Source organism: Microbacterium halotolerans, assembly GCF_003569805.1.
GTDB classification, from domain to species: Bacteria; Actinomycetota; Actinomycetes; order Actinomycetales; family Microbacteriaceae; genus Microbacterium; species Microbacterium halotolerans.
This window is the reverse complement of the sequence record NZ_KZ984053.1, coordinates 174,914-232,179: the sequence shown is the minus strand read 5'-3', so window position 1 is coordinate 232,179 and position 57,266 is coordinate 174,914. Positions and strand designations below refer to the sequence as shown.

51 protein-coding genes (2 of these 51 running past the window's edge) are annotated in these 57,266 nt (G+C 69.1%); 35 read left to right on the top strand and 16 right to left on the bottom strand.

What is annotated here, in order from left to right; translation table 11 throughout:
* The 3 genes from dxr to DZG09_RS13120 form a co-directional block, all read left to right on the top strand.
* On the top strand, positions 1-492 hold the 3' end of the coding sequence (gene dxr / locus DZG09_RS13130; RefSeq protein ID WP_119698202.1) for a 1-deoxy-D-xylulose-5-phosphate reductoisomerase. The gene continues 588 nt to the left of window position 1, outside the view; the window shows 492 of its 1,080 coding nt (coding positions 589-1,080); the start codon falls outside the window, past its left edge; it ends in the stop codon at positions 490-492.
* Positions 493-683: 191 nt separating this feature from the next.
* Positions 684-2,255 (top strand): Mur ligase family protein, encoded by a 1,572-nt coding sequence (locus tag DZG09_RS13125; protein WP_119698201.1) that lies wholly within the window; start codon positions 684-686, stop codon positions 2,253-2,255.
* A gap of 7 nt (positions 2,256-2,262) precedes the next feature.
* A complete protein-coding gene (locus tag DZG09_RS13120; protein WP_119698200.1) occupies positions 2,263-3,543 on the top strand; it encodes a M50 family metallopeptidase in 1,281 nt (426 codons plus the stop codon).
* Positions 3,544-3,653: 110 nt separating this feature from the next.
* Here the strand turns inward: DZG09_RS13120 and DZG09_RS13115 are convergent, their stop codons facing one another.
* Positions 3,654-5,579 (bottom strand): anthranilate synthase family protein, encoded by a 1,926-nt coding sequence (locus tag DZG09_RS13115; RefSeq protein WP_119698199.1) that lies wholly within the window; start codon positions 5,577-5,579, stop codon positions 3,654-3,656.
* Between the two features lie 313 nt (positions 5,580-5,892).
* Between DZG09_RS13115 and ispG the strand changes: the two genes are divergently transcribed.
* The 3 genes from ispG to DZG09_RS13100 all read left to right on the top strand — a co-directional run bounded on the left by ispG (position 5,893) and on the right by DZG09_RS13100 (position 9,079).
* On the top strand, positions 5,893-7,023 hold the full coding sequence (ispG, locus tag DZG09_RS13110; RefSeq protein ID WP_119698313.1) for a flavodoxin-dependent (E)-4-hydroxy-3-methylbut-2-enyl-diphosphate synthase: 1,131 nt from the start codon (positions 5,893-5,895) through the stop codon (positions 7,021-7,023).
* 149 nt (positions 7,024-7,172) lie between these two features.
* Positions 7,173-8,159: an LLM class F420-dependent oxidoreductase gene (locus tag DZG09_RS13105; protein WP_119698198.1), complete on the top strand. Its 987-nt coding sequence runs from the start codon at positions 7,173-7,175 to the stop codon at positions 8,157-8,159.
* 134 nt (positions 8,160-8,293) lie between these two features.
* Entirely contained in the window at positions 8,294-9,079 is a 786-nt protein-coding gene (locus DZG09_RS13100; RefSeq protein ID WP_119698197.1) for an SGNH/GDSL hydrolase family protein, read from the top strand.
* Here DZG09_RS13100 and DZG09_RS16645 read toward each other — a convergent pair.
* The gene (locus DZG09_RS16645; protein ID WP_162893314.1) at positions 9,076-9,630 is read right to left on the bottom strand and encodes a TetR/AcrR family transcriptional regulator; all 555 of its coding nucleotides are present in this window, start codon (positions 9,628-9,630) and stop codon (positions 9,076-9,078) included. The genes DZG09_RS13100 and DZG09_RS16645 overlap by 4 nt on opposite strands.
* Before the next feature lie 74 nt (positions 9,631-9,704).
* Between DZG09_RS16645 and DZG09_RS13085 the strand changes: the two genes are divergently transcribed.
* From DZG09_RS13085 to mftD, 9 genes are all read left to right on the top strand, one after another.
* Positions 9,705-10,019 carry a DMT family transporter gene (locus tag DZG09_RS13085; RefSeq protein WP_119698312.1) on the top strand — a complete coding sequence of 105 codons (315 nt, stop codon included), beginning with the start codon at positions 9,705-9,707 and terminating at the stop codon, positions 10,017-10,019.
* Position 10,020: 1 nt separating this feature from the next.
* The gene (locus DZG09_RS13080) at positions 10,021-10,386 is read left to right on the top strand and encodes a DMT family transporter (protein ID WP_119698195.1); all 366 of its coding nucleotides are present in this window, start codon (positions 10,021-10,023) and stop codon (positions 10,384-10,386) included.
* 43 nt (positions 10,387-10,429) lie between these two features.
* Positions 10,430-12,283 carry a proline--tRNA ligase gene (locus tag DZG09_RS13075; RefSeq protein WP_119698194.1) on the top strand — a complete coding sequence of 618 codons (1,854 nt, stop codon included), beginning with the start codon at positions 10,430-10,432 and terminating at the stop codon, positions 12,281-12,283.
* Positions 12,284-12,382: 99 nt separating this feature from the next.
* Positions 12,383-15,079 (top strand): ExeM/NucH family extracellular endonuclease, encoded by a 2,697-nt coding sequence (locus DZG09_RS13070; RefSeq protein ID WP_119698193.1) that lies wholly within the window; start codon positions 12,383-12,385, stop codon positions 15,077-15,079.
* Positions 15,080-15,243: 164 nt separating this feature from the next.
* Positions 15,244-16,233: a transcription termination factor NusA gene (nusA, locus tag DZG09_RS13065; RefSeq protein WP_119698192.1), complete on the top strand. Its 990-nt coding sequence runs from the start codon at positions 15,244-15,246 to the stop codon at positions 16,231-16,233.
* 72 nt (positions 16,234-16,305) lie between these two features.
* Positions 16,306-16,578 (top strand): YlxR family protein, encoded by a 273-nt coding sequence (locus DZG09_RS13060; RefSeq protein WP_119698191.1) that lies wholly within the window; start codon positions 16,306-16,308, stop codon positions 16,576-16,578.
* Positions 16,579-16,637: 59 nt separating this feature from the next.
* Positions 16,638-19,466, top strand: coding sequence for a translation initiation factor IF-2 (gene infB / locus DZG09_RS13055; RefSeq protein WP_119698190.1), 2,829 nt, complete (start codon positions 16,638-16,640; stop codon positions 19,464-19,466).
* Positions 19,467-19,534: 68 nt separating this feature from the next.
* Positions 19,535-19,960 carry a 30S ribosome-binding factor RbfA gene (gene rbfA / locus DZG09_RS13050; RefSeq protein WP_119698189.1) on the top strand — a complete coding sequence of 142 codons (426 nt, stop codon included), beginning with the start codon at positions 19,535-19,537 and terminating at the stop codon, positions 19,958-19,960.
* A 104-nt stretch (positions 19,961-20,064) separates the two neighbouring features.
* A complete protein-coding gene (gene mftD, locus DZG09_RS13045) occupies positions 20,065-21,279 on the top strand; it encodes a pre-mycofactocin synthase MftD (RefSeq protein WP_119698188.1) in 1,215 nt (404 codons plus the stop codon).
* A 60-nt stretch (positions 21,280-21,339) separates the two neighbouring features.
* On the opposite strand, the gene DZG09_RS13040 is transcribed toward mftD, so the two are convergent.
* From DZG09_RS13040 to DZG09_RS13025, 4 genes are all read right to left on the bottom strand, one after another.
* Positions 21,340-23,001: an ABC transporter permease gene (locus tag DZG09_RS13040; protein ID WP_119698187.1), complete on the bottom strand. Its 1,662-nt coding sequence runs from the start codon at positions 22,999-23,001 to the stop codon at positions 21,340-21,342.
* Positions 22,998-23,939, bottom strand: coding sequence for an ABC transporter ATP-binding protein (locus tag DZG09_RS13035; RefSeq protein WP_119698186.1), 942 nt, complete (start codon positions 23,937-23,939; stop codon positions 22,998-23,000). The genes DZG09_RS13040 and DZG09_RS13035 overlap by 4 nt, the downstream gene beginning before the upstream one ends.
* Entirely contained in the window at positions 23,936-24,610 is a 675-nt protein-coding gene (locus DZG09_RS13030) for a TetR/AcrR family transcriptional regulator (RefSeq protein ID WP_119698185.1), read from the bottom strand. The genes DZG09_RS13035 and DZG09_RS13030 overlap by 4 nt, the downstream gene beginning before the upstream one ends.
* 111 nt (positions 24,611-24,721) lie before the next feature.
* On the bottom strand, positions 24,722-25,588 hold the full coding sequence (locus DZG09_RS13025) for an HhH-GPD family protein (RefSeq protein WP_119698184.1): 867 nt from the start codon (positions 25,586-25,588) through the stop codon (positions 24,722-24,724).
* A 136-nt stretch (positions 25,589-25,724) separates the two neighbouring features.
* Between DZG09_RS13025 and DZG09_RS13020 the strand changes: the two genes are divergently transcribed.
* The gene (locus tag DZG09_RS13020; RefSeq protein WP_162893313.1) at positions 25,725-26,363 is read left to right on the top strand and encodes a hypothetical protein; all 639 of its coding nucleotides are present in this window, start codon (positions 25,725-25,727) and stop codon (positions 26,361-26,363) included.
* Positions 26,364-26,366: 3 nt separating this feature from the next.
* Here DZG09_RS13020 and DZG09_RS13015 read toward each other — a convergent pair whose 3' ends face one another.
* Entirely contained in the window at positions 26,367-26,927 is a 561-nt protein-coding gene (locus tag DZG09_RS13015) for a helix-turn-helix domain-containing protein (protein ID WP_119698182.1), read from the bottom strand.
* Positions 26,928-26,993: 66 nt separating this feature from the next.
* Here DZG09_RS13015 and DZG09_RS13010 point away from each other — a divergent pair, with 66 nt between their 5' ends.
* From DZG09_RS13010 to DZG09_RS12990, 5 genes are all read left to right on the top strand, one after another.
* The gene (locus tag DZG09_RS13010) at positions 26,994-28,565 is read left to right on the top strand and encodes an SAM-dependent methyltransferase (RefSeq protein WP_119698181.1); all 1,572 of its coding nucleotides are present in this window, start codon (positions 26,994-26,996) and stop codon (positions 28,563-28,565) included.
* 67 nt (positions 28,566-28,632) lie between these two features.
* Positions 28,633-29,520, top strand: a complete 888-nt coding sequence (gene truB, locus DZG09_RS13005; protein ID WP_119698180.1) for a tRNA pseudouridine(55) synthase TruB — start codon at positions 28,633-28,635, stop codon at positions 29,518-29,520.
* The gene (locus DZG09_RS13000) at positions 29,517-29,885 is read left to right on the top strand and encodes a hypothetical protein (protein WP_119698179.1); all 369 of its coding nucleotides are present in this window, start codon (positions 29,517-29,519) and stop codon (positions 29,883-29,885) included. Before truB ends, DZG09_RS13000 begins: the two co-directional genes overlap by 4 nt.
* Positions 29,886-29,941: 56 nt before the next feature.
* Positions 29,942-30,385: a hypothetical protein gene (locus DZG09_RS12995; protein WP_119698178.1), complete on the top strand. Its 444-nt coding sequence runs from the start codon at positions 29,942-29,944 to the stop codon at positions 30,383-30,385.
* A complete protein-coding gene (locus tag DZG09_RS12990; RefSeq protein WP_119698177.1) occupies positions 30,382-31,377 on the top strand; it encodes a bifunctional riboflavin kinase/FAD synthetase in 996 nt (331 codons plus the stop codon). The genes DZG09_RS12995 and DZG09_RS12990 overlap by 4 nt, the downstream gene beginning before the upstream one ends.
* Before the next feature lie 78 nt (positions 31,378-31,455).
* Here the strand turns inward: DZG09_RS12990 and deoC are convergent, their stop codons facing one another.
* Positions 31,456-32,175 (bottom strand): deoxyribose-phosphate aldolase, encoded by a 720-nt coding sequence (deoC, locus tag DZG09_RS12985; protein ID WP_119698176.1) that lies wholly within the window; start codon positions 32,173-32,175, stop codon positions 31,456-31,458.
* A 130-nt stretch (positions 32,176-32,305) separates the two neighbouring features.
* Between deoC and DZG09_RS12980 the strand changes: the two genes are divergently transcribed.
* The 4 genes from DZG09_RS12980 (at position 32,306) to DZG09_RS12965 (ending at position 38,816) form a co-directional block, all read left to right on the top strand.
* On the top strand, positions 32,306-34,528 hold the full coding sequence (locus DZG09_RS12980) for a heavy metal translocating P-type ATPase (RefSeq protein ID WP_119698175.1): 2,223 nt from the start codon (positions 32,306-32,308) through the stop codon (positions 34,526-34,528).
* A gap of 116 nt (positions 34,529-34,644) precedes the next feature.
* Complete coding sequence (locus tag DZG09_RS12975; RefSeq protein ID WP_119698174.1) at positions 34,645-35,265, top strand: hypothetical protein; 621 nt, start codon at positions 34,645-34,647, stop codon at positions 35,263-35,265.
* A gap of 239 nt (positions 35,266-35,504) precedes the next feature.
* Positions 35,505-37,658 carry a DEAD/DEAH box helicase gene (locus DZG09_RS12970; protein WP_119698173.1) on the top strand — a complete coding sequence of 718 codons (2,154 nt, stop codon included), beginning with the start codon at positions 35,505-35,507 and terminating at the stop codon, positions 37,656-37,658.
* A gap of 129 nt (positions 37,659-37,787) precedes the next feature.
* Entirely contained in the window at positions 37,788-38,816 is a 1,029-nt protein-coding gene (locus DZG09_RS12965; RefSeq protein WP_119698172.1) for a 6-phosphofructokinase, read from the top strand.
* Between the two features lie 98 nt (positions 38,817-38,914).
* Here DZG09_RS12965 and DZG09_RS12960 read toward each other — a convergent pair whose 3' ends face one another.
* Positions 38,915-39,346 (bottom strand): Rv3235 family protein, encoded by a 432-nt coding sequence (locus DZG09_RS12960; protein ID WP_119698171.1) that lies wholly within the window; start codon positions 39,344-39,346, stop codon positions 38,915-38,917.
* A gap of 189 nt (positions 39,347-39,535) precedes the next feature.
* Between DZG09_RS12960 and DZG09_RS12955 the strand changes: the two genes are divergently transcribed.
* Positions 39,536-40,144, top strand: coding sequence for a hypothetical protein (locus tag DZG09_RS12955; RefSeq protein ID WP_119698170.1), 609 nt, complete (start codon positions 39,536-39,538; stop codon positions 40,142-40,144).
* Positions 40,145-40,151: 7 nt separating this feature from the next.
* Here DZG09_RS12955 and DZG09_RS12950 read toward each other — a convergent pair whose 3' ends face one another.
* Complete coding sequence (locus DZG09_RS12950; RefSeq protein ID WP_119698169.1) at positions 40,152-40,409, bottom strand: helix-turn-helix domain-containing protein; 258 nt, start codon at positions 40,407-40,409, stop codon at positions 40,152-40,154.
* Positions 40,410-40,507: 98 nt separating this feature from the next.
* On the opposite strand from DZG09_RS12950, the gene DZG09_RS12945 reads away from it, so the two are divergent.
* The 3 genes from DZG09_RS12945 to DZG09_RS12935 are packed head-to-tail and all read left to right on the top strand — an operon-like array spanning position 40,508 to position 43,874.
* Positions 40,508-41,107: an SAF domain-containing protein gene (locus DZG09_RS12945; RefSeq protein WP_119698168.1), complete on the top strand. Its 600-nt coding sequence runs from the start codon at positions 40,508-40,510 to the stop codon at positions 41,105-41,107.
* Positions 41,104-42,345 carry a CpaE/TadZ family protein gene (locus DZG09_RS12940; RefSeq protein ID WP_119698167.1) on the top strand — a complete coding sequence of 414 codons (1,242 nt, stop codon included), beginning with the start codon at positions 41,104-41,106 and terminating at the stop codon, positions 42,343-42,345. Before DZG09_RS12945 ends, DZG09_RS12940 begins: the two co-directional genes overlap by 4 nt.
* A 53-nt stretch (positions 42,346-42,398) precedes the next feature.
* The gene (locus DZG09_RS12935) at positions 42,399-43,874 is read left to right on the top strand and encodes a sensor histidine kinase (RefSeq protein WP_119698166.1); all 1,476 of its coding nucleotides are present in this window, start codon (positions 42,399-42,401) and stop codon (positions 43,872-43,874) included.
* 122 nt (positions 43,875-43,996) lie between these two features.
* On the opposite strand, the gene DZG09_RS12930 is transcribed toward DZG09_RS12935, so the two are convergent.
* A complete protein-coding gene (locus DZG09_RS12930) occupies positions 43,997-44,245 on the bottom strand; it encodes a WhiB family transcriptional regulator (protein WP_005048317.1) in 249 nt (82 codons plus the stop codon).
* A 187-nt stretch (positions 44,246-44,432) separates the two neighbouring features.
* Between DZG09_RS12930 and DZG09_RS12925 the strand changes: the two genes are divergently transcribed.
* From DZG09_RS12925 to DZG09_RS12915, 3 genes are all read left to right on the top strand, one after another.
* Positions 44,433-44,822 carry a histidine kinase gene (locus DZG09_RS12925; protein ID WP_119698165.1) on the top strand — a complete coding sequence of 130 codons (390 nt, stop codon included), beginning with the start codon at positions 44,433-44,435 and terminating at the stop codon, positions 44,820-44,822.
* Between the two features lie 241 nt (positions 44,823-45,063).
* Positions 45,064-47,574 (top strand): ATP-dependent Clp protease ATP-binding subunit, encoded by a 2,511-nt coding sequence (locus DZG09_RS12920; protein ID WP_205529175.1) that lies wholly within the window; start codon positions 45,064-45,066, stop codon positions 47,572-47,574.
* A gap of 169 nt (positions 47,575-47,743) precedes the next feature.
* Positions 47,744-48,142 carry a DUF5684 domain-containing protein gene (locus DZG09_RS12915; RefSeq protein WP_338040000.1) on the top strand — a complete coding sequence of 133 codons (399 nt, stop codon included), beginning with the start codon at positions 47,744-47,746 and terminating at the stop codon, positions 48,140-48,142.
* A gap of 38 nt (positions 48,143-48,180) precedes the next feature.
* Here DZG09_RS12915 and DZG09_RS12910 read toward each other — a convergent pair whose 3' ends face one another.
* On the bottom strand, positions 48,181-48,849 hold the full coding sequence (locus DZG09_RS12910; RefSeq protein ID WP_119698163.1) for a FadR/GntR family transcriptional regulator: 669 nt from the start codon (positions 48,847-48,849) through the stop codon (positions 48,181-48,183).
* Between the two features lie 248 nt (positions 48,850-49,097).
* Here DZG09_RS12910 and DZG09_RS12905 point away from each other — a divergent pair, with 248 nt between their 5' ends.
* From DZG09_RS12905 to DZG09_RS12895, 3 genes are all read left to right on the top strand, one after another.
* Positions 49,098-50,792: a 2-isopropylmalate synthase gene (locus DZG09_RS12905; protein ID WP_119698310.1), complete on the top strand. Its 1,695-nt coding sequence runs from the start codon at positions 49,098-49,100 to the stop codon at positions 50,790-50,792.
* Positions 50,793-50,876: 84 nt separating this feature from the next.
* Positions 50,877-51,824, top strand: coding sequence for a nucleoside hydrolase (locus DZG09_RS12900; protein WP_119698162.1), 948 nt, complete (start codon positions 50,877-50,879; stop codon positions 51,822-51,824).
* A 60-nt stretch (positions 51,825-51,884) separates the two neighbouring features.
* Entirely contained in the window at positions 51,885-52,322 is a 438-nt protein-coding gene (locus DZG09_RS12895) for a VOC family protein (protein WP_205529174.1), read from the top strand.
* 92 nt (positions 52,323-52,414) lie between these two features.
* Here DZG09_RS12895 and xylB read toward each other — a convergent pair whose 3' ends face one another.
* From xylB to DZG09_RS12875, 4 genes are all read right to left on the bottom strand, one after another.
* A complete protein-coding gene (gene xylB / locus DZG09_RS12890; protein ID WP_119698160.1) occupies positions 52,415-53,818 on the bottom strand; it encodes a xylulokinase in 1,404 nt (467 codons plus the stop codon).
* 55 nt (positions 53,819-53,873) lie between these two features.
* A complete protein-coding gene (locus DZG09_RS12885) occupies positions 53,874-54,794 on the bottom strand; it encodes an NYN domain-containing protein (protein WP_119698159.1) in 921 nt (306 codons plus the stop codon).
* A 107-nt stretch (positions 54,795-54,901) separates the two neighbouring features.
* Positions 54,902-55,888, bottom strand: a complete 987-nt coding sequence (locus DZG09_RS12880; protein WP_119698158.1) for a Gfo/Idh/MocA family protein — start codon at positions 55,886-55,888, stop codon at positions 54,902-54,904.
* Positions 55,889-55,946: 58 nt separating this feature from the next.
* A protein-coding gene (locus tag DZG09_RS12875) for an O-acetylhomoserine aminocarboxypropyltransferase/cysteine synthase family protein (protein ID WP_205529173.1) crosses the window boundary here: on the bottom strand, positions 55,947-57,266 show its 3' portion. Its footprint extends 6 nt past the window's final position; the window shows 1,320 of its 1,326 coding nt (coding positions 7-1,326); the start codon falls outside the window, past its right edge; it ends in the stop codon at positions 55,947-55,949.

Genomic DNA, 57,266 nt, shown 5'->3' with positions numbered 1-57,266 from the left:
ATCGAGGCGCACCTGCTGTTCGACGTGCCGCTGGCGAAGATCGACGTCGCCGTGCATCCGCAGTCGATCGTGCACTCCATGGTCGAGTTCGTCGATGGATCCACCATCGCGCAGGCGTCGCCTCCCGACATGCGGCTGCCGATCGCGCTCGGCATGGCGTGGCCCGCACGGGTGCCCGGCGTCGGCGTCCCGATCGACTGGGCGACGGCGGCGAGCTGGACCTTCGAACCCCTCGACGAAGCGGCCTTCCCCGCAGTGGCGCTAGCGAAGCGCGTCGGAGACGAAGGAGCGACCTACCCGTGCGTGTTCAACGCGGCCAACGAGCAGGCGGTCGACGCGTTCCATCAGGGTCGGCTGAGCTTTCTGGGCATCGTCGACACAGTTGCGCGCGTCGTCGAGGCCCATTCGGCCCCCGCCGAGCTGACGCTCGACACGCTCGCCGCGGCGGAGTCCTGGGCCCGCGCAGAGGCCGATCGCGCCATCGCCGGCTGATCTGCCGGCGTCCTGAGTCTCGCGTGCCGGTGCTCCGGTGCGCTCTGAAGCGATAAAAGGGTACTAGTACCCTGTTATCGCTTCGATGCGGTGGGGAGCTCGCTCGCGCGCACTCAGCGGTTCCCTCGTGTGGGCGTGCGACGATAGACGGCGTGATTGTCACGCCCCGAATCCGCCGTACGCCGCCCGTGATGCTGCGTCCGTCACGGCCCGCCCCGATCCGACTGTCCGAGCTCGCCGCCCGTATCGGCGGCACCGCGTCGGGAGCGGACGCAGAGGTGACGGGAGTCTCCGTCTCATCGAGCGACCTGGCTGCGGGCGATCTGTTCGTGGGCATCAGGGGCCTGAACCGCCACGGCGCCGAATTCGCCGCCGCTGCTGCCGAGAACGGGGCGGCCGCCGTCCTCACCGACGCCGCGGGCGCGGAGATCGCCCGCGGCGCGGGCCTGCCGATCATCGTGGTCGACGACCCCCGCGGCGCTCTCGGCGACGCAGCCATGGCCGTGTACCGCACGGCGCCGGACGACGACATCCCGCTGCTGCTGGGCACGACGGGCACCAACGGCAAGACCAGCACGACGCACCTGCTGGAGGGCATGCTGACCCAGCTCGGTGTCGTGGCAGGCGCCTCGACCTCCGCCGAGCGGGTCGTCGCCGGCGAGCGCGTGGTCGCCGGGCTCACCAGCCCGGAGGCGAGCGAGTTCCACGCCATGATCGCCAGGATGCGCGAGCGCGAGGTCGAGGCGTTCGCGGTCGAGGTCAGCGCCCAGGCCGTCACCCGTCGCCGCGTCGAGGGCGTGAAGTGGGACGTGATGGGGTTCACCAATCTCACCCACGAGCACTTCGACGACTACGGCGACATGGAGACCTACTACCGAGCGAAGGCGCCGCTGTTCTCCTCGGCGCGCAGCCGCCGCGCCGTCGTCTCGCTCGACTCCGTGCTCGGCGGCCGCATCGCGGATGAGGCGGACATTCCGGTCACCACGATCGCGACGCGCGGCATCGCCGCCGATGACGCCTTCGAGCGCGCCGACTGGACGGTCGAGGTCACCTTCGAGGCGCAGAGCGGCACCGGCTTCCAGCTCACCGGGCCCGACGGCAGGACCCTGGCGACCACCGTGCCCGTGATCGGCGCGCACATGGCGGCGAACGCAGGGCTCGGCATCGTGATGATGCACGAGGCGGGCTTCGACTGGGAGCGCATCTCGGAGGCGCTCGCAGGAGAGATCAGGGCGTGGGTGCCCGGCCGCACGCAGCTCGTGTCGGGTCCGGAGGGGCCAGCGGTCTACGTCGACTTCGGGCACACGCCTGACGCGTTCGAGAAGACGCTCGCCGCGGTGCGGCGCGTCACGCCGGGGCGCGTGCTGATGCTGTTCGGTGCGGACGGCGACCGCGACACCACCAAGCGGTTCGATATGTCGCGCACGGCCGTAGAGGGAAGCGACGTGACGGTCATCACCGATCACCATCCGCGCTTCGAGAACGCCCAGTCCATCCGGAAGGTCCTGATGGAAGCAGCGCACGAGGTCGACCCCGACCATGAGGTGCACGAGGTGTCGCCGCCCGAGGCCGCGATCGTCAAGGCCGTCTCGTTGGTCGGCGCCGGCGACGCGATCCTGTGGGCAGGGCCCGGTCACCAGAACTATCGCGACATCGAGGGCACGCAGTGGGCGTACTCGGCCCGCGAGCTCTCCCGACGCGCGCTCGTCGAGGCCGGATGGCCCGCAGGCGAGCGCACCTGGACCAACCCCTACGGCGACTGAGGCAGCTATGACCGTTCTCGCCTTCATCGTCGGCGTCGTCGTGGTCGTTCTGGGCCTCGGCGTCTCGATCGCGCTGCATGAGATCGGGCATCTCGTGCCGGCGAAGAAGTTCGGCGTGCGCGTCGGACAGTACATGGTCGGCATGGGGCCGACGGTGTGGTCCAAGCGCGTGGGCGAGACGGAGTACGGCGTCAAGTGGCTGCCGATCGGCGGCTACATCTCGATGGCGGGCATGTACCCGTCGGGTGACGGCAAGCCTGCCAGGGGCGTCTTCAAGACGCTCGTGCAGGATGCGCAGGACGCCAACGAGGAGACGCGCGAGGGCGTCGACGATTCACGCACCTTCTCGGCGCTGCCGACGTGGAAGCGCGTGATCATCATGCTCGGCGGCCCCGTGATGAACCTCGTCATCGCCATCGTGCTGTTCACCGTCGTCGTCAGCGGCATCGGCATTCCGCAGAACACGTCCACCGTGGCGAGCGTGTCGCAGTGCGTGCTGCCTGCGGGCACGGACAAGACGGAGTGCGCCACCGACGACCCTGCGTCACCGGCGGCCGCGGCCGGGCTGATGCCGGGCGACACCATCGTGGCGGTCGACGGCACCGCGGTGAGCGACTTCCAGGCGGCGTCCGAGATCATCAGGGCGCATCCGAACGACACGATCTCCGTGGTCGTCGAGCGCGACGGTGCCGAAGAGACGCTCACCATGACCCCGGTGCTGGCCACCAATCAGTACGTCGACGCCGACGGCGAGCTCGTCACCGACGAGGTCGGATTCGCCGGGTTCGGCCCGACGCAGGAGCGCGTGCGTCAGCCCGCGTGGGTCGGAACGCAGCAGGTGTTCGGGCAGATGGGAGCCGTCGCCGGGATCATCTCGCAGCTGCCGCAGCGCATCTGGCAGACCGGCGTCGACATGTTCACCGGCCAGGAACGCGACCCGAACGGGCCGATCAGCGTGATCGGCGTCGGTCGGCTCGCCGGCGAGGTCGCCTCGACCGAAGCGCCGATCCTCGACAGGACGGTGGCGATGATCCAGCTGGTCGGCTCCGTGAACATCGCGCTGTTCGCGTTCAACATGCTCCCGCTTCTCCCGCTCGACGGCGGCCATATCGTCGTGGCGCTGTGGGACGCGATCAAGCGCGGCTGGGCTAAGCTGCGCCGCAGGCCGAGGCCGAGGCCCGCCGACGCCTCGCGCCTGGTGCCGCTGACCCTCGTCGTCGTGGTGCTGATGATCGGAATGAGCGCCGTGCTGTTCGCGGCAGACATCTTCAATCCCGTGACGCTGTAGTCGCGCTCGCATACCCGGGCTATCTCTTCATTTCTGGCACATCTCCGGTGGGCTGCCCACCCGGAGATGTGCCAGAAATGAAGAATCGTGCTGCCGTGGTCGACGGACGGCTACGCCAGGGCGTGGGTGACGAGGCGGCGGAGGGTCGTCATGCCGTCTCGGGAGAGGATCGACTCGAGGTGGCCCTGGACGCCGGCCAGCTTCGGGCCGCGCAGAGCGTAGACGTCGCCCGTGGCGGGGTCTGCGGCGATCTCGACGGCGCCGATCCTGGCGGTGCCTGGCTCCACCCGCGCGGTGAATGTGTTGTAGAAGCCGATTGAGGCGCGCTCGCCGAAGACATCGACGGTCTTCTGCACGCCCTGATGCGGCTGCGCCAAGGGAGCCAGATCGATGCCGAGGAGGTCGGCGAGCACCTGGTGGCTCAGGCAGACCGATACCAGCGGCTTGCCCGCGTCGATGCGACGGGCGACCACGTCGCGCATCCGGGCGATGCGCGGATTCGCCTCGTCGCGCGGGTCGCCGGGGCCGGGGCCGGCGACGAGCAGTTCGGCGGCGTCGATCTCGGCATCCGTCACCTGTGACCAGTGCACGATGCGCGCGTCGAGGCCGAGATGGCCCAGCTGGTGGGTGAGCATCGTGGTGAAGCGGTCCTCGGCATCGACGACGATCGCACTGCGACCGCTGAACGGGCCGTCGTCGTCGCTCTGCTCCTCGAGCCAGAACGGGGCGAGGCGCGCATTGCGCGATGCCAGCAGCCCGGCGATGTGCGGGTCGTCACCGAGCCGCTTCGGGGTCGGCGCAGGGCCGGTCACCGGCTGGTCGGGGTCCGCGACCCGCGTTGCGCGGGGAACGGCACCGATCGCCCCGAGCACTCCCGCGGCCTTGCCGTGCGTCTCGCTGACCTCGCCGTAGGGGTCGGAATGGCGCACGAGCGTGGCGCCGACCGGCACACGGAGCCTGCCACGGTCGAGGTGGGCCGTTCTGATCAGAATGGGGGCGTCGAGGCCGTGGCCGCCGGAGCCGTCCGGGGTGAACAGCGCCGCCACGCCGGAATAGTACCCGCGCGGGGTCGTCTCGTGGCGCCGGATGACGGTGCAGGCGTTCTGCATCGGAGAGCCGGTCACCGTCGGAGCGAACATGGTCTCGCGCAGGATGCCGCGGGGGTCCATCCGGCTCGTGCCGCGCAGCATGTACTCGGTGTGCGTGAGCCGCGACATCTCCTTCAGGTGCGGCCCGGTGATCCGGCCGCCGTCCGAGCACACGGCGCTCATCATCTTGAGCTCCTCGTCGACGACCATGAAGAGCTCCTCGGTCTCCTTGGCGTCGGTGAGGAAGGCGGAGAGCGTTTCGATGGTCGCGCCGCCGTCCGGATGGCGGAAGGTGCCGGAGATCGGATTCATCGTCACCGTCGACGAGCCGTCGCCGAGCGAATCCGCGACGACGTGCGCCTCGGGGCTCGCGCCGACCAGGATCCGGTCGCCCGCGGCGATCGCGAACGTCCAGTAGGCGCCGCGCTCGTGCTCCAGCAGCGCGCGGAACCATGTGAGCATCGCCGTGCGCTCGTCCGCGTCGATCTGCGCGACGTAGTCGCGGCGGATCACGAAGTTGGCGCCCTCGCCTCGGCCGATCTCGTCGGAGATCACCCGGCGCACGATGGACGCGTAGTCCTCGTCCGCGACATCGAAGCCCGCGTCCGTCAGCGGGACGGTCGCGCTCGGCAGCGCGGCGAGCACGTCGCCGACCGGCACACGGGTGTGCTCGTCGACGACGAGGCAGCGCAGGGGAGTGTCCTCGGGCTCTGCCTCGAAGCCGCGCTCGCGCACCTGCTGGTACGGCACCAGCGCGAGCACCTCGCGGGCGGTTCCCGCCGCATCGGTGAGTGGGATCTCCGCAAGGAGGTCGACGTCGACGGTGTCGCCGGTGAGCACCTCGACGTGCGTCGCCGGACCGTCGCCGCCGCGCGCGATCAGTGCGAACGAGGAGTCAGGGTCAGCGGCAAGGCGAAGAATCGTCTCGGCGGTGTCGTCAGCAGCCATGGGGAACTCACTTCTTCGAATCCTCTGGCGGGCGCCTGTCGCAGAACGACCGCCGGAGCGGGGCGGTCGTTTTCGTGCTCGCGAAGTCGGCCGCCGTCAGGCGAGCCACCACTGGTTCATCGTCGCGTGCACGCTGTCAACCTATACGCGCGGACCGTCGCCTGCCAAACCGCCGACCTCCCGTGCGGTCCTCAGATGACAGGAAGTGCTCCTCCGAAGGCGCAGAAAGGGTGATCGTCGTCATCTGAACCGCTGACAGCCTTCCTGCACCCAGGAGTCGTAGGCTGTGGGTGTGCCAGCTGTGAACCTCGGAATGCCCTCCGCACCGAACGTCCTCGCGCCGCGCCGTACGTCGCGGCAGATCAATGTGGGCAAGGTGAAGGTCGGCGGCGATGCGCCCGTCTCGGTGCAGTCGATGACCACGACCAAGACGCACGACATCAACGCGACGCTGCAGCAGATCGCCGAGCTGACGGCATCCGGATGTGAGATCGTGCGCGTCGCGTGCCCGACCGACAAGGATGCCGAGGCGCTCAAGATCATCGCGATGAAGAGCCAGATCCCGGTCATCGCCGACATCCACTTCCAGCCGAAGTACGTCTTCGAGGCGATCGACGCCGGCTGCGGCGCCGTGCGCGTCAATCCCGGCAACATCCGCAAGTTCGACGACCGCGTCGGCGAGATCGCGAAGGCGGCGAAGGACGCCGGTGTCAGTCTGCGCATCGGTGTGAATGCCGGATCGCTCGACCGGCGGCTGCTGGAGAAGTACGGCAAGGCCACGCCTGAGGCGCTCGCCGAGTCGGCGGTCTGGGAGGCGAGTCTGTTCGAGGAACACGATTTCCACGACTTCAAGATCTCGGTCAAGCACAACGATCCGGTCGTGATGGTGAAGGCGTACCGCCTGCTCGCCGAGCGCGGCGACTGGCCGCTGCACCTCGGCGTCACCGAGGCCGGGCCGGCGTTCCAGGGCACGATCAAGTCGGCGACCGCGTTCGGCATCCTGCTCAGCGAGGGCATCGGCGACACCATCCGGGTCTCGCTGTCCGCGCCTCCCGCCGAGGAGGTCAAGGTCGGCCACCAGATACTGCAGTCGCTGAACCTGCGCGAGCGCACGCTCGAGATCGTCTCCTGCCCGTCATGCGGTCGCGCCCAGGTCGACGTGTACTCGCTCGCCGACAGCGTGACCGAGGGGCTCAAGGACATGACAGTGCCGCTGCGCGTGGCCGTGATGGGCTGCGTCGTGAACGGGCCGGGCGAGGCGCGTGACGCCGACCTCGGCGTGGCCAGCGGAAACGGCAAGGGCCAGATCTTCGTCAAGGGCGAGGTCGTCAAGACCGTGCCGGAAGCGGACATCGTCGAGACCCTGATCCAGGAGGCGAACCGCATCGCCGACGAGATGGGACCGGATGCCGCCCTCGGCACGGCGCAGGTCGTCACGTCCTGAGGCAGCGGCGATTCCGCCGTCGGATCACCCGGATGAGGTCTCCTCCGAATAGGCGGCCGTGATCATCTGCGTCCGTACTCCCTGATCGCACGATGAACATCCGATGTCGATGGGCGACCGGCGCGTCGCCGCGGTCGTATGCTGGCCGCATGAGATTCGGCGCATTCATTCCGCAGGGCTGGCGCTTCGACCTGGTCGGCATCGACCCCGCTGAGCACTGGCAGACGATGCGGCAACTCGTGCAGCGGGCCGACGCGGGGCCGTGGGAATCGGTCTGGGTCTATGATCACTTCCACACGATGCCCGTGCCCAGCCACGAGGCCACGCATGAGGCCTGGACCCTGATGTCCGCCTTCGCCGCGTCGACGAGCCGGGTGCGCCTCGGCCAGATGTGCACCTGCATGGGGTACCGCAACCCCGTGCACCTCGCCAAGGTGGCCGCGACCGTCGACCACGTGTCCGGCGGCCGCGTCGAGATGGGCATCGGAGGCGGATGGTACGAGCACGAGTGGCGCGCGTACGGATACGGGTTCCCCGAGGTGCCGGAGCGGCTCCGGATGCTGCGCGAGGGCGTTGACATCATGCAGCAGGCGTGGCTGACGGGTTCGGCCACCCTCGACGGCCGTCACTTCAGCGTCGACGGCGCGATCGTAAGGCCGCTGCCGGTTCAGGACGGCGGCATTCCGCTCTGGGTCGCGGGCGGCGGCGAGAAGGTGACGCTGAAGATCGCGGCGCAGTACGCCTCGTACACGAACTTCCACGGCGACCTCGACACGTTCCGCCGCAAGAGCGAGGTGCTGCGCGGGCACACGGACCGCCTCGGCCGCGACTTCGCAGAGATCACCAGGTCGGCGAACTTCAACACCGTGATCGGTGAGACCGATGCCGAGGTCGAGGACCGGCTGCGAGCGATCGAAGCGCGCCTCGCCCCGCACCTCGGCGACGAGCTCGAAGGAGCCATGGCGCAGTACCGACTGCCTGGCGCACTCGTCGGCACGCCGGAGCAGGTGGCGGAGAAGCTTGCCACGTACGCGGACGCGGGGTTGGGCTACGCCATCCACTACTTCCCGGAGGCGGCCTACGACCGCTCGGGCGTCGAGCTGTTCGAGCGCCGGGTGATACCAGCACTGGGCTGAGGGGCGAGCGCGCCCTTGTGCGCGGCGGACTGCGTGTGAACGACGACGAGGACTTCGTCGATGACGAGGGGGTCTCTCGGTGAAGGCCGGGGCGCGTTCACGCGCGGTTCACGCGGGTGATGTCTCATCCGACTATGAGCCGTGCACGTCGCGTCGTGATCGCCTCGGTCGCCACCGGTGCGGCGGCCCTCGCCGGGTGGGCGGCGCGGTCGCTGCTGATGCGCCAGGCCGCCGTCGCGCGCGAGCGGATCGGCAAGCCGCTCGGCGAGGACTCGATCCCAGCCGACCGTGTGTGGAGCCGCAAACTCGGCGGCGAGCCGATCGAGCTGCTCGTGCTGGGCGACTCGCTCGCTGCGGGCCTCGGTGTCGGGCATCGCAAACAGACCCTCGGCGGGCGGATGGCGAAGGGGCTTGCCCGCCGGATGTCGCAGCCGGTCAGGCTGAGCACGGCAGCGGTCGTCGGCTCGGAATCGAACGCGCTGGAAGGACAGATCGACGCGCTTCCCGGTGACTACCGGCCGGATGTCGCGGTCATCATCGTCGGCGGCAACGACGTCACGCATCTCATCTATCCTGCCGTGGCCGCTGGTCAGCTGGACCGCGCCATCCGGCGCCTGCGCGGGCTCGGCGCGGGCGTCGTGGTCGGGACCTGCCCCGATCTCGGCGCGATTCGGCCGGTGCCGCAGCCGCTGCGCGGCATCATGTCACGGATGTCGCAGCACATGGCGATCGCCCAGACGAGGGCCGCCCGGCAAGCGGGCGCCGTTCCCGTGAGCCTGCGGAAAGCGCTGAGGACGGCGTTCCGCGAGGACCCGGACGGCATGTTCAGCCTCGACAGATTCCACCCCAGCGCCGCCGGCTACCGCCGCACGGCCGAGGCGCTCCTGCCCGCGGTCGAACAGGCGGTGCGACGGAGCTAGGGCAGCCAATGATCGAGGGCGGCGGTCGCCCAGGCGGTCTGCTCATCCGGTTCCTGCACGATGAGGTGCAGGGCGAGGCCGTCGATCATCGCGTGCAGCGCGTCGACATCGCGGGAGTCGGTGAGGCCGATGGCGGCGGCGGCACGGGCGCACACGGCGCGGCACTCGCCGTCGAGGGTGCGTCGGAGGGGCTGCAGCGCCGGATCGGCCTTCACCGCCACACCGAGCGCGATGGTGACGCTCATCTCGGTGCGGCGCTCGTCGTCGAGCGGAAGCAGCTCGAGCAGTGCCGCTCTCGCCCACGCGCGCGCGTGCACGTCCGTCGGGAGTGACTCGATTCTCGCGCGGATTCGCTCGCCCGCTGCCGTGATCGCACGAGCGCGTACGGACGCCTGCGTGGGGAAGAGGTAGCGCAGCGAACTCGGCGCGATGCCGGCCTCGGCCGCGACCCGGCGCACGGACAGGGCAGCGACGCCCTCGGTTTCGATCACTCGCCACGCGGCAGCGACGACCGCGCGATCGCGCTCGTCCTGGTCCAGCATCCTCGGCATGGCTCCCATAGTCGCACAGTCGTGCGGGAACGTGCTACCCTTTCTCGCACAGTCGTACGAGAAAGGTGGCGATGATGGCGTGGGCCGTGTTGATCGCATCGGGCATGCTCGAGGCCGTATGGGCCACGGCGCTCGGGGCGTCGAAGGGCTTCAAGAAGGTGCGGCCGACGGCCGTGTTCTTCGTCGCGCTGGTCGCCAGCATGGCGGGTCTCGCATTCGCGATGAGAACACTGCCGACGGGCACGTCGTACGCGGTGTGGGTCGGAATCGGCGCGGTGCTGACCGTGGTGCTCGCGGCGGTGCGCAGGCAGGAGAGGCTCTCGATCATCCGAGCCGCCCTCCTCGTGCTGCTGGTCGGCAGCGTGATCGGGCTGAAGGCGGTGAGCTGAGGTGGCATGGATCGTGCTGCTGGTCAGCGCCGTGCTGGAGGCGGTGTGGGCGACTGCGCTCGGCGACAGCGACGGATTCTCGCGGCCCGCTGCGACGACCGTGTTCCTCGTCGCACTCACGCTCAGCATGCTCGGCCTCGGCTGGGCGACGAAGACGATCCCGATCGGCACGGCATACGCCGTGTGGACGGGCACCGGAGCAGCGCTCACCGTGGCGTACGCCATGGCGACAGGGGCCGAACCGATCACGTTCCTGCGTGTGCTGTTCATCGCAGGCATCGTCGGAGCTGTGATCGGGTTGAAGCTCGTGCCTGCCCGGCCGGCCCGCGGCGGTTCGCCCGCCCCGAACAACGCCGATCGGCTCTGACCGGCGACGCACTCCCGGCGTACCCAGCGCATAGACTCGTCTCGTGGTCACTCGTCTCTCTCAGCTCTTCGTCCGCACGCTCCGTGAGGATCCCGCCGACGCCGAAGTGCGCAGCCATCGGCTGCTCGTGCGCGCCGGGTACATCCGGCGCCAGGCCCCAGGGATCTTCGCCTGGCTGCCGCTGGGTCTGCGTGTGAAGACGAAGCTCGAGCAGATCGTGCGCGAGGAGATGGCCGCCGCCGGTGCTCAGGAGGTGCACTTCCCCGCGATGATGCCGCGCGAGCCGTACGAGGTGACGGGCCGCTGGGAGGAGTACGGCGATGCGCTTCTCCGGTTGAAGGACCGGCACGGCGCCGACTATCTGCTCGCGCCGACGCACGAGGAGGCCTTCACGCTGCTGGTGAAGGACCTGTTCTCGTCCTACAAGGATCTGCCGCTGACGATCTATCAGATCCAGGACAAGTACCGCGACGAGGCTCGCCCGCGCGCCGGTCTGCTGCGCGGCCGCGAGTTCACGATGAAGGACGCCTACTCCTTCGACGTCGACGATGCAGGGCTCGACGACAGCTACGACGCCCAGCGCGCAGCCTACGAGCGCATCTTCCGGCGGCTCGGCGTCGAGTACGCGATCGTCAAGGCAGATGCGGGCGCCATGGGCGGCTCGCGCAGCGAGGAGTTCCTGCACCCGACGGCCGTCGGCGAGGACACCTTCGTGCGCAGCGAGGGCGGATACGCGGCGAACGTCGAGGCGTTCGAGACGGTGGCGCCCGAGCCGGTGCCGTACGACGGACTGCCTGAGCCCCAGCTGCTGCCGGAGGCCGACACCCCGACGATCGACACCCTGGTCGATCACCTGAACGCGACCTCGCCCCGGGGCGACGGTCGCGCTTGGCGGGCGGCCGACACTCTCAAGAACGTCGTGCTGGCGCTGACGTGGACCGAACCGGGCGACGGCAAGGACACCGAGCCGATCCGCAGGACGAAGCTCGTCGTCGTCGGCATCCCCGGCGACCGCGCCGTGGACATGAAGCGCGCCGAGGTCGCCTTCGCCGGCTATGAGGTGGAGATGGCCGGCGATGAGCAGCTGAAGAAGACGAAGGCGCTGCTCGGTCCTGAGCTCATTCCCGGCTACATCGGGCCGGTGGGGAGCAACCACGCCAGCGGCAAGGAGGGACAGCAGCTCGGCCTCGGCGATCGCGTAGTGGAGGAGAACGCCGAAGCCCGCATCGAGTACCTGCTCGACCCGCGCGTCGCCGACGGAACCTCTTGGGCGACCGGAGCGAACCAGAAGGGCATGCACGTCGCCCACCTGGTCGCAGGGCGGGACTTCGTCGGGGACGGCGTCGCCGAGATCGCGGAGGTCCGCGACGGCGACCCTGCACCGGACGGCTCGGGACCGGTGACGCTCGCCCGCGGTATGGAGGTCGGCCACATCTTCCAGCTCGGCCGGAAGTACGCCGAGTCGCTCGGACTGAAGGTGCTCGACGAGAACGGCAAGCTCGTCACCGTGACCATGGGGTCGTACGGCATCGGGGTCACTCGAGTGCTCGCGCTGATCGCGGAGCTGTTCAGCGACGACAAGGGTCTGATCTGGCCGGAGTCGATCGCGCCGTACGACATCCACGTCGTCGCGACGGGCAAGGGCAGCGAGCCGTTCGAACTCGCGGAGAGCGTGGCCGGGCAGCTCGAGGCAGCGGGCTTCGACGTGCTCTACGACGACAGGCCGAAGGCATCGCCCGGTGTGAAGTTCGGCGATGCCGAGCTCCTCGGCGTGCCTCAGCTTCTTGTCGTCGGCCGCGGGGCGGCTGACGGCGACGTCGAGCTGTGGGATCGTCGATCCGGTGAGCGCGAGACGCTGCCAGCGGCCGAAGCCGTCGCCCGCCTCGCTGCGCGGTAGCACCGGCCGGAGTTTCCCTGCTGGACACCTCGTGGCCAGCAGGTCGAAATACCGCACTGCGACTCTGAAGGCTCCACCCGAGACTTCCGAGGGAATCCCATGTCAACAACTCCGCACGGCCATCGAATCGCGGCCGCAGCATCCGGGCTGGCGCTCGCCGCGTCGGCACTCGTTCTCGTCCCGTCCGCCGCGACGGCGTCGCCCGAGGGCGACGCGCTCGTCATCAGCGAGGTCTACGGAGGCGGCGGGAACTCCGGCGCCCCCGTGACCCACGACTTCGTCGAGCTGTACAACCCGACCGGCGACCCCATCGACCTCGGCGGTTACACGGTTCAGTACCGCTCGTCGAGCGGAGGTGTCGGCGGCGCTGCCGAGCTGAGCGGCGCGCTTGCATCCGGAGCGCACTTCCTGCTGCAGGCCGCACCCGGATCGAACGGCGATGCCGAGTCGCTTCCGGCCCCGGATGCCATGGCGGAGGGGATGGCGATGTCGAGCTCGAACGGGCGAGTGTTCCTGTTCGAGACCGATTCGGCCTTCGACAGCTCGGTCGCCGGAGACCGTGCCGGTGCGGATGGACTGGTCGACATGGTCGGCTACGGCTCAGCCGCGAGCTACGAGGGAGCGGCGACCGCTTCGCTCAGCAACACCACGAGCGCTTCGCGCGACGAAGCAGGCACGGACACGGATGACAACTCCACCGACTTCACCGTGGGCGGCCCGACGCCGACCAACTCCGCAGGCGAGACAACGGGCGACGGATCGCCGGACGAACCGCAGGAGCCCGTCGAGCATGGCGACGCGGTCACCATCGCTGTCGCGAACGGGTCGGTCGGCGAGACCGTCACCGTCGACGGCGTCGTCACTGCCGACTACCGCGACGGCGGCTTCAACGGCTTCACGATCCAGGATCCTGCAGGCGACCCGGATGACGGCGTCTCCGATGCGATCTTCGTCTGGGGCGACTCGGCCCGCGCCGAGATCGGACAGAGCGTGCGCGTGACCGGTGACGTGAGCGTGTACAACGGCCTCACCGAGATCACGGCCGACCTCGTCACGGTGCACGAGGTGGGCCTCGGGGAGGTCGCCCCGATCACCTCGTGGGACGTCATCGCCACCGATGAGGACAAGCAGGCGCACCAGAGCGAACTCGTGCAGATCGACGGCTTCACCGTCACGGACAACTACGACGCGAACTTCTACGGTTCGTTCGGGCTTGCATACGGCGACGAGCCGCTGCGCCAGCCGACCGACCACGTCGACCCGCACGACGGCGAGGCGATCGCCGCTGCCGAGGCGGAGAACGCGGCGAAGTTCATCAAACTCGACGACGGCCGCAGCACGAACTTCAGCAGTCAGCAGGACGTGCCGCTGTCCTACCTGACGCCGGAGACGCCCGTGCGCGTGGGAGCCTCGGTGACCATGAACGAGCCGTTCGTGCTCGACTACCGCTACGACAGCTGGAACCTCCAGCCGACGATGCCGGTGAACGGCGCGTCCGAGGCCGTGACCTTCAGCGATGAGCGCGCGGCGAACGCCGCTCCTGAGGAGGTCGGAGGCGACATCACGCTGGCGACCTTCAACGTGCTCAACTACTTCCCGACCACTGGGGAGGAGTTCGAAGCCGCGGGGCTCGGCGACTGCTCGTTCTACACCGACCGCGAAGACAACCTGATCGCCAACAATCGCTGCGAACCGGACGGACCGCGCGGCGCGGCGAACGAGGAGAATCTCGAGCGTCAGCAGACGAAGATCGTGAACGCGATCAGCGACCTCGACGCATCCGTCGTGTCGCTGGAGGAGATCGAGAACTCCGCCCACTACGAGAAGGACCGCGACTTCGCGGTGGCCGCACTCGTGGATGCCCTCAACGCGCAGGAGGGCGCCGGCGTCTGGGACTACGCGGAGAGCCCAGACGATCTCCCCGTGAGCGAGGACGTCATCCGGAACGCATTCATCTTCCGGACGGCGGATGTCGAGCTCGTCGGTGAATCGCACATCCTCGCCGACGATCCGGCGTTCGAGAACGCCCGCGAGCCGCTCGTGCAGGCGTTCGCACCTGTGGGCGGCGACGACGATGACGCGTTCCTCGTGGCGACGAATCACTTCAAGTCGAAGCGGTCGGGAACCGATGACGGCACGGGACAGGGCAACGCGAACCCCGAGCGGATCGCGCAGGCGGAGGCCGTGGTCGAGTTCGCGGAGGATCAGGGTGATGCGGCGGGCGTCGATGCAGTCTTCATCGCGGGTGATTTCAACGCATACGCCGCTGAGGACCCTGCGCGCACGATCGAAGCCGCGGGCTACACGAACCTCAACTACGCGCTGAACGGCGGTGAGGCCACCTACAACTTCGACGGGCTCGAGGGGTCGCTCGACCATGTGTTCGCGAACGGGGCGGCTCTGGAGATGGTCACAGGCGTCGACGTGTGGCAGATCAACGCCCAGGAGCAGATCGGCTTCGAGTACAGCCGCTACAACTACAACGCCACGCTGCTGTACGACGAGAGCGTCTTCCGCGCCAGCGACCACAACCCGATCCTCGTGGGGCTGCAGGCGCAGGGCGTCGAAGAGCCGACCGACCCCGAGGAGCCGGGCACGGGGGAGCCGACCGATCCTGAGGGGCCGGACACGGACGGATCGGGCACGGATGCTCCGGTGCCGGACGATGGTCAGGCAGCTGACGACGAGGCTCTCGCCGTGACGGGCAGCGAGGTCGCCTGGGGCGTCGCGGCTGCGGCAGCTCTGCTGATCGTCGGTGGAATCACGCTGAGCATCATGCGTCGCCGGCAGGTGTAGGTCATGAAGAAGCGGCGGGACCGATCCACGGATCGGTCCCGCCGCTTCGCGTGCGCCGCGCAACGCGCCGACGCGTGCAGGAGAAGGGCGTCTCCCAGCGATCTTCGGTAACGTGGAGCGACCGGCAGGCGCGACGCCGCGAAGAACTGAAGAGGGAGAACGCAGTGGATATCGATCTTGGACTGCTCCGCAACATCGAGCGTGAGAAGGAGATTCCGCTCGACGAACTCGTGCGGATCATCGAGCAGGCCGTGCTGACCGCGTACGGGAAGCACGTTTCGCAGACCGGCGAGGCACCGGTCGGCGCACGCGCCGAACTGGACCGCTCGACCGGCCACGTGGGCATCTACGTGCCGGTGGCCGACGATTCCGGTTCGGTCATCGGTGAGGAGGAATCCACTCCTGAGGACTTCGGACGCATCGCCGCCTACGCTGCCAAACAGGTGATCGCCCAGCGACTGCGCGACATCGCCGACGACGCCGTGCTCGGCGAGTTCCGCGGCAAGGAGGGCGACATCGTCGCCGGGATCGTGCAGCAGGGCACGAACCCGAAGATGGTCCACGTCGACCTCGGCACCGTCGAGGCGATGCTCCCTCCCGAGGAGCAGGTGCCAGGCGAGGACTACGCCCACGGAACCCGTATCAGGGTCTATGTCACGAGCGTCGCCAAGGGGCACAAGGGTCCGGCGATCACGGTCTCCCGCACGCACCCCGGCCTGGTGCGGAAGCTGTTCGCGATGGAGGTCCCCGAGATCGCGAGCGGCCTCGTCGAGGTCCTCTCGCTCGCGCGCGAGGCGGGGCATCGCACTAAGATCGCGGTCACGGCGACCGACCCATCGATCAACGCCAAGGGTGCGTGCATCGGCGAGATGGGGCGTCGGGTGCGAGCCGTCACGGAGGAGCTCTCGGGCGAGAAGATCGACATCGTCGACTTCGACGACGACCTCGCGACGTTCGTCGCGAGCGCACTGTCGCCGGCCAAGGTCACGAGCGCGTTCGTGCTCGACGAGAGCACCAAAGCGGTCCGCGCACTGGTGCCCGACTATCAGCTGTCGCTTGCGATCGGCAAGGAGGGCCAGAACGCCCGACTCGCCGCGAAACTCACCGGAGCGAAGATCGACATCCAGCCGGATTCGATCATGGACGCGGGCTGATCGACCGGATGCTCCCAGTCGTCGAGCGCGGATCGGACACGCCAGGCGAACGCGCTCGAGGCGAGGTGTAGAATGGAACCCGTACGAACGTGCGTCGGTTGTCGCGCGCGTGCTCCCCGGGCCGCCCTCCTTCGAGTGGTCGCGGTCGATTCGGTTCTCGTCCCAGACGAAAAACGTTCGATGCCCGGTCGAGGCGCGTGGCTGCATCCGGCGCCGACGTGTGTGAGAACCGCGCTTCAGAGGCGCGCTTTCGCACGAACACTGCGTGCATCGGGGCAACTCGACGCACACATCATCGAGGAATGGCTGACCAGCTATGGAAACCAAGTGAACGGCTCGAAATGAGACCCGTCCGCCTCTAAAGGCCTGCCCCTGTCTGGGTGGGCCACCCAGACAGGAGAATTGTGGCTAAACCACGCGTACATGAGATCGCGGCAGAGTTCGGTATCGACAGCAAGTCGGCGCTCGCGAAGCTGAAGGATCTCGGCGAGTTCGTCAAGAGCCCGTCATCCACTATCGAGCCCCCGGTCGCGCGCAAGCTGCGCGCCGCGCTTCAGGCCGATGGTGCCAAGCCGACCTCAGGAGACGACGCCGCGAAGAAGCCGGCGCCGCGCTCCGGCGCAAAACCCTCCGCGACGCCGGGGCCGAAGCCCGGTTCCAGCGCGCCCGCGAAGGAATCCGCTGCGCCCGTGCCGGAATCCGCTGCGCCTGCGCAGGATCCCGCTGCGTCCGAGCAGGCGGAGCCGAAGGCTGAGGAGAAGCCTGCTGCTCCGGCTGCCGCCAAGAAGTCGTCGCCGCCGAGCCCGGGCTCTGCGAAGCCCGGCGCGCCGAATCCCGGTGGCTCCGCGCCGAAGCCGGGCTCGAACCCGCCCAAGCCGGGCGCGGCGAAGCCCGGTGCACCGAAGCCGGGTGGACCGCGTCCGGGCAACAACCCGTTCGGCAACGCTCAGGGCATGGGCCAGCAGCGACCAGGCGGTCCGCGGCCGGGCAACAACCCGTTCGCAACGGCTCAGGGCATGGGCCAGCGCCCGACCCCGGGCAACATTCCTAAGCCGCAGCCCGGTCGCGGTCTGCAGCGCCCCGGCCAGGCACGCGGCGGTCGCCCCGCTCGTCCGGGTCAGGGTGGCGGTGGAGCGCGCGGCAACGCGCCGTTCCAGCAGCGTCCCGGTGGCGGAGCAGGCGCAGGTGGCGCCGGTCGTCCCGGCGGCGGTGGCGGCGGCTTCGCCGGTCGTCCTGGTGGCGGCTTCGCCGGTCGGCCGGGCCCCGGTGGTCGTCGCGGCGGTACGGCCGGTGCCTTCGGCAAGGGCGGCGGCAAGTCCAGGCAGCGCAAGTCACGTCGGGCGAAGCGGCAAGAATTCGAGATGCGGCAGGCGCCGATCGTCGGCGGGGTCAAGGTTCCCCGCGGCGACGGCAGCACGCTGATCCGCATGCGCCGCGGCGCATCGATCTCGGACTTCGCAGACAAACTCGAGACGATGCACGGCGTCTCGGTGCCACCGGGCAACCTGGTCACGGTGCTGTTCCACCTCGGTGAGATGGCGACGGCGACCGAGTCGCTCGATGAGGCGACCTTCGAGGTCCTCGGCGCCGAGCTCGGCTACAAGATGCAGATGGTCTCGCCCGAGGACGAGGACAAAGAGCTCCTCGAGAGCTTCGGCCTCAACCTCGAGCAGGAGGAGCTCGAAGAGGACGACGAGAACCTCGAGATCCGTCCTCCCGTGGTGACAGTGATGGGTCACGTCGATCACGGTAAGACGCGACTGCTCGACGCGATCCGTCACACGACGGTGATCGAGGGCGAGGCCGGCGGCATCACGCAGCACATCGGTGCCTATCAGATCTGGACTGAGCACGACGGCCATGATCGCGCCATCACCTTCATCGACACCCCGGGTCACGAGGCCTTCACAGCCATGCGCGCCCGTGGTGCCGACGTCACCGACATCGCGATCCTCGTGGTCGCGGCCGACGACGGCATCATGCCGCAGACGGTCGAGGCGCTGAACCACGCCCAGGCGGCCGAGGTGCCGATCGTGGTCGCGGTGAACAAGGTCGACAAGCCGGACGCGAACCCCGACAAGGTGCGCCAGCAGCTCACCGAGTACGGCCTGATCGCAGAGGAGTACGGCGGCGAGGTCATGTTCGTCGACGTGTCGGCGATCAAGAGCGAGGGAATCCAGAACCTCCTGGACGCAGTTCTCCTCACAGCTGACGCAGGTCTCGACCTCCGAGCGAACCCGAACAAGGAAGCGCGCGGGATCGCGATCGAGGCGAAGCTCGACAAGGGCCGCGGCTCCGTGGCGACCGTCCTCGTGCAGGGCGGAACGCTTCACGTCGGTGACCCGATCGTCGCCGGCACGGCTTTCGGCCGTGTGCGGGCCATGATCGACGAGCACGGCGAGCGGATCAAGGAAGCGGCTCCGTCGCGTCCCGTTCAGGTCCAGGGGCTCAACTCGGTGCCGCGCGCCGGCGACCTGTTCCTCGTTTCAGAGGACGACCGCACCGCCCGCCAGATCGCCGAGAAGCGCGAAGCCGTCGAGCGCAACGCCGCCCTGGCGAAGGCGCGCAAGCGCATGTCGCTCGAGGACTTCACCAAGGCACTCGAAGAGGGCAAGGTCGAGTCGCTCAACCTCATCATCAAGGGTGACGTCTCCGGTGCCGTCGAGGCGCTCGAAGAGGCGCTGCTCAAGATCGAGGTCGACGACAGCGTCCAGCTGCGGATCATCCACCGCGGCGTCGGTGCGATCACCGAGAGCGACATCAACCTCGCCACGATCGACAACGCGATCGTGCTCGGCTTCAACGTGCGTCCTGACACCAAGGCGCGCGAGGCCGCGAACCGCGAGGGCGTCGATACCCGCTTCTACAACGTCATCTACAACGCGATCGATGACGTCGAGGCCTCGCTCAAGGGCATGCTCAAGCCCGAGTACGAGGAGGTGCAGTCGGGTGTCGCCGAGATCCGAGAGGTGTTCCGCTCCTCGAAGTTCGGCAACATCGCGGGTGTCATCGTCCGCAGCGGTACGATCACGCGCAACGCCAAGGCGCGCATCATCCGCGACGGCGTCGTGCTCGCCGACGGCCTGGCCATCGAGTCGCTGCGCCGCTTCAAGGACGACGTCACCGAGGTCAGGACGGACTACGAGGCCGGTATCGGACTCGGCAAGTTCAACGACATCCAGATCGGCGACGAGATCGAGACCATCGAGATGGTCGAGAAGCCTCGCGTCTGACGTGATTTGATGGTTCTGCCGGGTGGCCACCAGCCACCCGGCAGAACCGTTCTCGAAGGGGATATCTCATGGCCGGTGAACGCCAGGCCCGCGTGGCGGACCGCATCAGGGTGATTCTGTCCGAACGCCTGCAGAAGGGGCTGCGCGACCCGCGGCTCGGCTTCGTCACCATCACCGAGGTGCGCGTGACGGGCGACCTGCAGAACGCGTCGGTCTTCTACACCGTCTACGGCACGGACGAGGAGCGCGAGGGCACTGCCGCCGCGCTGAAGGCCGCGACGGGCATGCTCCGCAGCGAGGTCGGGCGACACCTGAACACGCGCCTCACCCCGACGCTCGAGTTCATTCCGGATGCGCTGCCTGAGGAGGCGACGCATCTGACCGCGCTGCTCGCAGAGGCGCAGGAGCGCGACGAGCAGGTGCGCGGCCTCGCTGAAGGCGCGCGATACGCAGGCGATGCCGACCCGTACCGGCACGACGACGAGGAGCAGTAGCACTGCTCGGAAACCCTTCCGCGACGAGGCAGACTCTTCCCTTTGGCACTGAGTGCCATTAGTGTCTGGAAGACGCAACCGTCGATGGCGAAGGGTGTACGAGTATGAGCAGACTGTGGCCGTGGGTGCGCAATCCCTGGTTCGAAACGGTGCGGGAGGCGCAGCGGCGATCCGAGCAGTTCCTGCCGCCATCCGTGTACTCGGCGCTCGTCGCCGGATCGGAGCGAGGGCGCACCCCGCAGGACAACCAGGACGCCTTCGCCGAACTCGAGTTCGCCCCGCACGTTGCTGGCCACCGAGCACAGCGCGACCTCTCGACCACGATCATGGGCATCCCCGTGTCGATGCCGGTGATGATCTCACCGACGGGCGTGCAGGCGATTCGGCCCGAGGGCGAGACGGCCGTCGCGCGTGCGGCGGCGAACCGCGGCCTGATCATGGGGCTGAGTTCGTTCGCGTCGAAGACCGTCGAGGAGGTCACGGCCGCGAACGAGAACACCTTCTTCCAGATGTACTGGACCGGTACTCGGGATGCTATGCGATACCGAATGGACAGGGCGCGCGCCGCTGGCGCGAAGGCGCTGATCTCGACGACGGACTGGTCGTACTCGTTCGGGCGCGACTGGGGGAGCCCGGAGATCCCGGAGCGGATGACGCTCCAGGCGGTCTACAAGATGGCCCCTGAGGGCATCAGACGCCCGCAGTGGACGGCGCAGTGGCTCAGGGCGGGGCTTCCCGATCTGACGGTGCCGAATCTCACGATGCCGGGTGAGGACGCTCCGACCTTCTTCGGCGCGTACGGCGAATGGACTCAGACGCCGCCTCCGTCATGGGAGGACCTGGCCTGGCTGCGAGAGGAGTGGGGCGGCCCGTTCATGATGAAGGGCATCACCCGTGTCGACGACGCGCGCCGGGCCGCCGACATCGGCGTCGACGCGATCTCGGTGTCGAACCACGGCGGCAACAACCTCGACACGACCCCTGCATCGATCCGCTGCCTCGGCCCCGTCGTCGACGCCGTGGGGGACAGGGTCGAGGTGCTTCTCGACGGCGGAGTGCGCCGAGGCGGCGACGTCGCCAAAGCGCTCGCGCTGGGCGCACGCGCGGTGCTGATCGGGCGGGCCTACCTCTGGGGCCTCGCGGCCAACGGGCAGGCGGGTGTCGAGAACGTACTGGATCTGATGCGCATGGGCCTCGACTCCGCCGTACTGGGTCTCGGCCACTCGTCGATCGAGGAGCTGAACGCGCGCGACCTGCACATCCCCGACGGATTCGAGCGAGTCCTCGGTGAGGTGACCGAACCGGCCGCGTCGCGCTGACGCTGTACCCGCCGGGGCGCGTCGATCCGATCCATCGACCGGATCGACGCGCCCCGGCTGTCAGGCGGTGGTCAGGTCGCGGCGTCGGAAGACGATCGTGCCGAGCATCGTGCACGCCGCACCGATGCCGGTCAGCACGGCGATGCCGGCCCATGAGATGTCGTCCGCGGGGTATTCGCCCACGTGGCGGAACGGCGATGCGGCGAGTACGGCGTCGTCGAGGTCGAGCATCTCGCCGAAGAGCGACAGCAGCGCGCCGACGATGAACACGGCCCACGTCAGCCCGAGGACGCGCGGTGCGACGCCGTACAGGCCGACGGCGAGGCCGAGCAGCAGCCAGACGGCAGACACCTGCGCGGCGTGCCCGAACGCGACCGGCCAGAACATGCTCCAGTCGTTCATCCCCGCCGCCGCGCCGATGCCCTCGCCGAACCCCGCGAGCGCGAGCAGCCAGAGCGACCCGACCGCGGTGACGAGCGTCCACGACAGCAGCCACGCCGACCGGCTGACGCCGGTTGCCAGCACGGCCTCCGTGCGCACTCCCTGCTCCTCGGTTCGGAGCGACTGCACGGAGATGATCGCGAAGGCCGCGACCATCATCGCGAAGTACACGCCCATGAAGCCGACGTATCCCTCGACGATGCCGTCGGTGCCGCCCATCAGCCCGACGATCTGCTCCGGCATGCCCTCAGCGCCGTCCGCCATCGGGCGCGTGAAGGCGCCGAACGTCACGCCGCCGAGCAGCATCGCGATCGACCAACCGGCGATGGCAGGTCGCTGCAGGCGGTAGGCGAGCGAGAGCGGGCCGCGCAGCCAGCCGCGCGCTGCGGCGCGGCCCAGCCTGTCAGGCAGGATGCCTGCGGCGAGGTCGCGGCGCGACTGCAGGACGAACGCCAGAGCGACGAGCACCGCGAAGAGCGCGACGCTCAGCAGGAGCGGCCACCAGTCGTCGTTCGTGAACGGCGCCGTCTGCTGCGGCCAGCCGAGCGGCGACAGCCACGACAGCCACGCGAGATCACCGTTCTGCACAGCTGACATGTCGCCGAGCCCCCGGACGACGAAGCTCACACCGAGCACCAGGCCCGCGAGTCCGGATGCCGCTCGTGAGAAGGGGCTCAGCTGCGCGGTCACAGCGGCGACTCCCGCGAAGGCGAGGCCGGCTGCCCCCAGGCCCGCGCCGAACAGCAGCGATCCCGCGGGCGCCGGCTCTGCAGTCGACGACATCATCGTGAGCCCCGTCACAAGCGCCATCACGATGTTCATCGACGCTGCGATGATCAGCGCGGCGGCGAGGGGCGCGTGTCTGCCGACCACGTTCGCGCGGATCAGCTCGGCGCGACCGGTCTGCTCCTCGACCCGGGTGTGGCGCGAGACCGTGGTGATGCTCATGAACGCCGCGCCCAGCATGAGGCTGGTGCCGTACATTCCGACGACGAACCTCGGCACGGTGATGGCATCGAAGCCGAAGCCGGGGCCGCCGATGAGACCCATGATGGGGTTCGCCGCGAACGCCGTCATCGCGTTCAGCGCTTCCTCGTCCATCACCAGGGCGATCACGTTCGAGAAGTACGCGGCCATGACGCTCAGGGCGAGCACCCAGACGGGGAAGCGGATCCGGTCGCGGCGCAGCATGAAGCGCAGCAGCATGCCCGTGCCCGTCAGCGGGCCGCCCGATGCCGGCTCTCGGCGCTCGCTGCGGGGACGTTCGGTGACGGCGGTCATGATTCCTCGCCGTCGCCGTAGTGGCGCAGGAGCAGCTGCTCGAGAGTCGGCGGCGCTGCGGTGAGAGCCCGCACGCCGTGCCCCGCGAGGTCGCGCATGATCTCGGGCAGGTGGTCGGCATCCGCATCGAAACGGACGTGCTCGCCTTCGGCGAGCACGTTGTGCACTCCGGCACGCTCGTTCAGGCCGGCGAGGGGCTCGTCCGTGCGCACTGAGACGGTGGTGCGCGACAGGTGCCGCAGGTCGTCGAGTGTGCCGGTCTCGACGATCCGTCCCTGCCGCACGATCGAGATCCGGTCGGCGAGAACCTCGACCTGGGCGAGGATGTGGCTGGACAGCAGCACCGTGCGCCCGGCGCGCTTGGCCTCGTGGATGCACTCCTGGAAGACCGCTTCCATCAGTGGATCGAGGCCGGCGGTCGGCTCGTCGAGCAGCAGCAGTTCGACGTCCGATGCCAGCGCGGCGATGAGCGCGACCTTCTGCCTGTTCCCCTTCGAATACGTGCGTCCCTTCTTACGCGGATCGAGGTCGAATCTCTCGATCAGCTCGTCGCGCTTGCTCCGATCCGCTCCGCCGCGCAGCCGCGTGAACAGGTCGATGGTCTCGCCGCCGGTGAGGTTCGGCCACAGTTCGACGTCGCCGGGCACGTAGGCGAGGCGTCGGTGCAGGGCGACCGCGTCCGAGAACGGGTGGCCGCCGAGAAGACGCACGCGCCCCGAGTCGTGGCGCAGGATCCCCAGCAGTATGCGCATGGTCGTGGACTTCCCCGCGCCGTTGGGGCCGAGGAGGCCGTGCACCTCGCCGCGCGTCACCGTCAGGTCGAAGCCGTCGAGCGCTGTGACGCTCCCGTACCGTTTGACGAGCCCTGCGATATCGATGGCGGAGTCCGTGCCGGGGCGGGAAGCGGCGGTGTCTGCCGCACGGGGTGCTGCGGTCATGGCATTCTCCGTTCGTCTCGGGGCGCGTCGGGGTCTTCCGCAGGCGCGGTGGTGGCAGAGTCTGTGGTTCCGTCGGCGTCCGTGTGGTTCGGGGAGTCGACGATGATGCCGCGCATGTACAGGTCGAGCAGCGGCTGCGAGAGACGAGCGAGGGTCGAGGCGGTGTCCTGCGTGCCCAGCACGGACTGCAGGCGATGCTGCAGCATCATGGGCGTGAGAGCGAGGACGGCGACCATGGCCGCCTGTGCCCTGTTGTCGTCCGAGTGCCGGAACGAGTACCCGGCGAAGCCGGAGCCGAGGAGCTCCTCGACGAGATCGACGTAGTGGTCGAAATGGCGTTGACCGTGCTCGGACGGGTCGAGCAGAGACTTCACCAAGTACTCGACGATCGTGTGCATCCGCTCGTCGCGGAACATCGAGGCGATCGCGTCGGGTGCGGCCTGTGGCGCCGCACCGCGCTTCGCATCGAAGATCGCGGTGAAGACGTAGTCGTCGCATTCCCTCCGCAGGCCGTCCTTCGACCCGAAGTGATGGATGACCAGGCCGGGGGAGACGCCGGCGGCCTGTGCGATGCCCCGGATCGTGGTCCGGGAGAAGCCGCCGGCGGCGAAGGCCGCAACGCCCGCGTCACGGATCCGCGCCCTCGTCGTCCGATCTTCGGCTGAACTCATGTTCAGTATGCTAAACGATTGTTCAATCAGAGGCAAGAGGAAGCGGCTCGATGCGCTGAATCAGCCCTGCTGCGGAGGTGCGGTCCATGGAAGTTCCGCGGCCGAGGTGCGTCAGCGGGGCAGGTGCAGCTCGCCGTCCGTCGACTCGATGAGACCGTCGTCCAGAAGGGTGAGCACCGCCCGGTCGCGCTGAGCCGCGTCATGCCAGTCGGCGAGGATGCGCTGCTGCGCGATCGGTGAGGTCGCCCCGCGCAGTTCGCGCATCACAGCGCCCCGCGCCTGCCGGTCGCTGCCCTCGTACTTGGCCTGCTTGCGACGGGTGTCCGGGGTCTCGGGCCGGCCGGCGGCGTGCCACGCGCACGCGTCGGCGATCGGGCACGTCCCGCACGCGGGGGAGCGAGCCGTGCAGGTGACCTGGCCCAATTCCATCACCGCCGCGTTCATCACTGCGGCCTCCGCGTGCGACGCCGGAAGCAGCGCGGCCATCTGGTCGAGGTCGGCGGGACGAGGGGGCGCGGGGTGCGCAGCACCGTCGATCGCCCTCGCCATCACGCGTCGGGTGTTCGTATCGACAACCGGATGGCGGTCGCCGTAGGCGAAGACGGCGACCGCACGTGCGGTGTAGTCACCGACGCCGGTGAGGGAGAGCAGCGTATCGACGCTGCGAGGCACGACCCCGTCGTGATGGTCGCGGATCTGCACCGCCGCCCGGTGCAGCCAGAGGGCACGTCGTGGATAGCCGAGGTTCGACCACGCCTTCACAGCCTCTGCAGGAGCCTCATCCGCCAGCGAGGTCGGAGTCGGCCAGCGGCTCAGCCACGCGTCCAGCAGCGGGATCACTCGGGCGACGGGCGTCTGCTGCAGCATGAACTCGGAGACGAGCACACCCCACGCGCCGAATCCGTCCGCGCGCCACGGCAACGCGCGCGCATTGGTGCGGTACCAGGGCAGGAGGGCCTCGGTGATGGCGGACTGCATCCATTCAGCCTAGAACCTCAGCGGTGTCGCATACCATTCGTCTGCATGCGTTCCTGAGAGCGTGCACGGCTGATCGCGATCGAACCGTGATCGCGGCGCGGCCGTCTCGTGATCTGACATCCGTAGCGTGTCCTGGGTGCCCTTCCCCGAATTCTCTCTGCGCCCGCGCGCGCTCGGCGCCTTCGTCGCGTCGGTCGCGCTCGCAGGAGCGCTCGCCGCATGCACCGCGGTCGGAGGAGCCGACTCCGACTCAGACCTGCCGCCCTCCGACGGACTGGCTGCGATGGCGGAGACGCCCGTCAGCTCGGCGGACGAGGACCCGGAGGATCCCACGACGTGGGTGATCTCGGCAGGAGCGGTCGGCGGCGTCCGAATCGGTGACGATTTCGCGACGACGCTTGAGACGCTGCCCGACACATGGCGATCAGTCGACGAGTGCACCGTGAGCTGGCACGGTGAGGCCGGCTTCGACGTGACGTTCGCCGCCGCGGCGTCCGGCATCGTCGAGATCGAGGTCTCGGGCGAGATCGGTGCGCCGAGCGAGGCCCCGCGCACGCCGGAGGGGCTCGGGCTCGGTTCCACTCGCGACGAGGTGAGGGCCGTCTACCCCGCGGCCGAGGAGACCGCCGCTCCCACGGCAGGAGCGATCGAGCTGCATCCGGAGGGGAGGACCGCGCCCGGCGCGACGCTGTCGTTCACAATCGGCGACAGCGGCCGAGTCGTCGGAATCGTTCTGGCGGGCGACGCAGAGGGCTCGGGAGCCTGCGCTCCGTAGGCGCTACTCCGTCTCGCTCGTGCGGGTGTGGATCTTCGCGCCCTTCTCGTTGAAGATGCTGATCACCTGCGCCGCGCGCCCGCCGGCGGCCGACATGGCATGCGGCGTGTGGGTGTCGAACTCCGCGGCCTCGCCGCGGGCGAGCACGAGATCCTGTTCGCCGAGGCGAAGCCGCAGCTTTCCGGTCAGCACGTACAGCCACTCGTAGCCGTCGTGGGTGCGCAGCTCCGGCAGGGCGACGCCTGCCGGGTAGGTGATCTTGAACGTCATCACCGATGAGTGCTCGGGTGCGAGCGGCACGATGGTGAGTCCGTCCCTCGTGACGGCGGGGCGATGCACTCGGGGGTCGGCCGGCTTCGCGGGCAGGAGGTCGTCGATCCGGATGCCCAACCGCCTCGTGAGCGGGAGCAGGAGCTCGAGGTTGGCTTGGCGCTTGCCCGATTCCAAGCGGGAGAGCGTGCTCGTCGACATGTCGGCGCTCGCTGCCAGCTCCTCGAGCGTGAGCCCGCGCGATCGTCGTTCGGCGCGCAGGCGCGGCCCGATCTGGTCCAGTTCCGCTCGCATCGCGCTCCCTTTGCCATTTCTGCAATATTGTTTGCGGTCGTGCACAGTCTCGCACAACATGGGGACATGCAGAACTCTTGGGATGTCATCGTTGCAGGCGGCGGGCCGACAGGTCTGTCCGCCGCAGTCATGCTCGGGCGAGCGCGCAGACGCGCGCTCGTGATCGATGCGGGAAGCCCCCGCAACCGCTTCGCCGACCACATGAACGGCGTGCTCGGTCATGACGGAGCGTCGCCGCGAGACCTGGCGGCTCGCGGCCGCACTGAAGCAGAGGCCTACGGCGTCGAATTCACCGCAGGAACGATCGAACGTGTCGAACGCGATGCGGACGGACTCATGGTGCGCACGCTCGACGGCCGCGAGCACAGCACGCGGGCGCTGGTCGTCGCCACCGGGCTCACCGACGACCTTCCCGACATCCCCGGTCTTGCCGAGCGCTGGGGGCGGACGGTGCTGCACTGCCCGTACTGTCACGGCTGGGAGGTGCGCGACAAGCGTCTTGCGGTGCTCACGACTTCGCCGCTCGGGCTGCACCAGGCGGAGCTGATCCGCCAGTGGAGCGACGACGTCACCGTGCTCACCGCGGGGCTCGGCGAGCTCACTCCCGAAACGCAGGCGCGGCTGCGCGCACGCGGCGTCCGGCTGGAGTCGGAACCCGTCGCCGAAGTGGTCGGCGACGGCGCGCAGATCTCGAACGTCCGTCTCAGCGACGGCCGCGAGATCGCCGCGGACGCCATCTTCACCATGGGCGTCCCGAGGCCGCACGACGCGTTCCTGGCGCCGCTCGAACTCACCAGGTCCGAGACGCCGTTCGGGCGGTTCATCGAGGTCGACGAGATGGGACGGACGAGCGACGAGAGGATCTGGGCGGTCGGGAACGTCGTCAATCCCGGTGCCAACGTTCCGAAGTCGATCGGCGACGGCTCCTTTGTGGGAGCGGCGGTGAACGCCGCACTCGTGACCGCCGAATTCGACGCGGCCGCGAAGTCCGGCGAGCCGTGGCCGGAGGTCTCGACCGCAGCACTCTGGGAGGAGCGCTACTCCGGAGCCGACCGCGTGTGGTCGCACTCGGTCAACGGCGTGCTCGCCGACGTCGCAGGGAACCTTGTTCCCGGCCGCGCCCTCGATGTCGGCAGCGGTGAGGGCGCGGACGTGATCTGGCTCGCCGAGCGCGGCTGGGATGCCACCGGAGTCGATGTGTCGACCACGGCAGTCCGACGCGCAGTCGAAGCCGCGGCAGCGGCCGATCTCGGCTCGGGCAGCGCGGAATTCACGGTGGGCGATGTCGACGCCGTGTCGGGGAAGGTATACGACCTGGTCACCTCGAGTTTCCTGCACTCCCCGGCGAGCGAGCCGCGCGAGGACATCCTGAGGCGGGCGGCCGAACGCGTCGCCGCGGGCGGGCATCTCCTGATCACCTCGCACGCGAGCGCACCGCCATGGGCCGGTGATGCGCACGCCGGACACCACCGCTTCCTCGCTCCGGAGGAAGAGCGGGAGATGCTCGCCCTTGATCCGGATGCGTGGGAGGTCGTGCTCTCCGAGACCCGCGAGCGGGCGACGACGTCACCCGACGGCGAACCGAGCACGATCGAGGACGGCGTGCTGCTGCTGAGACGCCGCGACCCGCGCGACTGACCGACGGCTCGGCCAGCAGCCGACGGGCCGTGATACGTCCATCAGGCACGTCCCATAGGCTGAGGGGATGAGTTCTGGCGTCCTCCTCGTCGACAAGCCCAAGGGCGTCACCAGCCACGACGTCGTTGCGCGCACACGGCGGGCATTCGGCACCCGCAAGGTCGGCCATGCCGGCACGCTGGATCCGATGGCCACCGGCCTGCTGCTGATCGGCATCAACGGCGCGACCCGGCTGCTGACGTACCTGGTCGGCCTCGGCAAGACCTACGAGGCGACGATTCGGCTCGGCGAGGCGACGACGACGGACGACGCAGAGGGCGACATCATCGAGCGGGCAGAGACAGCGCTCGTCTCCGCCGTCAGCGACGAGCGGATCGATGCGGGGATCACGGCTCTGACGGGGCCGATCGAGCAGGTGCCGAGCGCCGTCTCGGCGATCAGGGTCGACGGACGGCGCGCATACGAGCGCGTGCGTGCCGGCGAGAGCGTCGAACTGAAGGCCAGAGCGGTCACCGTCTCTCGCTTCCAGCGCACGGCGATGCGACGACTCGACGGCGCGATCGAACTCGACGTGACCGTCGACTGCTCATCCGGCACCTACATCCGGGCTCTGGCTCGCGATCTCGGCGCCGATCTCGGTGTCGGAGGGCACCTCACCTTCCTGCGCCGCACGCGCGTCGGAGACTTCGACGTCGCCGACGCGGTCGACGGCGACCACCTTGACGGAGCCGTGCCTATGGACCCCGTCGAGGTGGCGGTCATGGCTGTCGGGCGCTTCGACATCACGGCGGACCAGGCGCAGGACCTGCGCCATGGGAAGCGGCTCGACGGTCTCGCCGAGCGGGTTTCCGGAGCGCACGCCGCGGCCGTCGACCCAACCGGCGTGCTCGTCGGGATCGTCGAGAAGCGGGGCTCCGCGCTCAAGTCGGCGATGAATATGCCGGAGAACGCATGATCACCTGGCTCACCGTCGCGCTGATCGCGCTCACCTGTGCGGCCGGGCTGCTCTGCCTCGTGCTCGGACTTGCCGGGCGGCGTCCCAGCGACCTCAGCATCGGGGCGATGGCTCTCGTCGAGCTCGCCCTGCTCGCTCAGGTGATCGTCTCGATCATCGCGCCCTTCGCAGGGAACCCCGCTGAGGGCGACCTGCTCGAGTTCTGGATGTACCTGGCATCGGCGGCGCTGCTGCCGTTCGCCGCCGTGGTGTGGGCGTTCGTCGACCGCACCAGGTGGAGCACCGCGATCATGGGAGTGGTCGGGCTGTCGCTTGCGGTCATGCTGTGGCGCATGGACGTCATCTGGAGCACGCCGCTGAGCTGAGCCTCCGCGCCCCGCTCGCAGTCTCCCGGCGGTTCACCATCTAAACTGGGCAGGCTATGACCGAACCAGATCGCCCGCGCCGCATCGGCGGACTCGGCACCGTCCTCGTGTGGGTGTACGGCATCCTCGCGCTCGCTGCGACGGGCCGTTCCGCGTCTCAGATCATCTCGCGCTTCTCCGAGGCGCCTGTGCCGTACCTGCTCTCGGCGCTCGCCGCCGTGGTGTACATCTTGGCCACCGTCGCGCTCGTGGCCTCCTCCCGCAGTTCCGGCTGGTACCGCGTGGCATGGGCTGCGGTGTCGTTCGAACTGGTCGGTGTGCTCATCATCGGTGCGCTCAGCTTCGTTCCGGCGGTCGAGAACCTGTTCCACGCTGAGGCGACGGTCTGGACTCACTTCGGCTCTGGATACGTCTGGGTGCCGCTGGTGCTGCCGTTCCTCGGCATGTGGTGGCTGACATCTCACGCGCCGAGCCGGAGCGGAGCCGAGGCGACGTCATGATCCTGTTCCGCGGAGCGGACGAGGTGCCGGATGACTTCGGCGAATCGATCGTCGCAATCGGCAAGTTCGATGGTGTGCACGCGGGGCACAGGGCGATCATCGACCGGATGATCGTGGCGTCGGCTGCGGGGGAGCGCCGCACCGTCGCGGTGACCTTCGACCGCAACCCGCTCGCGGTGCTCGCCCCGGAGCGCTGTCCGAAGCCGCTGGTCGGCACGAGGCAGAAGGCCGAGCTTCTCGCGGCAACCGGCATCGACGCCACCCTGATGCTCACCTTCGATGAGAACCTCGCCCGAGAGGAAGCGGAGAGCTTCGCCCGGCGGGTGCTCGTCGACGCGCTCCGCGCGCGCCACGTGCTCGTCGGCCGAGACTTCAGGTTCGGCGCCCGCGGGGCAGGGGACACGGCGCTGCTGGAGCGGATGGGCGCGGAGCACGGCTTCGTCGTCGATGTGATCGACGACATCGCGAGTGACGGAGAGCGGCGACGGGTGTCGTCGACCTGGGTGCGCGAGCTGCTCACGGCCGGGGACGTCGCGCGCGCGGCCAAGCTGCTCGGCCGGCTGCCCTCGGTGACCGGCGAAGTCGTGCACGGCCTCAAACGCGGCCGCGAGCTGGGCTTCCCCACCGCGAACCTGTCGTCAGAATCCGAGGGCTTCGTGCCCGCCGACGGCGTCTACGCCGGATGGCTCGTCGCGGCCAGGCCCGAGCTCGGGAACACGCGCTACCCCGCCGCGATCTCGGTCGGAGCCAATCCCACGTTCAACGACGTCGACGAGTCACAGGTCGAGGCGTACGTGCTCGATGAGACCGAGCTCGATCTGTACGGCGCTCGAGTCGACGTGGAGTTCGCGCAGCGCATTCGCGGCATGGAGGCGTTCGACGGCCTCGACTCCCTGATCACCCAGATGCGCGACGACGTCGCTCGCACCCGCGAGCTCCTCGGGACCGGAGCGAGTGAGGACAGCGAACGCTCGCGTTGTCGGGACGAGTGATCGACGGTCGCCGGGCGCAGGCCGAGCAGGTGACCCCGCCCCGCGCCGGGCGCAGCCCGAGTTCCGGGAGGTGCGGCGTCAGTATGAGCCGGTGTCCTCAGCGCCGGAAGCCTCGGAGCCGGCGGCGCGGGAGCGCGCCTCGGAGAGGATCGTCGCGGCGGCGGAGGTGCCGAGGCGTGTGGCGCCGGCGTCGAGCATGGCGGTCGCGGAGTCGAGCCCTCGCACACCGCCCGACGCCTTCACCTGAACCGCCGAGGACACGGTCGCGCGCATGAGCGCGACGTGCTCCACGGTGGCGCCGCCGCCTGCGAAGCCGGTCGACGTCTTCACGAATGTCGCGCCGGCCTCCTCGGCGAGGCGGCTGCCGCGCTCGATCTGCTCGAGATCGAGCAGACTCGTCTCGAGGATCACCTTGGTGACTGCTCCTGCTGCGGCGTGCACGACGGCGGCGATGTCCTCGCGCACCGCGACGTCGAAGCCGGAGCGCAGCGCGGCGATGTTGATCACCATGTCGAATTCGCTCGCCCCGTCCTGAGCCGCCCTGCGCACCTCGGCGACCTTCGCCGCGGTGGACGTGGTGCCGTGCGGGAACCCGATCACCGTGCCCACGCGAACGCGCGAGCCCTCGAGCCGCTCGCACGCGTGCGCCACATCGCTCGGCCTGACGCAGACGCTCCACACGCCCCATTCCGCTGCGATGTCGAGTTCGCGATCCAGGTCGGTGCGCGTGAGCTCCGGCTTCAGGACGGCGTGGTCGATGGTCTGGGCGATCTCGGCCTCTGAGTACGTGCGCGTCATGCCCTCAGCCTATGCGAGAGCCGGATGTTCGGGATGGCGAACAACAACTGCATCGGTGGCGAGGAATACCCCAGGGGGGTATGCTGTTCCTGTCGGTGAGGAACGATCCTCGTCGACGAAGGGAATCGACATGAGCACTACGACCGACCACAGCCCGCAGCCTGCGCGCGGCGTCGTCCTCGATATCGAGGGCATGACGTGCGCGAGCTGCGTTGCGCGCGTCGAGAAGCGATTGCAGAAGGTTCCGGGTGTTGAGGCCGCGGTGAACCTCGCTACGGAATCGGCCAAGGTGTCCGCGCCAGCCGATGTGGACGGCGCAGCACTGGTGGATGCCGTCCGTTCCGCGGGATACGACGCGAGCGTGCGCAGCGACGACGCCTCCCGCCACGACGAGCACGAGGCTCACGACGCAGGAGGCCACGACCACGACGTCGAAGATCGCCCGGGCACGACGACGCTTCTGACCAGGCTCGTCATCAGCGCGATCCTCTCCGCACCCGTGCTCGTCGTATCGATGATCCCGGCCATCCACTTCCCCGGGTGGGAATGGATGGCGCTCGTCCTCACGCTCCCGGTCGTGCTGTGGGGCGGTTGGCCGTTCCACCGCGCCACCTTCCAGAACGCCCGGCACGGTGCGATGACGATGGACACGCTCATCACCCTCGGCACGGTCGCGGCGCTCGCCTGGAGCATCTGGGCGACTCCGATCGGCGCTCACGTGTACTACGAGGTCGCAGCCATCGTCACGGTGTTCCTGCTGGCGGGCCGATTCATCGAGCAGCGCTCGCGTCGCCGGGCCGGTGCCGCTCTGCGCGCGCTGATGGAACTCGGCGCGGACGAGGTCATGCGTGCGAGGCCAGACGGGGCGGACGACGAAGTGATTCCGACCTCGCGGCTGCGGCTGGACGATCTGTTCGTCGCCCGTCCGGGCGAGCGCATCGCCGCGGACGGTGTCGTGGTCTCCGGCGGCGCCGCGGTCGACGCCAGCGCGATGACGGGGGAGTCCGTTCCCGTCACGGCCGCTGAAGGCGATGCCGTCACCGGCGGCACGATCGCCGTCGACGGACGGCTGGTGATCAGGGCCACAGCCGTCGGCGCCGACACGCGTCTGGCGCACATGGCGCGGCTCGTCGAAGACGCGCAGGCGGTCAAGGGACGCGTGCAGCGGCTCGCAGACCGCATCTCCTCAGTGTTCGTCCCGGTCGTGATCGCCCTGTCGATCATCACGCTCGTCGCGTGGCTCGCCTTCGGCGGCAGCATCGATCAGGCGCTCGCTGCAGCGATCGCCGTGCTGATCATCGCCTGCCCGTGCGCACTCGGTCTCGCAACGCCCGTCGCGATTCTGGTCGGCACGGGCCGCGGAGCCCAGCTGGGCGTGCTCGTCACAGGGCCGGAGGCGATCGAGACGGCGGGGCGCATCGACACGGTCGTCCTCGACAAGACGGGAACCGTGACCAGCGGCCGGATGAGCGTGAGCGCTGTCGCCGTCGCCGACGGGGCGGATCGCGAGGAGGTCCTGCGCATGGCCGGTGCGCTCGAGACAGGATCTCAGCACCCCCTGGCTGCGGCCGTCGTCGCCGAAGCAGGGGGCGGGCTGCCCGCGGTCGACGGCTTCCGCAGTCACTCCGGTCGCGGCGTGAGCGGAACCGTGTCCGGCGTCGACGCGTTCGCCGGCAGCCTTGCTCTGGCACGCGAACTGGGTGCCGATGTGCCGGATGCCGTGGCCGACGCCGTGGCGAACGCGGCGGGAACCGTCGTGGTCGTCGGCTGGGCCGAGCAGGGTGCGGGCTCCGTCGCTCGCGGGGTCATCGAGGTGGCCGACACGGTGCGCGACGACAGCGCGGCAGCGGTCGCCGAACTGCACGACCTCGGTCTCGACGTCGTCCTGCTGACGGGAGACGCCGAACGGGTCGCCCGGAGGGTGGCCGACGAGGTCGGTATCGACAGGGTGTCGGCAGGTGCCACGCCGGAGGTCAAGATCGCCGAGGTGCGCAGGCTGAGGGAGGCCGGGCACAGGGTCGCGATGGTCGGAGACGGCATCAACGACTCCGCGGCGCTCGCCGCAGCCGACCTCGGCATCGCGATGGGCGGAGGGACCGACGCCGCCCGTCACGCCAGCGACGTCACGCTCGTGCGCGAGTCGCTTGCGGCCGTCGCCGATGCCGTGAGGCTGTCCAGGCGGATGATGTCGATCATCCGCGGCAACCTCTTCTGGGCATTCGGCTACAACGTCGCTGCGATCCCCCTCGCAGCGCTCGGCCTGCTCAACCCGATGATCGCCGGTGCGGCGATGGCGTTCTCCAGCGTGTTCGTCGTCCTGAACAGCCTGCGTCTGCGCCGGTTCCAGCGCTGAACCGGATGGAGCGGCGAGCCTGATGTGAGGCGCGCCGCTCCATCGTGCGTGTCGAGGTGTGAGCCGTTCTGCGCGTCGGATGCCGTCGACGCGGTGCGCTCGGTAGCGTTGGCCGTATGAACATCGCGCGGAGTGTCGCTGCTCTCGGTCTCGTCGCACTCGTGGCGGCGGGTGCCGCCGCCTGTGCGCCGGAACCCGGAGCGGAGCACACGGAGGAGCCGGGAGCATCCGCGCCCGATACGTCACCGTCGGAGACCTCGGTCCCGGAGTCGACTCCCGAGCCCGCCGGCTTCGAGATGCCGGCGGACTGCGCGTCCGTGTACACCGACGAGATGTTCGACGTGCTCGACGGCGCTGACGGGTTCCAGCTCAACGACCCCAGCCTGACCATGCTGTCGTCCGAGGTCGTCGGAGCGCTCGAACTACTCGATCAGGTCGACCCGCTGCGGTGCACCTGGGGTGTCGCGAGCGAGACCGGCATCGCGACCACCGTCGCCGAGATCGACGACGCACAGGCGGACGCGCTTCGCACAGCGCTCGAGCAGTCGGGGTTCACCTGCACGGACGGGGAGCCAGAGGTGTGCTCGCTGAAGAACACCATCAACGGTGATGCTGGGCAGGCGGAGTCGACCGAGACGCACGTGTTCGGCGGAGGCGGCTGGGCGGCGACGCGCGAGCTGAATTCGTCGGTCGAACCCGAGTACAGCGAGTCGATCGCCGCGGCGCTCTGGTCCTGACCGGCCAGCGGGGGAGGCACCGCGAGCGGTTCATCTGGCGTGGTGCCCTTCGCAGCAGCGGGTGTGCGATAGAATATGCGCGGAGCTTGCGTGTGTCCGTTCGTGTGACCCGTGAGCGACGTCGACGCCCGCGTGGCGACGAGTCCGGATCCATCCGGACCGCACTGCCTCGCATCCGGCTCGCACATCAGGTCATCCGGAGGGGCAATCGCTCGTCGGAATCGACGCTCAGGAGGAGCATGCCGACCACGGCACCCGCGCGGAAGCGCAAGAAGTCTTCGTCCGCACGCCGCGATGATGAGGCACCGATCATCCCGATCCTCGCCCGCAAGGTTCGGGAGGTCGAGGCCAAGGCGCAGAAGAACAGGCTCGGCCCGACGAACCGCGTCAAGTTCCAGGTGATCGCGTTCCTCGTGCGCGAGGAACGCGCCCGTGTGAAGGACGCCGCCGCAATCAGCGACTCGGCCCGCGCCGAACTGCTCAAGCGGCTCGACGGCGTCGCCACGATCCTTGCGAAGACCGCGGCGCGCGATACCTCGTTGATCCAGCTGCTGGAGGTCGATCACGCGACGAGCCCCGTTGCGCAGCGCATGCGCCGCGACTGGCTGCTCGAGTCGGGTGCCGAGCTCGCGCCGGAAGAGCTGATCATCGCCGATGCGAAGCCTGCGGCGGTCGAGCCCGTCGTTCCGAGAGCGGCGGCGGAGCGCGCCGTCGTTCCGGAGCAGATCGAGTACCGACGAGAAGCGAACCCGTTCCTCGAGCCGGACGTTGCGCGCCGACCGCAGCCGCCGCGCCGCAGCCGCCTCGATGACTGGGAGCTGATGGGGCCGCTGTACAAGGCCTTCGAGCTCGGCTCCGGCGGAGGATCCGCTGTGATGCCGCTGCCGCCCGTTCCGGAGATCGACCGCGTCTCGCCCAAGGGGTTCGACGTGATGGTGCACCAGTCGCGCTTCCTCGAATCCGTCCGAGCCGGCCACCGCACGTTCCTGCTCGCAGATGAGCCGGGTCTGGGCAAGACGGCGCAGTCGGTGCTCGCCGCCTCCGTCGCGAACGCCTTCCCGCTCGTCGTCGTGGTGCCCAACGTCGTGAAGATGAACTGGGCACGCGAGGTCGAGCGATGGACCCCGCAGCGCCGTGCCACCGTCATCAACGGCGACGGGCAGGACGTCGATGCATTCGCCGACATCTTCATCGTCAACTACGAGATCCTCGACCGCCATCTCGGCTGGCTCGCGACGATCGGGCTGCGCGGCATGGTGGTCGACGAGGCGCACTTCATCAAGAACCTGTCGTCGCAGCGCTCGCAGAACGTGCTGGCGCTCGCCGAGCGCGTGCGCGAGACGACGCCGGGCGGCAACCCGCTGCTGATGGCGCTCACCGGAACTCCGCTGATCAACGACGTCGAGGACTTCGATGCGATCTGGCGCTTCCTCGGATGGGCGAACGGGGAGAAGCCGGGGCCGGAGCTGATGTCGAAGCTCGACTCGACCGGCCTCACGCCGGCGGACAAAGCCTTCTACCCTGAGGCGCGCAGCGCCGTCATCGACATGGGCATCGTACGGCGCAGGAAGAAGGACGTCGCGAAGGATCTGCCTGACAAGCTCGTCGCAGACATGCCGGTGCAGCTCGACGACGAGTTCGGCCGGGGCATCCGCGATGCCGAGCGCAAGCTGGCCGCTCGCCTGGCCGCTCGCTACCGACGCATTCTCGATGCTCGTGGTGACCGCGGGCTGGCCCCGGGCGAGATCGACGAGGACATCGTGCGCCTCGTCGCGCAGGGCGAACTCGACGAGTCGAAGGCAGCCGGGGCGGAAGGCGACAACGTCTTCTCGATGGTGCGCAGGATCGGTCAGGCCAAGGCGGGGCTCGCAGCCGACTACGCGGCCCAGCTGCAGCGCTCCGTCGGCAAGGTGGTCTACTTCGCCAAGCACATCGACGTGATGGACCAGGCGGAGGCGCACTTCCGCGCCAACGAGATCAGGGCGGTCTCCATCCGCGGCGATCAGACCGCTGTGGCGCGGCAGGCGGCGATCGATGCGTTCACGAACGATCCGGATGTCGGAATCATCGTGTGCTCGCTGACGGCGGCCGGGGTCGGCGTGAACCTCCAGGCGGCGTCGAACGTCGTGCTCGCCGAGCTGAGCTGGACGGCGGCGGAGCAGACGCAGGCGATCGACCGCGTGCACCGCATCGGCCAGGACGACCCTGTGACCGCGTGGCGGATCATCGCGGCGCACACCCTCGACACGAAGATCGCCGAGCTGATCGACCAGAAGGAGGGACTCGCCGCGCGGGCCCTCGACGGCGAGCAGACCGAAGAGGGCGCTGTCGAATCCGTGCAGCTCGCTGCGCTGATGCACGTGCTGCGGGCGGAGCTGCACCCCGGGGCCTGAGCGCGCCGTCGAACAGCGGCTGTATCGGCCCGCGATGCCGATCGGGAGTCGCTGAGCGTTCATCCGGATGTCCGGTGCGTGTCGCCGTCGAAGTCATCCGGAGCACGCGGCGCCCGCTAACCTTGACGTATGAAGATCGGTATCCTCACCTCTGGCGGCGACTGTCCTGGTTTGAACGCGGTGATCCGCGGGGCCGTGCTCAACGGCACAGAGCACCACGGCATCGAGTTCGTCGGCATCCGCGACGGCTGGAAGGGGCTCGTCGAGGGCGACTTCTTCCCGCTGACGCGTCATCAGGTGAAGGGTCTGTCGAAGGTCGGAGGCACGATCCTCGGCACGAGCCGCACCAACCCGTACGACGGCGAGCGCGGCGGCCCGGAGAACATCGCCAAGACGCTGTACGGACACCACATCGACGGCGTCATCGCGATCGGCGGTGAGGGGACGCTCGCCGCCGCGCAGCGCCTCGCGAACGACGGCATCAACGTGCTCGGAGTTCCCAAGACCATCGACAACGACCTGCGTGCGACCGACTACTCGTTCGGCTTCGACACCGCGGTGAACATCGCCACGGAGGCGATGGATCGCCTGCGTACGACGGGTGACTCGCACCAGCGCTGCATGGTGGCGGAGGTCATGGGGCGACACGTGGGGTGGATCGCCCTGCACTCCGGCATGGCGGCCGGCGCGCACATCATCTGCATCCCCGAGGTTCCGCTCTCGCTCGAGGACATCTGCGACAAGGTCAACTCGGCAGCGGAGCGCGGCCGCGCCCCGCTCGTCGTCGTGGCGGAGGGCTTCAAGCTCATCGGCCAGGACGAGGCGTACAGCGACAAGGGGCTCGACGCGTTCAACCGCCCGCGCCTCGGCGGCATCAGCGAGGTGCTTGCGCCGGAGATCGAACGGGTGACAGGCATAGAGACGCGCTCGACGGTGCTGGGGCACATCCAGCGCGGCGGCGCGCCGTCCGGCTTCGACCGCGTGCTCGCCACTCGCCTCGGTCTGCACGCCGTCGATGCGATCGTCGACGGCGAGTGGGGCCAGATGGTCGCGATGCAGGGCACGGCGATCGTGCGCGTGCCCTTCTCCGATGCGCTCGGTGAGCTCAACACCGTTCCCATGGAGCGCTACGAAGGCGCAGCGACCCTCTTCGGCTGAGTGCATGGATGGTGCGTGCAGCGCACGGACGGGCCGTGGCTGCGTGCGCTGGCACGCTGAGCGGCACGGACGCCGCGATGCGCGTGGCTGATGCGCATTCAGAGTATGGCGAGGGCTGTTGCTCGCCAGCGGCGGTCGATCCCCTCGAGCCGGATTGCGACGGCGCGGCTGCGCGACGGCATCTGCACGACGACGACGCCCTCGGCGACTCCGTCCTCCGGAGACGAGACGCGCACCGACTTCACGACGTACGTCGGGTGTCTGGCTGTCTGGTTCCGCGCGCTCCTCGCGCGGTGGGCGAGATTGGCCCTGGCGATGAGGCTGAGGAACGGCTTCTCCGCGAGCCAGCGCGCCATCTGCTCCGGTTCTCGAACGCCGGCGATCACCTCGATCGCACCTCGGGCGAGGCGGTCGAGCAGGGGAGCAGGGTCGGGCAGCGTGCGGCTCGACGCGCGCTGCCGGTCGAACAGCTCGTGAACCTCTCGCGCACGCCGCACGCGAGGGCGTGCGGCGGGTACAGGAACGGACATCGGTTGAACAGCCTCCTCGCTGCCACGTGGGAGAACCGGGTCGTCGGCGGCCCGAGACCCTCATGTCTCAGAATCCCAGCACGAGGCAGCCCTCAGCGCACCAGGCAAGTATGCCTGTGGGAAACGCATCCTGACGATGACTGTGGACAGATTCCGCACGACGGAGCCGAACCGGATAGCGTCGTCCGCGTGCGCTGGGACAACTTCTTCCAGGATCTCGAGGATCAGCTCTCCGCTGAGTGGGAGGCGGAGCGAGCCGCGCTCGATTCCGAAACGGAGCGCCTCAGGATCGCCAGGCTCGGCCTGCGCGATCGGATCGCCGCCCTCGCAGCCGATGGTGCATCGGTGCGGCTCGAACTGTCGGACGAGGCAGTGCACGAGGCGCGGCTCGATGCCGTGGGAGCGGACTGGGCGGCCGCCCGACTGGGCGACGGGTCGATTCTGCTCGCACCGCTCGCCGCGATCACGAGCCTCTCGCTGTCGGGCGTCTCCGTCGTCGCGTCAGCGCGAGAAGGGTCGGCACAACCGGACAGGCTCGCCGAGCGCGTCACATTCGGCTTCGCGCTGCGCGACCTCGCGCGCCGCCGCGTCGCGGTGACCATGGGCACCACATCCGGGCGAAATCTGTCCGGCACCTTCGACAGGGTCGCGGCGGACCATGCCGATGTCGCACTGCACGACCACGGCACGCCGCGGCGCGAGGCCGAGGTGAGAGGGTACCGGATCATCCCGCTGCACGCGGTCGCCTGGGTGCGGGTCGACGTCGGCGAGGGCACGGCGCTCGCCGGGCGCGCGTAGGGAGGCGTCAGAGTGTGCCCGGGGTGCCCCAGACCTCGGGCATGCTCGCGTTCTGCGACTCGTGCCAGAGTGCGCGGCGGCGGGCATCCTCAGCCTGCTCACCCAGATAGGCGTTCACGCTTTCCGCGTCGATGCGCCACGAAGCGGGAGAGCCGACGCGCACGGCATGCACGCGCCCTTCTCGGGCGAGTGCCATGACGGAATCGACGTCGATGGCGAGGACCTCTGCCACCTGCGCCGGTGTGAACAGTCGGGAACCCGTCATGGCTCCATTATCGATCCGAACCCTATGAGTTGGCCACGGATGACGTGCATGTGGATAACTCCCGACGCCGTCGCTCGGAATCTGCCACGCTGACCGTCATGGCGAAGCGAAGGGCTTTCTGGGCGGACGCACGGTTCTTCATCGGCGTCGGGCTCATCGTGGTGTCGGTCGTCGGCGTATGGGCGGTGGTCACGGGTGCGCGGCAGACCGTCCCCGTGTTCGTCGCCGCCGACACGATCGTGTCGGGGCAGCCGCTCGATTCCGGCGACGTGACCGTCGTCGAAGCCAATCTCGGCACAGCCGACGGACGCTATGTCACCGCAGAGGAGCGACTCGACGGGCTCATCGCGCAGCGCACGATCGGTGCGGGCGAGCTCCTCCCCGCCGCGGCCGTCGGCGATGCGACGGACACCACGACGGTCGTGGTCGACAGCGCGGCCGAGGTTCCGAGCCGAGTGGAACCCGGCGCTCTCGTCGAACTGTGGGCCGCGCCGGCGATGGAGAGCGGCTTCGACGCCCCGCGCATCCTCGTGCCGGACGCCGTGGTCGGCGAGGTCGTGCGCGACGACGCCGTGATGTCCGCCTCGTCTCGTACGAGTGTGGAGCTGGTCCTGCATCGAGCCGTGGTCGCTGACGTTCTCGAGGCGATCTCGTCGGGGGACGCGCTCTCGGTCGTTCCGGTGGGGAGCGCCGGATGAGCGGGCCGCTCTCACTCGTCGTCGCCGTCGCGGAGCCGCACGGGGAACGTCTTGCCGCCGAGCTGGTCGTCGACGGCGCGGACGTCGCGGCGCAGATCGCTCCGCAGCTGCTCGCTCCGCAGCTTCGTGATGCCGGATCGCGGCTGCGCGAGGTGCTCGCCGACATCGATGCCGTCGTCGTGACGGCATCCCGCGACGCACTCACGCCGGAGCTCGTCTCGGCCTGCGACAGGCACGGAACCAGAATCGTGCCGATCGCCCAGCGTGCAGGGGAGAAGCGCTGGGCGCGGTCATTCGGGCTGCGCGAGCCGTTGGCCGTCGACGTCGAGGGATGGCGCGTCGCAGACGCCGTGCGCGAGGGCGCGACGGCGCGAATCGACACCACGGACGGGCAGGTGCTCGCGGTGTGGGGCACGCACGGGGCGCCCGGTCGGTCGACGATCGCCACGGAACTCGCCGTCGCGCTGGCGCAGCGCGGCGGGCGTGCCGCACTGGTCGACGCCGACACGCACGCGCCGTCGCTCGCCGCTGCGCTCGGGCTGGCCGAGGACAGTCCCGGCATCGCGGCTGCGGCACGCAAGGCGAGTGTCGGCTCTCTCGACGCGGCGGAGCTGACGCGCATCAGCGCTCCGCTCGAGTCGTCAGCCGTCGATGTGCTGACAGGGCTGAACCGACCGTCGCGCTGGCCGGAGCTCTCGGCAGACCGGGTGCGCGCCGTTCTCACCGCGTGCCGGTCCTGGACCGACCACGTCGTGGTCGACACGAGCGCGTCGATCGAGCGCGACGAGGAGATCGTCAGCGATATCGCGGGGCCGCGCCGCAATGCGGCTGCGCTGTCGGTGCTCGAATCCGCAGACGCGGTCGTCGCCGTCACCTCGGCCGACCCGGTGAGCATCGCGCGCTTCCTGCGCGCCCACGCCGAGCTGAGGGCGCACATCGGCAGCACGCCCCTGCACATCGTCGTGAACCGACTCCGCGGCGGTGCGCTGGGCATCGATGCTCGCGGGCAGGTGCGACGTACGCTCTCGCGCTATGCGGGCCTCGACGACGTCTCGTTCGTCCCCTTCGACATCCGGGCGATCGACGCCGCACTGCTCGCTGCGCGCCCCGCGGGGGAGGTGGCGGCTCGCTCGTCCCTCGCGCAGGCGATGGGCCGCCTCGCCAAGCGTGTGGGACGACCGACGGCGGTCGTTGCGGCGCCGATATCGAGGCGCGAGCTGCGCCGCAATGCGGCCTGAGGCTCGGTCACGCTCCGTTCACCCCGGAGCGGGACCCTGCATAGACTGTGAGGGTGTCGACTCTCAGCGATCTCGTCTCGGCCCAGGGGGTCCAGAGCGAAACGGATATCGAGTGGCTGCACCGCGTCGCCGCGGACGGCCAGCTCCTCGCCGACCTGGCATCCGCCGATATCGTGCTGTGGGCGCCGACGGCCGACGAATCGCACCTCGCGGTCGCGCATGCAAGGCCCAGCGGTGCTGCCACGCTGTTCTACCGCGACATCGTGGGCGAGAAGGTGCGCCCGCAATGGCAGAAGCAGGTGCGCGACGCCGTGACGAGGCGCGAGATCGTGGACACCTCGTCGCCCGAGTGGTTCGAGGAGACGCCGACACGGGTGAGGGCGGTGCCGATCGTGCGCACCGACGGCGAGGCCCCCAGGGTGATCGGCGTGCTGACCCGACACACGAACCTCGGTGAGGTGCGCGCGCCGTCGCGTCAGCAGATCACGTTCAACGAGTGCGCGGACTCCATCTTCCGAATGATCGCGACCGCCGAGTTCCCCGACAAAGACGCTCCGACCGGTGCGCGCCGCGGCGCGCCTCGCGCCTCCGACGGCCTGGTGCGGCTCGAGGTCGACGGCACGATCACCTTCGCCAGCCCCAACGCGCTCTCTGCGTTCAACAGACTCGGCTTCGCCGAGGAGCTCGAGGGAGAGTCGCTCCCGGATGTGACGGCGTCGCTGGTCGAGGCATCGGCGGAGGTCGACGAGTCGCTGCCAGTTGTCGCGTCGGGTCGCGCCGCGTGGCGCACCGACGTGAACGCGCGCGGGGTGACCGTGGCGCTGCGGACGATCCCGCTCACGGACCACGGCGAACGCAGCGGCGCGATCGTGCTGTGCCGCGATGTGACGGAGCTGCGCAACCAGGAGCAGGAGATCCTCACCAAGGACGCGACGATCCGGGAGATCCACCACCGCGTCAAGAACAACCTGCAGACGGTTGCGTCGCTGCTGCGGATCCAGGCCCGCCGCACGCCGAGCGAGGAGGCCGCAGACGCGCTCGGTCAGGCGATGCGTCGAGTCGCGTCGATCGCCGTCGTGCACGACACACTCTCAGAGGGGCTGACGCAGAACGTCGATTTCGACGTCGTGTTCGAGCGCGTCCTGCGGCTGGTCGCCGAGGTGGCGGCCGCACCGAACACGCTTGCGCGCACGCGACTGAGCGGCAGGTTCGGTGTGCTGCCGAGCAAGTACGCGACGCCGCTCGCGCTCGCGCTGACCGAAGTCGTCACGAACGCCGTCGAGCACGGGCTGAAGGACTCGGACGGCGAAGTCGAGATCGTCACGGAGCGCTCTGACGAACGGCTCTCGGTGCGCATCCGCGACAACGGGATCGGGCTGCAGGGCGGCAAGGTGGGTCGCGGGCTCGGCACCCAGATCGTGCGCACCCTGATTCAGGGCGAGCTCGGCGGGACGATCGACTGGACGTCGCCGGAGAGCGGCGGCACCGAGGTGATCGTCGACATCCCGCTGCGCTGGATCGCGAAGTAGGACGCGGCGTCGGCGGGTCTGCACGCCTCGGGGCGGGAAGTCGACGCGATCACTGCCGCCGAACGCCGAAGGCCCGCTCCGGAGAGCGGGCCTGGGAAGTCTTCGTCTCGCGCGGTGGTCGGTCAGCTCGCGCGGCGGGCGCGAGCGGCGCGGCGCTTCAGCGCGCGGCGCTCGTCCTCGCTGAGGCCGCCCCAGACGCCGGAGTCCTGCCCCGTCTCGAGCGCGTACTGCAGGCACACTTCGGTCACAGTGCATCGGGCGCAGACCGATTTGGCCTTTTCGATCTGGTCGACGGCGGGACCCGTGTTCCCGACAGGGAAGAAGAGTTCGGGGTCGACGGTGAGGCAGGCTGCCTTGTCGCGCCAGTCCATGGTGATGCTCCTTGCGGTGGTGGGTGAATCCGAGTCAGCGCAGAACATTCGGGCGGTCTACGCTGGGAGATGTCGCGGGAAGAGCCCGCTCCCACCACACTGTGGGGAAACATTCCGTTAACAAGTGTCTTACACTGTGGCGGTATCGTCAATGGTTTTCGTGAACCGGTCAGGAATCGAACAGCAGATGAGCACTCCTTCTCCAGCACCGACCGCCCGAATCGCGGCCGCGCTGCTCGGTCTGGAATCCCTCGCGCTGCTGGCGCTGGCCTGCTGGGAGATCGTCGCGCTGATCGGGTCGGGCGCTGGTTCTGTGGCGTCCGCGCTCGCGCTGATCGTGATGACGCTGATCGGCGCCGCGGGCGTCGCGGCCTTCGCCTGGGCGGTCGTCGTCGGCCGCTCGTGGGGCCGCTCCGGCGGCATCGTCGCGCAGTTCCTCGTGATCGCCGTCGCGGTCGGCGCCGTGACGGGCGCCTACGCGCACCCCCTGATCGCCGTCGCGATCGGGGCACCGGGCGCGGCAACCCTCATTCTGCTCCTGCTCACCGAGCGCGCGGACCCCGCTCACCGCCGCTGATCGTCGCCGCAGCTGCCGAGATGCGCACATCTCGTCGAGATGCGCCGCTTCTGCCGCGGCTTCGTCGAATAGGTGCGCATCTCGCGAGCCATCCGGATGGACCGCATCGCCGCGGTCTGCCGACGGATGATGCCGTGGGCGGATCAGTGGGAATAGCCCGCCACACCTCGCGTTGTACTTGATACAACTGCGCTCAGGTTCGTAAACTTGAGGCAGGGTCACTCAAGTCAAAGGAGGAATCATGGCCGACTTCCCGCAGGACGGTCTCGGCGCATTCGACGACTTCCTCGCTCGCTATCTTCAGGGCGAGCGTGCGCGTCAGGCGCGTTCGTTCGACCTCACGCGCTTCTTGAGCAAGCGCACGCAGGAGATGCTGCAGCGGGCGGGCGCCTTCGCACTCGGCCGCGGTCAGCAGGAGCTCGACGCCCTGCACGTGATGCGCGTGCTGCTCGACGACGACACGGTCGCCGCCGCTGTCGCGCGCGCGGGTGGTGACATCGCGGCGCTGCGCACAGCGGCCGAGGAACGGCTGCCCGCCGCGAGCGACGCGGCGGGGGTCGACGCCGCATCGCTCACCAGCGCGGTCCAGCGCGCGCTGTTCCACGCCTACCAGGTCGCGCGCTCGGCCGGTTCGACGTACATCGATCCGGAGCACGTCTTCTTCGCACTCGTGCTCGCACAGGACAGCCCGGCCGGGCAGATCCTCGCCGGAGCGGGCGTCACGCCTGAGTCGCTGACGCAGGGTGCACGAGAGCAGATGCAGCCCGCAGGCGCTCCGGCGAACGATGGTGCACAGGGCGAGTCGATGCTCGCGAAGTACGGAGTCGACCTCACGGCCCGCGCGGAGGAGGGCACGATCGATCCGGTGATCGGACGAGCGGCCGAGACCGAGCAGGCGATCGAGATCCTGTCGCGTCGCACCAAGAACAACCCCGTGCTGGTCGGTGAGGCCGGCGTCGGCAAGACCGCGATCGTCGAGGGACTCGCGCGCGCCATCGTCGAGGGAGAAGTGCCGCAGCAGCTGAAGGAGAAGCGCGTCATCTCCCTCGACCTGCCTGGCATGCTGTCCGGGGCGCGCTATCGCGGCGACTTCGAGGAGCGGCTCACTTCGGTGCTGGAGGAGGTCGCAGAGCACAAGGACGAGATCATCCTGTTCCTCGACGAGCTCCACACCGTCGTCGGTGCCGGAGCCGGCGGCGAGGGAGCCATGGACGCCGGCAACATCCTCAAACCGCGGCTGGCGCGCGGGGAGCTGCACCTCGTCGGCGCGACCACGCTGAAGGAGTTCAGAACGATCGAGAAGGACAGCGCTCTCGCGCGGCGGTTCCAGCAGGTCGCCGTCGGCGAGCCGTCGGTCGGCGACGCCATCGAGATCCTGCACGGGCTGCGCCCCGCATACGAGGAGCACCACCGTGTGTCGTACACGGACGATGCGCTGCGCGCCGCAGTCGAGCTCAGCGACAGGTACCTCACCGAGCGTGTGCTGCCGGACAAGGCGATCGACCTGATCGATCAGGCAGGTGCCAGACTGAGGCTGCGCGTCGGGGTGCCCGTCGACACGGGTGAGCTGATGGCTCGGCTCGCCGCGCTGGAGAACGACAAGAACACCGCGGTCGAGGCGGAGCGCTACGAGGAGGCGTCTCGCATCCGTGACGAGATCGCCGAGACGCAGCACCGGATCGACGAGGCCTCATCTCGCAGCGGCGGCGACCTCACGATCGACGAGGCCGATATCGCCGAGGTGATCAGCCGCGCAACCGGCATCCCCGCCAATCGCATCACGGAGGGCGAGCGCGAGCGCCTCGCCGGCCTTGAGGGGGAGCTGCACTCCCGCGTGGTCGCACAGGACGATGCGGTGGCCGCTGTGGCGCGCTCCATCCGGCGCAGCAGGACCGGAATGGGCGACCCGCGTCGACCGGTCGGTTCGTTCCTGTTCCTCGGCCCGACCGGCGTCGGCAAGACCGAGCTGGCCAAGGCGCTCTCGGCGAGCCTGTTCGATGACGAGAGCGCGGTCATCCGGTTCGACATGAGCGAGTTCGGCGAGCGGCACACCGTGTCGCGTCTCGTCGGGGCGCCTCCCGGATATGTCGGGTATGACGAGGCCGGCCAGCTCACCGAACGGGTGCGTCGCAACCCGTACTCGATCGTGCTGTTCGATGAGATCGAGAAGGCGCATCCTGATGTCTTCAATCTGCTGCTGCAGGTGCTGGACGACGGGCGTCTGACCGATGGTCAGGGGCGCACGGTCGACTTCCGCAACACCGTCGTGGTGATGACCTCCAACCTGGGGTCCGAGTACCTGGCGGCACGCGGGGGAGCGATCGGCTTCTCAGCGGGCGGCAGCGAGTTCGACGAGAAGGACCTGCGCGACCGCGTGATGGGCAGGCTGCGCGAATCGATGCGTCCGGAGTTCCTGAATCGGATCGACGAGATCGTGATGTTCCGCAAGCTCGATCGCGAGCAGCTGCGCGAGATCGTCGGGCTGCTGCTCGGTCGCACCCGCGATCGCCTGGCGGCGCGCGAGATCGCGCTCGATGTGACTCCTGCCGCGATCGAGTGGCTGGCCGACCACGGCTACGAGCCGGAGTACGGCGCGCGGCCGTTGCGCAGGGTCATCCAGCGCGAGCTCGACGACAGGATCGCCGAGCTGTTCGTCTCCGGTGCGCTGACCGACGGCGGCAGGGTGCGGGTCGACGCGAACGGCGGAGAGCTCGCCGTCGTCGCTGAGGCCGGGGTGCCCGTCGCGGCCTGAGCGAACCTGCGCAGAACGGGCGGTCCGATGCCTCTGGCCGCCCGTTCGCGTCGGAACGGATCCGCATCGCCCGACGCGACACGGATGTTGCGCGACCCGGTGACAATCGATCGTCGAGCCAGTATCTTGATGGCATAGGCACCGCATAGACGCATGAGAGGTGATCCGGATGACGGACTACGGCGATATGGGCGGCACAGGGGCGTTCGACGCACTGTTGGCGACGATGGGCGCGGGCGGCGGGATCGCCGCACTGATCGTGTACGTGATCGTCGCGATCGGCCTGTGGAAGACGTTCGTCAAGGCGGACATCCCGGGCATTCTCGGCATCATCCCGATCGTCAACGTGATCTTCCTGCTGAAGGTCGCGCGGATGAGCATGTGGTTCGCGCTGCTCTACCTGATCCCGATCGTGAACATCGTGCTCGCGATCATCGTGGCGGTGAAGGTGGGCAGGAACTTCGGCCACGGCGGGGCGTTCTCGTTCTTCCTGCTGTGGCTGCTCGCACCGATCGGCTACCTCATCCTGGGCTTCGGCAGCGACCGCTACCAGCCGGAGATCCGCTGACGAACGTACGCCACGCGCGTCTGGACGGCGTGCCGAAGTCAGGCGAGAGCGCGCCGCAGCGATTCCAAGTGGTCGCGGCTGAGTCGGCTGGCAGTCTCGGGGTCGCGCGACGCGATGGCCTCGGCGAGGTCGTCGTGTGCGGCCCGGTCCGCGGCGTCGTCCGAATGGCGACCGATGCGCAGCATCTCGATCATCGCCTGTCGCAGGCGAGGCACGAAGGAGTCGAAGATCTCGATCAGAACCGGGTTCTCCGCCGCCGCGACCACGGCGCTGTGGAAGGCCGTGTCGGCGTCGACGTAGTCCTCGACTGTGGCGTGGTCGCTCTGCCGCGCGATGAGCGCCCGCCGGATCCCGCGCATCGCGGCGGGGGTGCGGCGCTCGGCGGCGCGAGCGGCTGCCTCCGTCTCGATGGCGATCCGTGCCTCGATCACTGCGGCGATGCCGACCCGCTGCAGCACCGCGTCCCAGTCCTCGGACGCGTCGAGTGCTGTGACGAACACGCCGGCACCCTGGCGCGAGGAGAGGACCCCGCGGCCCGCCAGCTGACGGATCGCCTCGCGCACAGTCGAGCGGCCGACGCCGAGCTGCGGGGCGAGTGTCGTCTCGCCGGGCAGCTTCGCACCCAGAGTCCACTCGCCCGAGCGGATCCGGTCGAGCAGCAGCTCGGCCGCCTGATCGGCCAGGGGCGCGCGCTTCACCTGCGTCATCTCATCTATCTCTCTGCTTGTCTGAGGAGTTGTGGTACATTCTAGCCGTGCGATCGAACGAGTTCCTTCTTCTTTGACGCCACGGCGGGGCGAAGAGGATCGGCTCCCCACCGTGGAGTCCTCGCGTGCCGTTCCTCTCGTTCGAACAGAAGGATCTCCTCGTGAGCCCTGCATTCCCGCACATCTCCACGCCCTCGGGCCCTGTGGCGGACCACGCACCGGCCTGGAACCAGCAGCGCGGCTCCCAGATGCCGTCGTCCCGCTACCGCGACGCCCATTCGAAAGTGGATGTGCCGCTCATCGAGCGGACGTGGCCGAGCCGCCGGCTCACCGCCGCTCCGCTGTGGGTGCCCGTCGACCTGTGTGACGGGAATCAGGCGCTCGCCGAGCCGATGGATCCCGAACGGAAGCGCCGCTTCTTCGAGCTCATGGTGGCGATGGGCTACAAGGAGATCGAGGTCGGCTACCCATCCGCCTCGCAGACCGACTACGACTTCGTCCGGCTCATCGCCGAGAGCGACATAGCGCCGGATGACGTGACCATCGTCGTGTTCACACCAGCTCGGCGCGACCTGATCGAACGCACGGTCGCCTCGATCGCCGGTATCGACAATCCGGTGGTGATCCACATGTACGCTGCGACGGCGCCGATCTGGCGCGACACGGTGCTGGGGCGCGATCGGGCTGACCTGAAGAAGCTGATCGTCGCCGGTGGGCGCGACGTGCTCGAGCTGGCGGGCGACCTGCCGAATGTGCGCTTCGAGTTCAGTCCGGAGGTGTTCAACCTCACTGAGCCGGACTATGCGCTCGACGTCTGCGATGCGATGACCGAGCTGTGGCAGGCGGCGCCCGAGCGGCCGGTCATCCTGAATCTGCCGGCCACGGTCGAGATCGCGACGCCGAACGTGTACGCCGACCAGATCGAGTACATGCACAGGAATCTCGCCAGGCGCGACGGCGTGATCCTGTCGGTGCACCCGCACAACGATCGCGGCACCGGCATCGCGTGCGCCGAGCTGGCGGTGCTTGCGGGCGCGCAGCGCGTCGAGGGATGCATCTTCGGCAACGGCGAGCGCACGGGCAACGTCGACATCGCAACGCTCGCCCTCAACCTGCACGCGCAGGGAGTCGACCCGATGATCGACTTCTCCGATATCGACGAGATCCGCCGCACAGTCGAGTACTGCAACCGGATCGAGGTGCATCCGCGACACCCCTACGTCGGTGATCTCGTGCATACCGCATTCAGCGGCACGCATCAGGATGCCATCCGGAAGGGCTTCGCCGAACACCGTGCCCGCGCAGAAGCCTCCGGGTGCGGCGACCGCGAGATCGAATGGCGGGTGCCGTACCTGCCGATCGATCCGGCCGATATAGGTCGAAGCTATGACGCCGTCATCCGCGTGAACTCGCAGTCGGGCAAGGGTGGGATCTCCTACCTGCTCGAGGCGGAGTACGGCGTCGAGCTGCCTCGCCGACTGCAGATCGATGCGGCTCGCCATGTGCAGCGCCACACCGATGCGACAGGCGATGAGGTCGCCGCAGCCGATCTGTGGCGGATCTTCGACGAGGCGTATCTCGTGGCGGAGGAGGCGATCGCGCTCACTGGAATCGAGACCTGCGAGGTCGGCGGAGGATCGAGCGTTCGGATCGTGTTGAGCGCGGGCGGGATCGAACACGTCAGCGAGCACAGCGATGTCGGCCCTGTCGAGGCTCTGACGGCGGCACTGGACGAGCTGGGCGTCGAGATCGAGATCCTGGAACTGCATCAGACCAGTGTGCGGGCGGGCCGCGGCAGCGAAGCGCTGACGGCGATCGAGTACCGTGGGCACGGCGAGACGGGATGGGCGGCAGGCCGGGACGGATCCGTGCTCTCTGCGAGTCTGGCCGCAGTGATGGTCGCCGCGAATCGGTCGTTCGCGAGAGCAGGAGCGGTGGCGTGACGGAGATCCCGCGGCTGGACGGCGTCGACGTCGTGTCGGCGTCGAGCGCGCGTCGGCGGTGCGTGCCGTGCGTAGGATGGGGCGGTGAATCGGAAGATCCTCCTCGACGTCGATACGGGCATTGACGACGCCCTCGCCATCCTGACCGCGGCGGTCTCCACCCGAGTGGATCTGGTCGCCTGCACCACGACGTGGGGCAACGTCGACGTCGACACGGCCGCCCGCAACACGGCGACGCTGCTCGAGTTGGCCGACGTCGACGGCGTTCCTGTCGCGCGAGGTGCCGAACGCCCGCTGCGGGGCGGCACGCCGGAGTACGCCGCTCACGTGCACGGCACCGATGGGCTGGGCGGATTCGGTGACACCGGAGCGGCACCGTCGTTGGCGGACGAGACAGCCGTGGAGATGATCCTGCGGCTCAGCCGTGAGCACTCGGGCGATCTGCACATCGTGGCGGTGGGGCCGCTGACCAACCTCGCGCTGGCGCTGGAGGCTGATCCGACGCTGCCGGAGCGAGTGCCGGAGGTGACGGTCATGGGCGGGGCCTTCCTTGCGCCCGGCAACAAGACACCGGTCGCAGAGGCGAACATCGCCAACGATCCGGACGCGGCGCAGCGCGTGATCGACGCGGCGTGGTCGTGCACGTTCGTCGGGCTCGACGTGACGATGCGCGACATGCTGACCGAGCAGCACCGCGAGGTGCTCTCCGCCGGAGGCGACATCGGACGATTCTGCTCCGACATCCTCGACTACTATTTCGATTTCTACCTCGGGGAGACGGGTCGCCGCTGCGCAGGCAACCATGACGCCCTCGCGCTGGGGGTGGCATGCGGGGATGCTGAGGTGCGCACGGCGCCCGCCGTTCCGCTGGTGATCGACACCACGGACGGCCCGGGTCGCGGCCAGACCATCGCCGATCTGCGCGGCATCTACCGCGGCTGGCCAGACGCGACCGACGCCCGTCATCGTGTCGTGCTCGAGGTCGAGCCCGGCTACGCCGATCGGATGGCGCGGCTCCTCGCCGCCGCATAGTCGGGAGCGGGCGCCTGAAGGAGTTCCCTGCATCGGCGAAGGCAGGTACTGTCGATCCCCATGAGTGTGAAGCGGATGGACAACGTCGCCGTCATCGTCGCGGACCTGGATGCGACCATCGAGTTCTTCGCGGAGCTCGGCCTCGAGCTGGAAGGGCGCGGTCACGTCGAGGGTCCGTGGGTCGAGGGCGTGATCGGAGTCGACGGGGCGCGCTGCGAGATCGCGATGATGCGCGCCCCCGACGGCGGCGCAGCCGTCGAGATCACCCGTTTCGAGCATCCGGACGTCATCAAGCCGACGCCGTCGGAGCCGCAGGTGAACACGCTCGGACTGCACCGGATGATGTTCGCCGTCGACGACATCGACGACACCGTCGCGCGGCTGCGTGCCAGAGGGGCCGAGCTGCTGCGCTCGGTGGAGCAGTACCAGGCCTCGTATCGGTTGTGCTATCTGCGCGCCCCGGAGGGCTTCATCATCGCGCTCGCCGAGGAGCTCTGACGCGGCCGCCGAGATGCGCACTTCTGCGACGAGAGCGGGTCAGGATCGGCGCATCTCGGTGATAGGTGCGCATCTCGGCAGCCTGGGCAGGGTCAGGAGCGGTGGGCGGTGTACTGGTCTCGGATGACCGGTCGGGGGTCGGTGGCGGGGTCGGCGAGCAGACGCACGGGCCATGACGGGCGCTCGCCGGTCAGCGCCCACGCCGCCTGCAGCGCGGCGCCGGTGGCGACGTACTCACCCGGTTCGGGGCGCGTGACGGGGGCATCGAACACCTGAGCGGCGATCGCCGCGACGGCGTCGTTCTGCGCAGCACCGCCGATCAGCAGGATCCGCTCGGCGGTGACGCCGTGCCGACGCACGGCGTCGAGCCCCTCTGCGAGGCCGCACAGCACGCCCTCGATGGCGGCGCGGGCCAGGTTCTCCCGCGTCGTCGAGGCGAGCGTCATGCCGAACAGCGTCGCCGTCGCGTTCGGCAGGTTCGGCGTGCGCTCACCCTCGAACCAGGGCTGCAGCACGAGGCCGCTCGAGCCCGGCTCAGCGGAGAGTGCGAGGCGTGCCAGCTCCGCATGGTCGACGCCCAGCAGACGGGCGGTCGCATCGAGCACTCGCGCGGCGTTGATCGTCGTCACCAGCGGCAGGTATCGTCCGCTCGCGTCCGCGAAGCCCGCCACGGTGCCCGAGTCATCGCGTACCGCCACGTCGGTGACGGCGATCACCGTGCCGGATGTGCCGATCGAGACGACCACGTCTCCTGCGCCGGCGCCGAGGCCGAGAGCCGCGGCGGCGTTGTCTCCGGCTCCCGGCGCGACGCGCATGCCGTGGGGACCGGACACCGACTCGTCTGGTGCGAGCACGCGAGGCAGGACCACGTCGGCGGCGTCTCGGCGCAGCGCGCGCGAGAGCAGATCGCGGTCGTACTCACCGGACACCGGATCGAAGTAGGCGGTCCCGCTCGCCTCCGAGCGGTCGGTGACGAGCTCGCCCAGCACGGGGCCGAGCTCCGACTCGTCGGAGGGCCCGTATCCGCGCAGGCGCCAGGTCAGCCAGTCGTGCGGGAGCGCGACGGCGGCGATCCGGGCCGCGTTGTCCGGCTCGTTGTCAGCCAGCCAGCGGAGCTTCGTCGCGGTGAACGACGCAACGGGCACCAGCGACGTGCGCGCCGCGTATTCGTCGCGACCGACCTCGGCGATGAGATCCTCCGCTGCGCCGGCCGAGCGGGTGTCGTTCCACAGCAGCGCCGGCCGGATGACGCGGCCGTCCTCGTCGAGGGCGACCATGCCGTGCTGCTGGCCGCCGACGGCCACCGCGTCGACGTCGTCGAGTCCGCCCGCCTGCTCGAGCGCGGTCAGGAACGCGTCCCACCACGCCCGCGGGTCGACCTCTGTCCCATCCGGATGGGAGGCCCGCCCCTGGCGGACCACCGTGCCGGTCTCGAGGTCGCGGATGATCAGCTTGCAACTCTGCGTCGAGGAGTCCACACCTGCAACAAGGCTCATGGCTCCCAAGCCTACCCGGATGGGAGCCCCCGGTACGGCCACGTGAGTCCGGAGGCTACTCTTTCAAGCGCACCAGTCGTTCGTGGCCCGACTCGGACAGCTCGGCGATGTCGTCGCGCGCACGGAGGAATGCGTTGAAGGATCGGAAGCCGAGGCCCTTCTCACTGAAGGACGGGTCCATTCTGCGCATGTGCTGCTTCACGGCCGAGGCATGCAGCCACTCCGCGTCGTCGTTGGTGTCGCGGCCGCCCAGCTCGAGGGCGCGCTGGAGCAGTCTGGTCGCCGATTCGACGGGATCCGGCTCCGGTTCGTCCGGCAGCTTGCGGCGCCGGCGCTTCGGCTTCGTCTCCTCGACCGGGGCATCGGGCTTCGCCTCCTCGCTCTTCGCTGCAGGGCGCTTGCGGGCCGGTTTCTCGGGGACCGACACTCCGGGCAGCGTGTCATATGCGTCGAACTCGTCGCACGCGGCAGCCAGAGACTTGGCGGTGGACCCGGCCACACCGACGCCGACGACGTGGCGTCCCAGCCGCCTGACGCGCTGCGCGAGCGGCACGTAGTCGCTGTCGCCGCCGACGATCACGACGTGGGTGAGATCGGGCAGCCGGAACATGTCTTCGACTGCGTCGACCGCGAGCCGGATGTCTGCGCCGTTCTTCGCGTACGCGGCCGCGGGGAACAGCTGCACGAGATCGACGGCGCGGGCCACGAGCTGCTGCCGGTAGTCGGCGTTGACCGGAGACGACCAGTCGGCGTATGCCCGCGTGAGCACGAGCGTGCCGAACGAGGCGGCATAGTCGATGATCGCGCCGACGTCGATCGTCGCCAGCTGCAGCCGTTCGGCGATCTCCGCGTCCGTGGGGTCGTCGGCGATCTTCGCGCGGTCCTTCGAGTACGAGTTGCGCCCGTGCACTCGGTCGTACCAACTCATCACGATGTTGTCGAAGTCGAGGTACACCGCAACGCGAGGATCAGCCATGCCCCGAGCCTAGCCCCCTGCCGGTTCCCGAGCCGATTCTTCATTTCTGGCACGAATCCGATGCGGTGACCACCCGGATGTGTGCCAGAAATGAAGAGTCGCGGGTGTCAGGGGGTCTCTGTGGGGTAGCGGAGGCCGATCTGGGCCCGGATGTCGTCGAGGGCGCCCATGATCGCGACCGTCTCGTCGATGGGGAGCAGATCTCCGGTGAGGTCGCCCGCTGCGGCGCGCTGCTCGGCCGCGATCGCCTGGAACTGCATGCCGCGTCCGTCGTAGGTGGAGGAGTAGCTCTCGATCACCGTCCTGTCCGAACTGATGTGACGGAACGAGGTGGCGGTGTAGAACGCGCCGTCGATGTCGATGCGACCTTTCGTGCCGACGATGCTCGCGGTCGAGGGCCCCGCGGCGCGCGAGGACGAGAACGTCGTGGAGATCGCGCCCGACGGGTGCTGCATCACCGTTGCGACCTCGGTGTCGGCGCCGGTCTCCCCGAACCGCGCCGTCGCCTTGATCGAATCCGGAGCGCCCAGGATGTCCCACGCGAACGAGATCGGGTAGATGCCGAGGTCGAGCAGCGCGCCTCCGCCCAGCTCCAGGGCGTTGATGCGGTGCGCCGGGTCATCCGCGAGCTTCTGAGTGTGGTCGGCGAACAGGCCCCGGATCTCGCCGAGGTCCCCGGAAGCGACGATCTCGCGGATGCGCTGCATGTGCGGCAGATAGCGCGTCCACATCGCCTCGGTGACGACCAGCCCGCGCTCGGCCGCGAGATCGCGCAGCGTCTCCGCCTCGGAACGGTTGAGGGTGAACGGCTTTTCGACGATGACGTGCTTGCCGCCTCGCAGCGCCAGCTCCGCGTTCTCGAGATGCATCGGGTGCGGTGTGCCGACGTAGATGATGTCGACGTCCGGATCGGCTGCGAGCGCCTCGTACGAGCCGTGCGCATTCGCGATGTCGAAGTCGCGAGCGAACGCGATCGCCCCCTCGACGGACCGCGATCCGACGGCGCGCAGGTCGAGCCCCGCTGTGCGCAGGTCGGCCGCGAACAGTCGCGAGATGTTGCCCGTTGCGAGAATGCCCCATCGAAGTCCGCTCATGGCATCGAGCCTACTGGGCCGCAGCGTCGAACGCGTGCTCAGGCGATGGCTCTGGCCGTCAGAAGGCGGCCAGGGCCTGCTGCAGGTCGGCGATGAGCTCCGACGGCTCTTCGAGCCCGACCGAGAGTCGGATCGTCGCGAAGGAGATGCCGGCGGACGCGAGCTGGGTGTGCGTCATATGGTTGTGGGTCATCGTCGCCGGGTGGCAGGCGAGGGTGCGGGCGTCGCCGATGTTCGCCACGATCCGGATGACCTTCAGCGCATCGATGACTCGCTCGGCGCGGGCGTAGTCCGCCTCGTCGTCGCCCGTTCCTGCGAGGTCGAACGCGAACACGCTGGGGGAGCCGGCGGGCAGGTGCTGCTCGGCCAGTTCGTGCCACGGGTTGTCTTCGAGCCCCGGATGATGCACAGCCGCGACGGCGGGGTGGGAGGCGAGGTACTCGGCGACGGCGAGTCCGGATGACGCGTGCCGGGCGACGCGCAGATTCAGCGTCTCGATGCCGGACAGGATCTGGAAGGCGTTGAACGGGCTGATCGCCGGCCCGAGGTCGGCGACGTACTTCGACTTGATCAGCGTCGTGAGCGCCGCCTCCCGTCCGAACGCCTGCCACAGCGGCACGCCGCCGAAGCGGAAGTGCGGCTCGGTCAGATACGGCCACTTCTCGGGCTCCGCGCCGAAGTCGAACGTGCCGAGGTCGACGACGACGCCGCCGAGAGAGGTGCCGTGACCGCAGAGGAACTTCGTGGCCGAATGCACGACGACGTCGGCGCCGAGTTCCTTGGGACGCTGCAGCACGGGTGTGGCCACGGTGCTGTCGACGACCAGCGGAACTCCGGCCGCGTGGGCGATCTCGGCGACGGCGGGCATGTCGAGCACCTGGGCGACCGGGTTCGCCACACCTTCGGCGAAGAAGGCCCGGGTCTCGGGGCGCACGGCGGTGCGCCACGCATCGAGGTCATCCTGGTCGACGAGCGTCACCTCGATGCCGAAGTCGGCGAATGTGTCGCAGAACAGATCGACGGTGCCGCCGTAGAGCTGGTTCGAAGCAACCACGTGACCGCTGCGGCCGGCGAGAGCGAGCACCGCGACGGTGGTCGCCGCCTGGCCCGAACCCGTCGCGGCAGCAGAGACGCCGCCCTCGAGCGCCGCGACGCGCTGTTCGAGAACCGCCTGGGTGGGGTGTGCGTTGCGGCTGTAGATGAACCCCTTCTCGCGCAGGGCGAACCGATCGCGCGCCTCGCGCAGGCTGCGGAACTGGTACGCGGAGCTCTGGTGGATCGGCACGGCGACCGTCTGCTGCGCGACGGCGCCCGGCACGTAGCCGGCGCCCAGCTGGTCGGTGACGAAACCGGCTGGCAGGTGCGACGATTCCTCGGT

Coding starts and splice junctions, on each gene's coding strand:
- DZG09_RS12990 (WP_119698177.1), top strand. CDS start 30,382: ATGATCCTGTTCCGCGGAGCGGACGAGGTGCCGGATGACTTCGGCGAA.
- DZG09_RS13085 (WP_119698312.1), top strand. CDS start 9,705: ATGGCGTGGGCCGTGTTGATCGCATCGGGCATGCTCGAGGCCGTATGG.
- DZG09_RS13100 (WP_119698197.1), top strand. CDS start 8,294: ATGAGCCGTGCACGTCGCGTCGTGATCGCCTCGGTCGCCACCGGTGCG.
- DZG09_RS13125 (WP_119698201.1), top strand. CDS start 684: ATGCTGCGTCCGTCACGGCCCGCCCCGATCCGACTGTCCGAGCTCGCC.
- DZG09_RS13035 (WP_119698186.1), bottom strand. CDS start 23,939: ATGACCGCAGCACCCCGTGCGGCAGACACCGCCGCTTCCCGCCCCGGC.
- deoC (WP_119698176.1), bottom strand. CDS start 32,175: ATGACGCGCACGTACTCAGAGGCCGAGATCGCCCAGACCATCGACCAC.
- mftD (WP_119698188.1), top strand. CDS start 20,065: ATGAGCAGACTGTGGCCGTGGGTGCGCAATCCCTGGTTCGAAACGGTG.
- DZG09_RS12885 (WP_119698159.1), bottom strand. CDS start 54,794: ATGGCTGATCCTCGCGTTGCGGTGTACCTCGACTTCGACAACATCGTG.
- DZG09_RS12920 (WP_205529175.1), top strand. CDS start 45,064: ATGGCCGACTTCCCGCAGGACGGTCTCGGCGCATTCGACGACTTCCTC.
- DZG09_RS13015 (WP_119698182.1), bottom strand. CDS start 26,927: ATGCGAGCGGAACTGGACCAGATCGGGCCGCGCCTGCGCGCCGAACGA.
- DZG09_RS12995 (WP_119698178.1), top strand. CDS start 29,942: ATGACCGAACCAGATCGCCCGCGCCGCATCGGCGGACTCGGCACCGTC.
- DZG09_RS13070 (WP_119698193.1), top strand. CDS start 12,383: ATGTCAACAACTCCGCACGGCCATCGAATCGCGGCCGCAGCATCCGGG.
- DZG09_RS12960 (WP_119698171.1), bottom strand. CDS start 39,346: ATGTCCGTTCCTGTACCCGCCGCACGCCCTCGCGTGCGGCGTGCGCGA.
- DZG09_RS13030 (WP_119698185.1), bottom strand. CDS start 24,610: ATGAGTTCAGCCGAAGATCGGACGACGAGGGCGCGGATCCGTGACGCG.
- DZG09_RS13010 (WP_119698181.1), top strand. CDS start 26,994: ATGCAGAACTCTTGGGATGTCATCGTTGCAGGCGGCGGGCCGACAGGT.
- DZG09_RS13060 (WP_119698191.1), top strand. CDS start 16,306: ATGGAACCCGTACGAACGTGCGTCGGTTGTCGCGCGCGTGCTCCCCGG.
- rbfA (WP_119698189.1), top strand. CDS start 19,535: ATGGCCGGTGAACGCCAGGCCCGCGTGGCGGACCGCATCAGGGTGATT.
- DZG09_RS12940 (WP_119698167.1), top strand. CDS start 41,104: ATGAGCGGGCCGCTCTCACTCGTCGTCGCCGTCGCGGAGCCGCACGGG.
- DZG09_RS12965 (WP_119698172.1), top strand. CDS start 37,788: ATGAAGATCGGTATCCTCACCTCTGGCGGCGACTGTCCTGGTTTGAAC.
- DZG09_RS13105 (WP_119698198.1), top strand. CDS start 7,173: ATGAGATTCGGCGCATTCATTCCGCAGGGCTGGCGCTTCGACCTGGTC.
- DZG09_RS12950 (WP_119698169.1), bottom strand. CDS start 40,409: ATGACGGGTTCCCGACTGTTCACACCGGCGCAGGTGGCAGAGGTCCTC.
- DZG09_RS12925 (WP_119698165.1), top strand. CDS start 44,433: ATGAGCACTCCTTCTCCAGCACCGACCGCCCGAATCGCGGCCGCGCTG.
- DZG09_RS12975 (WP_119698174.1), top strand. CDS start 34,645: ATGAACATCGCGCGGAGTGTCGCTGCTCTCGGTCTCGTCGCACTCGTG.
- DZG09_RS12910 (WP_119698163.1), bottom strand. CDS start 48,849: ATGACGCAGGTGAAGCGCGCGCCCCTGGCCGATCAGGCGGCCGAGCTG.
- DZG09_RS12930 (WP_005048317.1), bottom strand. CDS start 44,245: ATGGACTGGCGCGACAAGGCAGCCTGCCTCACCGTCGACCCCGAACTC.
- DZG09_RS13120 (WP_119698200.1), top strand. CDS start 2,263: ATGACCGTTCTCGCCTTCATCGTCGGCGTCGTCGTGGTCGTTCTGGGC.
- DZG09_RS12905 (WP_119698310.1), top strand. CDS start 49,098: ATGCCGTCGTCCCGCTACCGCGACGCCCATTCGAAAGTGGATGTGCCG.
- DZG09_RS12915 (WP_338040000.1), top strand. CDS start 47,744: ATGACGGACTACGGCGATATGGGCGGCACAGGGGCGTTCGACGCACTG.
- DZG09_RS13025 (WP_119698184.1), bottom strand. CDS start 25,588: ATGCAGTCCGCCATCACCGAGGCCCTCCTGCCCTGGTACCGCACCAAT.
- DZG09_RS12945 (WP_119698168.1), top strand. CDS start 40,508: ATGGCGAAGCGAAGGGCTTTCTGGGCGGACGCACGGTTCTTCATCGGC.
- DZG09_RS12880 (WP_119698158.1), bottom strand. CDS start 55,888: ATGAGCGGACTTCGATGGGGCATTCTCGCAACGGGCAACATCTCGCGA.
- DZG09_RS13040 (WP_119698187.1), bottom strand. CDS start 23,001: ATGACCGCCGTCACCGAACGTCCCCGCAGCGAGCGCCGAGAGCCGGCA.
- xylB (WP_119698160.1), bottom strand. CDS start 53,818: ATGAGCCTTGTTGCAGGTGTGGACTCCTCGACGCAGAGTTGCAAGCTG.
- DZG09_RS13000 (WP_119698179.1), top strand. CDS start 29,517: ATGATCACCTGGCTCACCGTCGCGCTGATCGCGCTCACCTGTGCGGCC.
- DZG09_RS12895 (WP_205529174.1), top strand. CDS start 51,885: ATGAGTGTGAAGCGGATGGACAACGTCGCCGTCATCGTCGCGGACCTG.
- DZG09_RS12980 (WP_119698175.1), top strand. CDS start 32,306: ATGAGCACTACGACCGACCACAGCCCGCAGCCTGCGCGCGGCGTCGTC.
- ispG (WP_119698313.1), top strand. CDS start 5,893: ATGCCCTCCGCACCGAACGTCCTCGCGCCGCGCCGTACGTCGCGGCAG.
- DZG09_RS16645 (WP_162893314.1), bottom strand. CDS start 9,630: ATGCCGAGGATGCTGGACCAGGACGAGCGCGATCGCGCGGTCGTCGCT.
- DZG09_RS12970 (WP_119698173.1), top strand. CDS start 35,505: ATGCCGACCACGGCACCCGCGCGGAAGCGCAAGAAGTCTTCGTCCGCA.
- DZG09_RS13115 (WP_119698199.1), bottom strand. CDS start 5,579: ATGGCTGCTGACGACACCGCCGAGACGATTCTTCGCCTTGCCGCTGAC.
- truB (WP_119698180.1), top strand. CDS start 28,633: ATGAGTTCTGGCGTCCTCCTCGTCGACAAGCCCAAGGGCGTCACCAGC.